Source organism: Cohnella lubricantis (assembly GCF_014212015.1).
Lineage (GTDB): Bacteria > Bacillota > Bacilli > Paenibacillales > Paenibacillaceae > Cohnella > Cohnella lubricantis.
In genome coordinates this window covers 1-50,022 of sequence record NZ_JACJVN010000062.1, presented here as the reverse complement: position 1 = coordinate 50,022, position 50,022 = coordinate 1, and the positions used below count along the sequence as shown (strand labels likewise).

39 protein-coding genes and 1 other RNA gene are annotated in these 50,022 nt (G+C 58.3%); 27 read left to right on the top strand and 13 right to left on the bottom strand.

The features are described from left to right. Positions 1–101: 101 nt before the first annotated feature. The gene (locus tag H4Q31_RS16375; protein ID WP_185180132.1) at positions 102–4,946 is read right to left on the bottom strand and encodes a carbohydrate binding domain-containing protein; all 4,845 of its coding nucleotides are present in this window, start codon (positions 4,944–4,946) and stop codon (positions 102–104) included. Positions 4,947–5,617: 671 nt separating this feature from the next. Here H4Q31_RS16375 and hisS point away from each other — a divergent pair. The 6 genes from hisS to H4Q31_RS16345 all read left to right on the top strand — a co-directional run bounded on the left by hisS (position 5,618) and on the right by H4Q31_RS16345 (position 13,938). Next, entirely contained in the window at positions 5,618–6,877 is a 1,260-nt protein-coding gene (gene hisS / locus H4Q31_RS16370; protein ID WP_185180131.1) for a histidine--tRNA ligase, read from the top strand. Positions 6,878–6,907: 30 nt separating this feature from the next. Continuing rightward, positions 6,908–8,722: an aspartate--tRNA ligase gene (gene aspS / locus H4Q31_RS16365; protein WP_185180130.1), complete on the top strand. Its 1,815-nt coding sequence runs from the start codon at positions 6,908–6,910 to the stop codon at positions 8,720–8,722. 93 nt (positions 8,723–8,815) lie between these two features. Continuing rightward, the gene (locus tag H4Q31_RS16360; protein WP_185180129.1) at positions 8,816–9,589 is read left to right on the top strand and encodes a tRNA threonylcarbamoyladenosine dehydratase; all 774 of its coding nucleotides are present in this window, start codon (positions 8,816–8,818) and stop codon (positions 9,587–9,589) included. A 195-nt stretch (positions 9,590–9,784) separates the two neighbouring features. Then, positions 9,785–10,855, top strand: coding sequence for a CotH kinase family protein (locus tag H4Q31_RS16355; RefSeq protein WP_185180128.1), 1,071 nt, complete (start codon positions 9,785–9,787; stop codon positions 10,853–10,855). A 91-nt stretch (positions 10,856–10,946) separates the two neighbouring features. Next, a complete protein-coding gene (locus H4Q31_RS16350) occupies positions 10,947–12,278 on the top strand; it encodes a replication-associated recombination protein A (protein WP_185180127.1) in 1,332 nt (443 codons plus the stop codon). Positions 12,279–12,597: 319 nt separating this feature from the next. After that, on the top strand, positions 12,598–13,938 hold the full coding sequence (locus tag H4Q31_RS16345; protein ID WP_185180126.1) for a hemolysin family protein: 1,341 nt from the start codon (positions 12,598–12,600) through the stop codon (positions 13,936–13,938). A gap of 105 nt (positions 13,939–14,043) precedes the next feature. On the opposite strand, the gene H4Q31_RS16340 is transcribed toward H4Q31_RS16345, so the two are convergent. Further along, a complete protein-coding gene (locus tag H4Q31_RS16340) occupies positions 14,044–15,204 on the bottom strand; it encodes an MFS transporter (protein WP_185180125.1) in 1,161 nt (386 codons plus the stop codon). A 211-nt stretch (positions 15,205–15,415) separates the two neighbouring features. On the opposite strand from H4Q31_RS16340, the gene H4Q31_RS16335 reads away from it, so the two are divergent. Next, complete coding sequence (locus H4Q31_RS16335; RefSeq protein WP_376698262.1) at positions 15,416–16,516, top strand: tetraprenyl-beta-curcumene synthase family protein; 1,101 nt, start codon at positions 15,416–15,418, stop codon at positions 16,514–16,516. A gap of 35 nt (positions 16,517–16,551) precedes the next feature. Beyond that, positions 16,552–17,520: a 6-phosphofructokinase gene (gene pfkA, locus H4Q31_RS16330; RefSeq protein WP_185180124.1), complete on the top strand. Its 969-nt coding sequence runs from the start codon at positions 16,552–16,554 to the stop codon at positions 17,518–17,520. 100 nt (positions 17,521–17,620) lie between these two features. On the opposite strand, the gene H4Q31_RS16325 is transcribed toward pfkA, so the two are convergent. Beyond that, on the bottom strand, positions 17,621–18,817 hold the full coding sequence (locus tag H4Q31_RS16325; protein ID WP_185180123.1) for a putative glycoside hydrolase: 1,197 nt from the start codon (positions 18,815–18,817) through the stop codon (positions 17,621–17,623). Between the two features lie 133 nt (positions 18,818–18,950). After that, on the bottom strand, positions 18,951–19,751 hold the full coding sequence (locus H4Q31_RS16320) for a YitT family protein (protein WP_245347317.1): 801 nt from the start codon (positions 19,749–19,751) through the stop codon (positions 18,951–18,953). A 273-nt stretch (positions 19,752–20,024) separates the two neighbouring features. On the opposite strand from H4Q31_RS16320, the gene cshA reads away from it, so the two are divergent. The 4 genes from cshA (at position 20,025) to H4Q31_RS16300 (ending at position 23,160) form a co-directional block, all read left to right on the top strand. Then, a complete protein-coding gene (gene cshA / locus H4Q31_RS16315) occupies positions 20,025–21,647 on the top strand; it encodes a degradosome RNA helicase CshA (protein WP_185180121.1) in 1,623 nt (540 codons plus the stop codon). Between the two features lie 34 nt (positions 21,648–21,681). Next, the gene (locus H4Q31_RS16310) at positions 21,682–22,473 is read left to right on the top strand and encodes a YesL family protein (protein ID WP_185180120.1); all 792 of its coding nucleotides are present in this window, start codon (positions 21,682–21,684) and stop codon (positions 22,471–22,473) included. A gap of 41 nt (positions 22,474–22,514) precedes the next feature. Further along, a non-coding RNA gene (ssrS, locus tag H4Q31_RS16305) (6S RNA) lies at positions 22,515–22,696 on the top strand. 80 nt (positions 22,697–22,776) lie between these two features. Next, complete coding sequence (locus H4Q31_RS16300; protein ID WP_185180119.1) at positions 22,777–23,160, top strand: DUF1499 domain-containing protein; 384 nt, start codon at positions 22,777–22,779, stop codon at positions 23,158–23,160. Positions 23,161–23,249: 89 nt separating this feature from the next. Here the strand turns inward: H4Q31_RS16300 and tpx are convergent, their stop codons facing one another. Then, on the bottom strand, positions 23,250–23,768 hold the full coding sequence (gene tpx / locus H4Q31_RS16295; protein ID WP_185180118.1) for a thiol peroxidase: 519 nt from the start codon (positions 23,766–23,768) through the stop codon (positions 23,250–23,252). A 133-nt stretch (positions 23,769–23,901) separates the two neighbouring features. Here tpx and H4Q31_RS16290 point away from each other — a divergent pair, with 133 nt between their 5' ends. Both H4Q31_RS16290 and gltC read left to right on the top strand, forming a co-directional pair. After that, complete coding sequence (locus H4Q31_RS16290; RefSeq protein ID WP_185180117.1) at positions 23,902–24,489, top strand: rhomboid family intramembrane serine protease; 588 nt, start codon at positions 23,902–23,904, stop codon at positions 24,487–24,489. 21 nt (positions 24,490–24,510) lie between these two features. Then, a complete protein-coding gene (gltC, locus tag H4Q31_RS16285) occupies positions 24,511–25,413 on the top strand; it encodes a glutamate biosynthesis transcriptional regulator GltC (protein WP_185180116.1) in 903 nt (300 codons plus the stop codon). Positions 25,414–25,726: 313 nt separating this feature from the next. Here the strand turns inward: gltC and H4Q31_RS16280 are convergent, their stop codons facing one another. Together H4Q31_RS16280 and H4Q31_RS16275 are read right to left on the bottom strand one after the other, a co-directional pair. Further along, complete coding sequence (locus H4Q31_RS16280) at positions 25,727–26,416, bottom strand: zinc metallopeptidase (RefSeq protein ID WP_185180115.1); 690 nt, start codon at positions 26,414–26,416, stop codon at positions 25,727–25,729. Positions 26,417–26,451: 35 nt separating this feature from the next. Beyond that, a complete protein-coding gene (locus H4Q31_RS16275) occupies positions 26,452–26,895 on the bottom strand; it encodes a MerR family transcriptional regulator (RefSeq protein WP_185180135.1) in 444 nt (147 codons plus the stop codon). A 417-nt stretch (positions 26,896–27,312) separates the two neighbouring features. On the opposite strand from H4Q31_RS16275, the gene H4Q31_RS16270 reads away from it, so the two are divergent. The 3 genes from H4Q31_RS16270 to H4Q31_RS16260 all read left to right on the top strand — a co-directional run bounded on the left by H4Q31_RS16270 (position 27,313) and on the right by H4Q31_RS16260 (position 30,504). Further along, complete coding sequence (locus tag H4Q31_RS16270) at positions 27,313–28,599, top strand: ammonium transporter (protein ID WP_185180114.1); 1,287 nt, start codon at positions 27,313–27,315, stop codon at positions 28,597–28,599. 82 nt (positions 28,600–28,681) lie between these two features. Beyond that, a complete protein-coding gene (locus tag H4Q31_RS16265) occupies positions 28,682–29,761 on the top strand; it encodes a DUF294 nucleotidyltransferase-like domain-containing protein (protein WP_185180113.1) in 1,080 nt (359 codons plus the stop codon). Positions 29,762–29,766: 5 nt separating this feature from the next. Next, a complete protein-coding gene (locus H4Q31_RS16260; RefSeq protein WP_185180112.1) occupies positions 29,767–30,504 on the top strand; it encodes an exonuclease domain-containing protein in 738 nt (245 codons plus the stop codon). Here H4Q31_RS16260 and H4Q31_RS16255 read toward each other — a convergent pair. Both H4Q31_RS16255 and H4Q31_RS16250 read right to left on the bottom strand, forming a co-directional pair. Further along, positions 30,501–30,998, bottom strand: a complete 498-nt coding sequence (locus tag H4Q31_RS16255) for a M67 family metallopeptidase (RefSeq protein ID WP_185180111.1) — start codon at positions 30,996–30,998, stop codon at positions 30,501–30,503. The genes H4Q31_RS16260 and H4Q31_RS16255 overlap by 4 nt on opposite strands. A gap of 90 nt (positions 30,999–31,088) precedes the next feature. Further along, positions 31,089–32,408, bottom strand: a complete 1,320-nt coding sequence (locus H4Q31_RS16250) for an MFS transporter (protein WP_185180110.1) — start codon at positions 32,406–32,408, stop codon at positions 31,089–31,091. A 142-nt stretch (positions 32,409–32,550) separates the two neighbouring features. On the opposite strand from H4Q31_RS16250, the gene H4Q31_RS16245 reads away from it, so the two are divergent. Continuing rightward, complete coding sequence (locus H4Q31_RS16245) at positions 32,551–33,117, top strand: TlpA family protein disulfide reductase (protein WP_185180109.1); 567 nt, start codon at positions 32,551–32,553, stop codon at positions 33,115–33,117. Between the two features lie 148 nt (positions 33,118–33,265). Here H4Q31_RS16245 and cimA read toward each other — a convergent pair whose 3' ends face one another. Next, positions 33,266–34,888 carry a citramalate synthase gene (gene cimA, locus H4Q31_RS16240; RefSeq protein ID WP_185180108.1) on the bottom strand — a complete coding sequence of 541 codons (1,623 nt, stop codon included), beginning with the start codon at positions 34,886–34,888 and terminating at the stop codon, positions 33,266–33,268. Positions 34,889–35,013: 125 nt separating this feature from the next. On the opposite strand from cimA, the gene H4Q31_RS16235 reads away from it, so the two are divergent. Then, the gene (locus H4Q31_RS16235) at positions 35,014–36,288 is read left to right on the top strand and encodes a DNA polymerase IV (protein ID WP_311771746.1); all 1,275 of its coding nucleotides are present in this window, start codon (positions 35,014–35,016) and stop codon (positions 36,286–36,288) included. Positions 36,289–36,440: 152 nt separating this feature from the next. Next, positions 36,441–36,677, top strand: coding sequence for a ferredoxin (locus H4Q31_RS16230; protein WP_185180107.1), 237 nt, complete (start codon positions 36,441–36,443; stop codon positions 36,675–36,677). A gap of 98 nt (positions 36,678–36,775) precedes the next feature. Here the strand turns inward: H4Q31_RS16230 and H4Q31_RS16225 are convergent, their stop codons facing one another. Further along, positions 36,776–36,922, bottom strand: coding sequence for a hypothetical protein (locus H4Q31_RS16225; protein WP_185180106.1), 147 nt, complete (start codon positions 36,920–36,922; stop codon positions 36,776–36,778). A 167-nt stretch (positions 36,923–37,089) separates the two neighbouring features. Between H4Q31_RS16225 and H4Q31_RS16220 the strand changes: the two genes are divergently transcribed. The 4 genes from H4Q31_RS16220 (at position 37,090) to H4Q31_RS16205 (ending at position 41,660) form a co-directional block, all read left to right on the top strand. Beyond that, positions 37,090–38,202, top strand: a complete 1,113-nt coding sequence (locus tag H4Q31_RS16220; protein WP_185180133.1) for a quinone-dependent dihydroorotate dehydrogenase — start codon at positions 37,090–37,092, stop codon at positions 38,200–38,202. Positions 38,203–38,280: 78 nt separating this feature from the next. Continuing rightward, the gene (yjbM, locus tag H4Q31_RS16215) at positions 38,281–39,084 is read left to right on the top strand and encodes a GTP diphosphokinase (RefSeq protein ID WP_185180105.1); all 804 of its coding nucleotides are present in this window, start codon (positions 38,281–38,283) and stop codon (positions 39,082–39,084) included. Between the two features lie 38 nt (positions 39,085–39,122). Further along, positions 39,123–40,793, top strand: a complete 1,671-nt coding sequence (locus H4Q31_RS16210) for an RsmB/NOP family class I SAM-dependent RNA methyltransferase (RefSeq protein WP_185180104.1) — start codon at positions 39,123–39,125, stop codon at positions 40,791–40,793. Between the two features lie 15 nt (positions 40,794–40,808). Next, entirely contained in the window at positions 40,809–41,660 is an 852-nt protein-coding gene (locus H4Q31_RS16205; protein WP_185180103.1) for a pseudouridine synthase, read from the top strand. Positions 41,661–42,181: 521 nt separating this feature from the next. On the opposite strand, the gene H4Q31_RS16200 is transcribed toward H4Q31_RS16205, so the two are convergent. Next, entirely contained in the window at positions 42,182–43,666 is a 1,485-nt protein-coding gene (locus H4Q31_RS16200; protein WP_185180102.1) for an RsmB/NOP family class I SAM-dependent RNA methyltransferase, read from the bottom strand. A 126-nt stretch (positions 43,667–43,792) separates the two neighbouring features. Next, positions 43,793–44,950: a GGDEF domain-containing protein gene (locus tag H4Q31_RS16195; RefSeq protein ID WP_185180101.1), complete on the bottom strand. Its 1,158-nt coding sequence runs from the start codon at positions 44,948–44,950 to the stop codon at positions 43,793–43,795. A 92-nt stretch (positions 44,951–45,042) separates the two neighbouring features. Here H4Q31_RS16195 and H4Q31_RS16190 point away from each other — a divergent pair, with 92 nt between their 5' ends. From H4Q31_RS16190 to H4Q31_RS16180, 3 genes are all read left to right on the top strand, one after another. Further along, positions 45,043–46,206, top strand: coding sequence for a glycosyltransferase family 4 protein (locus H4Q31_RS16190; protein WP_185180100.1), 1,164 nt, complete (start codon positions 45,043–45,045; stop codon positions 46,204–46,206). Between the two features lie 31 nt (positions 46,207–46,237). Beyond that, complete coding sequence (locus H4Q31_RS16185; protein ID WP_185180099.1) at positions 46,238–47,518, top strand: metallophosphoesterase family protein; 1,281 nt, start codon at positions 46,238–46,240, stop codon at positions 47,516–47,518. Positions 47,519–47,860: 342 nt separating this feature from the next. Next, positions 47,861–50,022: AAA family ATPase (locus tag H4Q31_RS16180; RefSeq protein WP_185180098.1), on the top strand; the 2,162-nt coding region annotated here is incomplete at its 3' end.

The following is a 50,022-nucleotide window of genomic DNA, read 5'->3' as shown; positions in this document are numbered from 1 at the left end:
GGGTAGCCTCCTATCCGATTGTGTTCGTTATTAAATAGAGCCGCTCCGCGGCCCGGCATACGGGCTTGGCGGAACGGCTTCATTAGTTGGAAGATCGGCTGCTAGATCTTCTCCGCGAGCGTCACCTCGTCAATGTACACACTTTGGTTCTGGTAATGAGGGCCTTCCGCGTTGTTGCTGCCAAGCTGGAACACGAGCTTGCCGTTCGGGTCTGATGCGCTGCCCATCGTAAAATCGTACGAATACGTTGCGTATTCAGCCGTAAGAGGGATTGTCGTCGCGGCAAGGTATTGAATGTCGGATTTGCCGGCATTCTCGACAGACACAATGAGATCTTTGCTGTCCGTAGCTTTGGCTGTGAAGCTGAGCGTGTAGGTTATACCCGCATCTAGCTGCAGATGGTCTTGATACACTTGGGTCGAATAGACGAACCAGCCGTCATAGTTCGTGAAGGCGACCTTCAGCTGCCCATCCTCGGAGGAGATCGACGCATCGGAGCCGTCATTGATGTAGAGGGTCCACCCTGCAGTACCGCTGTCGAAGGTCCCGTTCTGGAGCGGGTGACCGGCGGGTTCCGGATCCGGATCGGGAATCGGATCCGGAATCGGTTCGATCTCAACCAGCCGCAGATCATCCAATTGCAGTGTATGCGCGCCTGCGGGCGTCGTCGCCGTCCCATCCACGACGCTGCCTATACAGAAATTGATTTTCAACCCATTCGCATTCGCCTTGAAATCCACCGCGTAATCGTCGGCGGTCTCCGTTAACCGGATATAGGTGACCTGACGCGAAGTGTCGAGCATCTCCAGATAGATTGGACGGCTGGCTGTGGAGCTGCCCTTGAAGCTAAGCCGATAAGAATGGCCCGCTTGAACCGGAATCCCCTCTTGGTAGAACTGGGTCGACCAATACGTGTCGCCCGGGCTTGGAATCGAGAGGACCGCCGCGCCTTCACCCGCCGCCCAAGAACCGCCGGCGTTGGTCCAGAGAGTCCAATCGCTCGTACCGGAGGCGAATGAGCCGTTGCGGAGCAAATTGCCGTCATTAGCGAGTACGTCTTGCCGGACGGTAGCGATTCCGTACCCCGTGGCTTCAACAGCAATCGTATAGCTGCCGTTCAACGGGAATAAATTAGCGTCCAACGTCAGAAGTCCGTCCGCCAGTGTGAACTGACCCGCTTCCAGCGCCTTGCCGTTAAGCTTCACCGTTGTTACGGCATCCAGCCATTCCGGATCGGATGCGAAGGCGATCTCGATCGGCGAACCGGCGAGATTATCGGTCGTATCGGCAAGCAGATGTGGCGGGCGGCTCACAGGCGCGTTCTTCACCTTAAGATCAACGTTGCTTAGATAGACGGAGTGCGGCACGCTTATTCCAGCCGTGCCGTCTTGAACGCCGAAGAAGAACTTGAGCGCTGCCGTATCCGTCTGGCTCATCGTGAACTCATAGCTGTAATGCGCCGTATCCGTCCCGACATCCAACGTCTCATCGACATACCGGGTATAGCTCGCATTCTCCACATCGAAGCCGATCTTGCGAGGCAAGGAGGCCCGCGCATCGAAGTCCAGCGCGTACGTAAGGCCGCCAACCAGCTTCAGGCCGTCCTGATAGAACATGTTGCTCCATGGATTCTGGCCGAGTGCGAAGACGGTGATCTTCGCCTCTTGGCCTTGAAGCTCGGCGGTTACGCTGCCGCCGCTGTCGATGGCCGATTGCCAAGGGCTAAGCCCGCCCTGGAAGCTGCCGTTCGCCAATGGATAATAATCGGTATCCGGCGGATAGTAGACGCTTGTGCGAAGAAGCTTCACGTTGTCGAGCGTGATCGTGCCAACTATACCTCCGAACAGGAAGACGAGCTGCGCTTCGTTGTCGTCCGTATCCGCCATATGGAGCGCAAAGTCCAGATGCGTCGCCGCGTTGCCAAGTTCGAAGGAAGCCGAATCGTACGTAATCGAGCCATCCTGGCTCATAAGCGCGACGGTTGCGTTCCGCGCGGCATTCGCCCCGGCGTCAAAGCTCAGCGAATAATCGCCGTCCTGCAGGAGCTGGATGCCGCGCTGCAGCAGCTTCACGCTCGAGGAATCGCCGCTGCCCGCCTCCTTGATCTCCAAGCTCAGCCTGCGGTCGGCTTCGCTCACATGTGCCGCTGCCTGAGCGCCGCCTCCTTCGACGAGATGCCAATACGTCATTCGGCTCGCATCGCCCTGATCGAACGTGCCGTTATAGACGTGGTTGCCGTCCCCGTTCAACGGCGTCTTCGGACCGTCTTCGTCCATCGGAATGCTGTCGACTTCCTCCAGACGAACGTTGCCGATCCAGACAGTCTTCGAATCGAGGCCCATGTTGAACTCGGTTCGAGCCGCGATATCGGTCTCATCCTTCATCTGGAAATACGTCTCAAAGTGCTGCAGCTCCCCGGTCAGATTGACGGTGACACTAGGAGAGTATGCCGCGAAGCCGCGGCTCTCGCCGCCGGTTACGCGTACGGACATCGTTCGGCTGTCGGTCGATTTGGCGTCGAAGCTCCACTTGTAATAATGTCCCTTCGCCACGGACACGTCGTTCAGCAGTTGAACGGAATACGGCTGCCAGCCGGCGCTCTCGATGCTGATTCTCGCCAATTTGCGGCCTTCCAGATCCTCGATGCCGAAGGACCCGTCGCCGCCTTCACCCTCGAAGAGGCGCCAATAATCGGTTCCGGGAACTTCATCCCAATTCGGAATCGCAGGATCGTCCTGATCGAATGCGCCGTTATAGACATAGTTGCCGTCCGCAAGCGGCTGGCGGGCGCCTGCCGGGAGCGGCTCCTTCTCGAGCTGCGGAGGCACCGGATCGCGGTAGGGGCGTCCGGTCAATTCATAGACGCGGACGTAATCAACGGCCATCGACTGCGGGAAGACGGTCGAATCGATGGGGTTGCCATCGAAGTTGCCGCCGATCGCGACGTTCATGAGCAGGAAGAACGGTTGATCGAACGGCGCCGGATACGTATTATTGGCCGGTTGATTCAAGCTTTTGCTATACCAGTCGTTCTTGGTGGAATAGAGGACGCCGTCGACATACCAGCGAAGCTCGCCTGGCTCCCACTCTAGACTATAAGTGTGGTAATCCTCTACGGTACTGCCGTTAGGCAGCGGGTACGACTCGCCGGAGTACATGTTGTTCGGCCATTGCTGGCCGTAATGAATCGTGCCGGAGACAGTGGCAGGTTCGCTCCCCTTGTTCTCCATAATGTCGATCTCGCCTGATGCGGCCCACGTGCCGTACGCATCGTCTTGCGGCAGCATCCAGATGGCCGGCCAGTAGCCTTTGCCGGTCGGCAGCATGGCGCGGATCTCGAACTTACCGTACTTCTGGCTGAACAGATCCTTCGTCTTGATCCGCGTCGATGTATAGCCGAAGCCTTCGTAGCTCTCCTTGCGCGCGGTGATCACGAGATTTCCGTTCTCTTCCTTGACGTTCTCCGGCCGATCGGTGTAGTACTCCAGCTCGTTGTTGCCCCAGCCGCCGGAGCCGTTGCCGATGTCGTACGTCCACTTGGACGGGTCGATCGTCGTATCATTGAACTCGTCGCTCCAGACGAGCGTCCACGGATCTTCGCCGGGGTTGCCGCCGCCGCTACCGCCGGACCCAGAGCCATTGGAGCCGCTTCCTTCGCCGGCCGGAGGCGTGACAGGCACCGCATTGCCGTTCCACTTCAAGGAGGCGGATAGGTTCTGCACTTGGTTGATCGTACCAGGCCCGTCAATGGTCGAGGCTCCCGCGTTCTCGGCCGCGATCAATCGCCCGATGACGGCGCCTTCCTCGAGCGTAACGCGGGTCGGCTTGGTCAACGTTAACATCTCGACTGTCCCTTTAATGACCAATTCCGTTATCTCGCCGTCGCCCTCTCCGCTGGAGACGCTGCCGAAGGAGCCGGACAACGTTGCTGGATGCCCGACCGGGAGCACAACGTCCGGGCGGGAGGAGCCGCCGCCGTTCTGTTCAACCGTCGCACCAGACTGCAGGACGAAGCGGTTCACGCTCGTGTCGCCTTCCATGGCGAAGCGGACAAGGTCATTGTCCTTGTTGATGACGACGGAATCGAAGCTCGAATCGGCCGCCGTTATGCTATGCTCGCCGCCGCCATCGACGTACGCCGCGCCTTTGACCGTGACGCGGTTCAGATGCGCGTCGCCGTCGCCGATTCCGGCAGCCAGATACAGCTGCCCGCCAATCGTCGTATCGCTTAGCGTTGCATCCGCGCGGTTGACGACGACGTTGCCGTCTACCGCGCGAGGAAGCTCGGCTTCGCCGCCTTGTACGAGACCGGTGATGAGCCGGTCCAGCACGGCTGCCAGCTCTGCTCGCGTAATCGCGGCGTTCGGATGGAAATTGCCGTCCGGATAGCCATTCAGATAAGAGCCGGCGGCAAGATCGGAGATGGCTGCCTTCGCTTGGTCGGGTAAGCTCGCGATATCACCGAAGCCGGCGTCCTTTGCCTCGGGCAGGCGGAACAAGTCGTCAAGCGCTGCCGCGGTCTCCGCGCGGGTGAAGGGCCGGTCCGGATAAATACGGCCCGCGTCGTCCGGCATCAAATAGCCCGCTTGGGCGGCAGCCGCCAGCGCATCTCCCTTCCACGTACCTGCAGCGGCGTCGGCGAGCGGTTCGGCCGGAGAGCTGCCGAAGCCGAAGATCCGATTGATCAACGCGGCGAACTCCGAGCGCGTGATCGGCTGATTGGGCCGCATGGAGCCGTCGGGATAGCCGTTCAGAATGCCCGCCTCTTGCCAGCGCGAGAGAGCAGAGGCGGCCCAATGCGCGCTGGAGACGTCCTTGAACGGCGCTATGCCGGCGGTATTGCTTGCCGACTCGGCCGATGCGGCTGCGGGCGACAGCAGCCCGAATGCCAGCGTGAGGGCGGTGGCGGCGCGCCCGAGCGCAAACCTTATTTTTAATCGTGACATGCAGATAACTCCCTTCGATAATGGAATCAATGGCCGATTAACCGTACCGGTACCGGTGCCGAATAGCGGCGGCGGCAGCCCTCCTTTCTTGCCGCTAATTGTTAGCGCTTACATTATTGGCGTAGTCTGTACCGCTCGATGTCCTCGCGCGGCTGAATCTGGATGATCGAACAATAGGGCATCTCATTGAAAATAGTATAGAGGCAGCTTCTGATCGGCAATGCCGCATTGTTCGGGTAAGGTGCCGATATTTCGGTTGCGGCGGATTTCCCCTATCCGCTTGACTTGCGTCTTCCCGTCGTCCTATAATAATCCTTAACTGTATCCAGCCAAGATTTGATGACGGGAACAAGTACTCCGGCTCCAGTTCTTCAGAGAGGAAAGCCAATCGGCTGCAAGCTTTCCGCCCATGACCGGACGAATGACATCCCCGAGAACCGCTTGCGAACGGCTCCGCCCATGGACGGACGCTTCAGTAGCATGATGGCGCAGCCGGGCGTTAACCGGATGAGATGCGATTGCCGAGCGGCCATTTGATATAGCCGGCGGCATTCGAACGACGGGTGGCACCGCGGGAGCGAATCGTGAAGCTCTCGTCCCTGACATGCATGGGCATGTCATGGGACGGGAGCTTTTTTGATTGTTGCAAGTATAGAAAGGGTGAACGGAGAATGAAATTCCAGAAACCGCCGGGCACGCAGGACGTGCTTCCCGGCCAATCCGAGACTTGGCAGTTCGTGGAGCGAACCGCGCGCGACTTGTGCCGGCGCTTCCACTATCGCGAGATCCGCACGCCGATGTTCGAGACGACCGATCTGTTCAAGCGCGGCGTCGGCGAGACGACGGATATCGTGGAGAAGGAGATGTACACGTTCGAAGACCGCGGCGGCCGCAGCATGACGCTCCGTCCGGAAGGAACGGCAGGCGTCGTCCGTGCTTACGTGGAGAACAAGCTGTACGGAGAGCCGGATATCGCGAAGCTGTACTATATCGGTCCGATGTACCGCTACGAGCGGGCGCAGGCCGGCCGATACCGGCAGTTCCACCAATTCGGCGTCGAGGCGATCGGGTCGAGCGATCCCGCGCTGGACGCGGAAGTAATCGCCCTCGGCTATAGCTTCTACAAGGACGTGGGCCTCAGCGGCGTGACGGTCGAGATCAACTCGGTCGGCACACCCGAAGTGCGCGCGGCGTTCCGCTCGAGGCTGCTCGACTTCCTGACGCCGATGAAGGACAGCCTGTGCAAGGACTGCCAGTCCCGCATGGAGCGCAATCCGCTTCGCGTGCTGGACTGCAAGATCGACCAAGCGAAATTCGAAGGCGCCCCTTCGATTCTGGACAGCTTGGACGAAGAGTGCGAAGCGCACTTCGTCCGAGTGCGGGAGAGCCTGGACGCGATGAACATTCCTTACGCGATCAATCCCCGTCTCGTGCGCGGTCTCGATTACTACACGCACACCGCATTCGAGTACAAGGCCCAAGGCATCGGCTCCATCGATACTGTCGGCGGCGGCGGGCGTTATAACGGGCTGGTCGCCGACGTTGGGGGCGAGGACCGTCCAGGCGTCGGACTCGGTATCGGACTGGAGCGGACGATGCTGCTGCTGGAGAGCCAGAACGTCCAGCCGGTGTCCGGTTCGCCTGTTGACGTCTTCTTCATCGCGATGGGCGAACGCGCCGAACGCGAGGCGACGGGCATCGTGCATCGCTTGCGCGAAGCCGGCATTGCGGTCGAACGCGATTACCAAGGCCGCAAGCCGAAGGCGCTGTTCAAGGCGGCGGACCGCGCAGGGGCGAAGGTGACGCTCATTCTCGGCGACGACGAGCTGGACCGCGGCGAGATCGCCGTCAAGGATATGGCCGCGCAGGAGCAGAAGCAAGTGCCGCTCGGCGAGTTGGCCGCAGCCATTCAAGCGATCGTTAGCAACTAAATTGATATAGGGAAAAGGGGAGTATCCACCATGATGCTTAAAAATCACGATTGCGGTACGTTAACCAAACAGAATGTGGGCGAGACGGTTGTCTTGAACGGCTGGGTGCAAGGCTGGCGCGACTTCGGCGGCCTTCTCTTCATTGACCTGCGCGACCGGACAGGCATCGTCCAGATCGTCTTCAACCCGGAGATCTCCAAGCAGGCGCTAGACATCGGCAGCCGGGCGCGCAACGAGTATGTGCTTGCCATCCAAGGCAAAGTCGTCGAGCGCGATCCCGAGACGTTCAACCCGAACATTCCGACCGGCGCCATCGAAGTTCGCGTCACGGACGTCGAGATCGTGAACAGCGCCAAGACGCCGCCATTCCCGATCGAGGACGGCGTCGAAGTGGATGAGACGATTCGTTTGAAATACCGTTACCTCGATCTGCGCCGCCCGGAGATGCAGAAGACGCTTCTGCTTCGTTCGAAGACGACCAAGGTGTTCCGCGACTTCCTCGACGAGAACGGATTTATCGACGTCGAGACGCCGATTCTGACCAAGAGCACGCCGGAGGGCGCTCGCGACTATCTGGTGCCGAGCCGCGTGCATCCGGGCGAATTCTTCGCCCTCCCGCAATCGCCGCAGCTGTTCAAGCAGCTGCTCATGATCGGCGGCCTGGAGCGCTATTATCAAGTGGCTCGCTGCTTCCGCGACGAGGATCTGCGCGCGGACCGTCAGCCGGAATTCACGCAGGTGGACATCGAGACGTCGTTCCTGTCCCAAGAGCAATTGCTCACCATGATGGAGAATCTGATGGCCCGTCTGTTCCGCGAGACGATCGGCGTGGAGATTCCAACACCGTTCCAGCGTCTGACGTATCATGACGCTATTCACAAATACGGCTCCGACAAGCCGGACCTTCGCTTCGGTCTCGAGATCGAAGACGTCACCGACATTGTCCGTAACAGCGACGTTAAGGTGTTCGCTTCGATCGCCGCTTCCGGCGGCGTGATCAAGGCGCTGAACGCCAAGGGCTGCGCAAGCTGGAGCCGCAAGGAGCTCGACGACCTGGCGCCGTTCGCCGCGCGTTACGGCGGCAAGGGCATCGCCTGGATCACGGTGAAGGAAGGCGAATGGCGCGGCCCGATCGTCAAGTTCTTCAAGCCGGAGGAGATCGAGGCGCTGACGAAGCAGCTGAACGTCGAGGAAGGCGACCTGCTCATGTTCTCCGCCGACAAGCTGAAGACAGCTGCCGACGTCATGGGCAACCTGCGCCTGAAGGTTGGACGCGAGCTCGGCCTGATCGACAACAGCCAGTACAAATTCCTATGGGTCGTCGACTTCCCGCTGCTCGGCTGGGACGAGAACGAGAAGCGCTGGGTAGCCGAGCACCATCCGTTCACCCGTCCGCGCGACGAGGACCTGCCGCTGTTCGATACCGATCCGGGTGCGATCCGCGCGCAAGCGTACGATATCGTGCTGAACGGCTATGAAGTCGGCGGCGGCTCGATGCGGATCTATCGCCGCGACGTGCAGGAGAAGATGTTCGCCGCTCTTGGCTTCACGCCGGAAGAAGCGAAGGAGAAGTTCGGCTTCTTCCTCGACGCCTTCGAATACGGCACGCCTCCGCACGGCGGCATCGCGTTCGGTCTGGATCGTCTCGTCATGCTGCTGACCGGACGCACGAACCTGCGGGAGACGATCGCGTTCCCGAAGACGGCGAGCGCGACCGATCTGCTCACCGACGCTCCGTCGGATGTCGCCGATCGCCAGCTCGAGGATCTGCATATTCGACTGTCGGCTAAGGCGATCGCCGCCAAGGCGAAGACGCCGGAAGAAGCGCCTGCCGGCCAAGCCTAAGCTCGGAGAGCGAGAGGATCGGACGCCGTGTCTACGGCTAGACTCTAGGCGCGGCGGTTGTCTTATCCTGTTAGAAGGAGTGGAACTGACTTTATGCTGCACCAGTTTTCGCGAACGGAGCTGTCGATTGGCCCGGAAGGGCTGGAGATTCTGAAGAACAGTACCGTCGCCGTGCTCGGCATCGGCGGCGTCGGCTCGATCGCAGCCGAGGCGCTGGCCCGTTCCGGTGTCGGCCGGCTGATTCTCATCGACAAGGACGTCGTCGATATTACGAATATTAACCGCCAGATTCATGCGCTGACGACGACCGTCGGCCAGCCGAAGGCCGATCTGATGCGCGACCGGATCAAGCTCATTAATCCGGAATGCGACGTGATCGCACTGCGGATGTTCTATACGGAGGAGACGCACGAGGAGCTGTTCAAGTATCCGCTCGATTACGTGATCGACGCGTCCGATACGGTCTCGTACAAGATCCATCTGATCAAGCAATGCCTGAATCGGAAGATCCCGATCATCTCGAGCATGGGCGCGGCCAACAAGCTGGACCCGGCGCGCTTCGAGGTAGCGGACATCTCCAAGACGAGCGTCGATCCGATCGCGCGCGTCATTCGGCAGAAGCTGCGCAAGGAAGGCATCAAGAAGGGCGTCAAGGTTGTCTTCTCGAAGGAAGAGCCGATCAAGCCGCGCGAGGATATCACGCAGCAGATTGTGCCGGAGAGTGCGCCGAAGGAGATCCGCAAGGCGCAGCAGCCGCCCGCGAGCAATGCGTTCGTGCCGCCGGTGGCGGGGCTGATCATGGTCGGCGTCGTGTTCCGGGAGCTGCTCGAGATGGGCATGAAGGAACGCTCCGGGAAGAAGGAATAGGGTGACGAGGGGACAGTCTGCCTCGCGTCAGAAGGAGTTAAGCCGGATGCAAGTCATCCGAGCTTGGCTCCTTTTTTTTGATTAATTGAGCCTTATCTGTCCTAGAGCCGTCTAGACGAATGCCGTTGCCGCCAGAGGAGGGCGTTCATACCTTATACTGGAACATTAGCCCTGCCCGAGAAAGGCGGAGACATCATGCCATTGGCGGTGCGCGAGCTGCATATAGGGGTTGAACAGTTGCTGGAGATGGAGCGGAACTTGTGGAACGAACGCTACGTCCGCGCCTTGATGAATGCGAACGGCCAATTCGTTCCGGTATCAGTCCGGTACCGCGGCGGCCATACACGAGAATATCCGAAGCGTTCGTATGAAGTGGTGCGGCAGGGGCAGACGTTCCATTACAACGCGGAGTTCGACGATCCATCCCTGATTCGCAACGCGTTGTCCTTTCGCTTCCTTGAACAACTTGGCGTTCCGAGTCCCCGAACTAAGCACGTTCGATTAGTATTGAACGGGGAGCCGCTAGGCGTTTATTTGGAGATAGAAGGCGTCGACCGCCGATTTTTCCGCCGTAGAGGAATCGGCTTTACTTCGCTTTTCTACGCGGTGAACAATAATGCCGACTTCGGCTTAAGGAATCCGGAGACGAACCGGCTGAAGCCTTCGTTATTGGCCGGTTACGAGCACAAGGCAGGCGGCGAAGAAGAGAGAGCGAGGCTAGCTTCCTTTATCAGAGGGATTAACAGTCCAGACGGCGGCTCTAAAGGAATGGCATTCTATCGGGCGAGGCTCGATGTAGACAATTATTTGCGCTGGCTCGCCGGCGCTGTTCTGACAGGCAATTATGACGGGTTCGAGCAGAACTACGCCTTGTATAGGCATCGCAAGTCAGGCAAGTTCCGCATTATCCCGTGGGATTATGAAGGGACGTGGGGACGCAATTGTTACGGGCAGAGCGTGTCCAGCAGACTGGTGGAGGTAACGGGCTATAATGTTCTGACCGCCAAGCTGCTTGAACATAAGGCGCTTCGGCGCCGCTATGGCGATATTCTAGCCTCTGCGCTCAAGGGTCCGTTCACGGAGCATAGGATTATGCCCGATGCCAAAGCGATGATGGCAAGCGTAGCCCCCTATATTCGGCTTGATCGGACAAGGAAATGGTCGTACGAAGAGTTCTTGAACGAAGCATCAGTCATTCGGCAGTATATTCGGGAGCGCAGAGCCATTGTCTCATCCGATCTCCGGAAGATGATCCCGTCTAATTAACGGCAATGGGGGCAAGAACGCTTGTTCCTGCCTATTCTTCCGAATCGCCGAGCATTCTGCTATGATGGAAGAATAGAAAGGCGGGACTTGCATGGATTTATTTAGCTTCCGGGCGGAATCGGAACCGCGTTCCAGGCTGCTCGCCGACCGTATGCGGCCGGAGACGCTGGACGAGTATATCGGACAGGAGCATATCATCGGGCCGGGCAAGCTGCTGCGCCGCGCCATTGAAGGCGACGCAGTGACGTCTATTCTGCTGTTCGGCCCTCCGGGATCGGGCAAGACGACGCTCGCCCATATTATATCGAAGCGAACGGAAGGGGATTTCGTTCGGCTGAATGCGGTTGACGCATCGGTGAAGGATGTTCGCGAAGTGATCGAACAAGCAGAGAGCAACAAGAATATGTACGGACGCAAAACCATCCTGTTCCTAGACGAGGTTCATCGATTCAACAGCGCGAGACAGGATGCGCTTCTGCCGGCGGTCGAGAAGGGGATTATCATCTTCATCGGCGCGACGACGGAGAACCCGTACCACTCGGTGAACGGGGCTCTGCTGTCGCGCTCCACGCTGTTCCGGCTGCAGGCGCTGACGAAGGAGCATTCGCTGCTCGCAATGCGACGGGCGATCGCCGATCCGGTCAAGGGACTCGGCTTCATGAAGCTGAACGCCGACGAAGAAGCGCTGGAGCATATAGCGTCGATGGCGAACGGCGATATCCGCCGCGCGCTCACGGCATTGGAGCTCGCGGCCGTCACGACGCCATCGGAGCCGGATGGCTCCGTCCATCTGACGTTGGAGATCGCGGAGGAATCCATTCGCCAGCCGACCGTCCAAGCGGACGAGTCCACCCAGTACGACGTGCTATCCGCATTCCACAAGAGCGTGCGAGGCTCCAGCGACGCCGCGCTGTTCTGGTTCCTGTATGCGGTGGAGAAGCTGGGCATGGATCCGATGGTGTTCCTGCGCAGGCTGACGGTCGCCTGCAGCGAGGACATCGGCATGGCGAACCCGCAGGCGATGGTACAAGCCGTCAGCGCGATGGAGGCCTACCATCGGATCGGCTGGCCGGAGGCGAAGTATATCGTTGCACAGGCGATTCTGTTCGCCGTGGAGAGCCCGAAGTCGAACGCGGTCGCCGTGACGATCGGCAAGATCATGGACTCGTTCGACTCGCTGAGGTCGGCTGAGGTGCCGCTGCATTTAAGAGACGGCCACTACAGCGGCGCTAAGAAGCTCGGCCATGTCGGTTATCTGTATCCCCACGATTATCCGGGGCATTACGTGGATCAGCAATACTTGCCCGACGCGATCGCGGGCCGCGTATTCTACGAGGCGTCCGATCAGGGCATGGAGGATAAGGTGCGCCACAATCAAGAGCTGCGGCGAAGGCAGGGCGCGCAGCGGAAGCCAAGAACATAATCAAGTTCGATGCGAAGAGCGGGGCCTCGAGGGGCTCCGCTTTTTTGACAGATAGACCAACCCTGAAGATCGCAATCCTCCTTCTCGGCTGTTCAGGGCGAATATCGGCCGATTCCGGAAGGAAAATCGGCACGGGAATCCAGTTCGCATGGATGGACGCAGGCGCGGCGACCGTTTACGGGGTGAATCGGCGTTTGACGCTGAGCCGTGTCTTCGACTAAGCTAGAATAAAGTATAGACGTGAATGAATTTCCAGATTTTTATCTTTTTCAACATAAGGGAGGTGCACCTATCCCTCTAATCGGAGGATAGGGAACATTTGGATAGTGACCCGTTTCCGCTAGCGGTAGACTTGGTCTTGATCTTTTTATTGGTTTTCCTGAATGGATTCTTCGTATCTGTAGAATTTGCTATGGTGAAGGTGCGGGGCACCCGCATCGACGCGCTCGTGCAGGAAGGCAACAAGCGGGCGAAGCTCGCTTCGCGTCTAACAAGCCACTTGGACGCTTATCTGTCCGCATGCCAACTGGGTATAACGCTGGCATCGCTAGGACTTGGCTGGATCGGCGAACCGACGATCGCGAGCGTGCTCGGACCCCTCTTTCATGATCTTGGCTTCGCGGAGAGCTGGATTCACCCGTTGTCGTTCATTGTCGGCTTCTCGGCCATTACGGTCCTGCATATCGTACTCGGCGAGCTGGCTCCGAAGACGCTGGCGATTCGCCAAGCCGAGCCGGTTACGTTGTGGGCGGCCGCTCCGCTCGTCTTCTTCCGCAAGGTTATGAGTCCCTTCATCTGGCTCCTGAACGGAACGGCGAACGGTATTCTGAGAATGGCCGGCATTCAGCCCGCGGACGCCATCGCGTCGGCTCATACCGAGGAAGAGATCCGAATTCTGATGAAGGAAAGCCACAAGAGCGGCTTAATCGATAATACCGAACTGACGCTGGTCGATAACATCTTCGACTTCGCCGAGACGAACGCGCACGAGATTATGATTCCGCGGACCGAGATGGTCGTTCTGTACGCCAACCAGCCGTTCGAGAGGAACAGGACGATCGTGCTGACCGAGATGCATACCCGATACCCGGTGTGCGACGGCGACAAGGACAATATCATTGGATTCGTTCATATTCGAGATTTGCTTCAAGCTTCGGATGATGCCGCTCCGGATCTGCGCAAGCTGATTCGTCCGCTTCTATCTGTGCCGGAGAGCATGGCGATCAGCTCGCTCCTTAAGCTGATGCAGAAGAACAAATCGCAGATCGCGATTCTGATCGACGAATACGGCGGCACTTCGGGCTTGGTGACGCTTGAAGACATCATGGAAGAGATCGTCGGCGAGATTCAGGACGAATTTGACGAAGAGCGGCCGGAGCTGGAGAAGAAGGACGATCTGTCCTACTCCATCAGCGGGATGATGCTGATCGAAGAGGTGAACAGCTACTTCGGTCTCGACATTCCGACGGACGATTACGATACGATCGGCGGCTGGATGTATTCGCAGATCGAGATTCCGCCGAAGAAGCACCAGGCGGTCGATGTCGAAGAAGGGTTCCGCTTCGAGATCGAAGAGACCGATAATCTGCGCATCTCGCGGATTAAAGTGATACTGAACGAAGCGACCGAATGGGAGCCGCCGCAAGCGGAGACCGGCTGAAGGAATTTATTGCCTAAATCTAAATATAAGAAACGCTGGTAAACAAAGAAGCAGGCCGTATGGCCTGCTTCTTTGTGTTGCGCATTGGCATTCGTCTGTTCGCCGTTAACCTGCGGGCCTTCTGAAGTGAACGAGCAGGAATCCTGCAGCGGCGGTCAGCGCGAACCCCGAACCGAGCCTGAAGATCAGGCTAAGACCATAGACATCGGACAGCCAACCGCCCAGCGTGCCGGCAATAAGTCCGGCCAGCCCCGTCCACACCATGCCGAACAAAGCTTGGCCGGATGAGCGGAATTCATCGGGTACGACGGATTGCAGATAACGCAACGCCGTAATGTAATAAATCCCGAACGTCACACAGTGCATCATCTGCAGGAAGACGAAGGCGATCGGCTCGTGCGTGACGCTCAGCAGATAGAGTCTTACCATGTACATGATGCTCGCGAACGCGAGCAGCGGCAATTCGCGGAACTTGTGCCCGAACTTGGCGAGCAGGAAGAACATCGGAATCTCGCTGACGGAGGAAGCAAGCGAAGCCGCTCCGATCATGGAGCTGCTGGCGCCCGATTCGCGCATGGCGATCGTCAGGAAGCCCTCGTTCATCCGGTGGGCGACGGACACGAGCGCCACCAGGCAGAAGAAGAAGAACGTCTCCCGGCGCTTCAGAATCAGCCATAAGTTGCCGAAGCTGAACTTGGAGAGAGAAGCTTGGAAGTTCTGAAGCAGGAGCGACAGAACAAGCGAGCAGAGGACGGTTCCGAGACCGAACCACATTGTCCATTCCGATCCGATGGCCTTCAAGATGAAGCCGAAGGCGATCGCACTGACCGCGTAGCCGAGCGATCCGAACATCCGGATCGAAGGGAAGGACCGGTTCATTCGGTTGGCAGCCAGCAGCGTCAAGCTGTCCATCATCGAATTGACCGGCGTCTGGAAGAAGTAGAAGACGCCCATGAGCACGGCGACGACGGTGAATTCCTTCTGCGGCAGCAGGATCGCAAGCGCGATGATCTGCCCCAGGAAGATTAAGTTCAGTACACGCCGGAGCGCTTTGGACTTATCGGCTGCGATGCCTGCCAGCAGGTTCGAGAAGATCGAGAGCAGCGGGCCGATCGAGTAGATGGTCCCGATCTGGAGCTTCGTGAATCCCAAATCGTCGAAATATAAGGGGAAGAAAGTGACGACGAGCACCATCGTTGCATAGTTCATAAAATGCAGGCTTCTTAGCACCGCGAGTTGACCGGATTTGACCGAAGTTCCGTTCATGCTGTCCATCCTCTCATCCTCAAGGCTTACCCGAGTATTATAGCAGGTATGGCGGCGTCGGGGAGCAGTTTTCAACACTTTATCACTGGATTTAGCTAGGGTGAAATGATAAATTAGAGGATGACGTATGGAACATAGGTTTGGCATGGGAGAATGAGATTGTTGGCCCATAATTTGGAGAAAGAGCCCTTGAAGGACGCATGAGTCTTGCATGGCAGCTGGAGGTACCGTATTGAGCAGCAATGTATTGCTGGCAGGCCGATCGCCGAGAGGGCCTGTCGCCTTGATGACCCGAGTATACCGGCATATTCTGCCTGCGGTTCGGCATGAGCTGAACGGCTGGCGGAAGCTGGCGGAGGCGATTCCCGATCCCGAACTCCGGAAGCAAGCGATCGACAGCATGACGGCGAAGGAATTCCATTGCCAGGGAGGAGCGGTCTATGCGGCGGCCAATCTGGAGCGCAAGGACGTACTTATTCCGCTCATCGTTGCGCTTCAGACGATCAGCGACTATTTGGACAACCTGTGCGACCGCAGCACTTCGCTGGATTCGGAAGATTTCAGGCTGCTGCACCGCAGCATGCTGGACGCCGTTACGCCGGGAGAGCCGCTCTCCAATTATTATGAGCTGCGAAGCGAACAGAACGACGGCGGTTACTTGCATGCCTTAGTTAGGCGCTGTCAGTCCTGCGCGGAGAAGCTGCCGTCATATGGCCTTGTTCAGGCCGAAGTTCGCCATCTGGTGTCGCTATATGTGGACCTTCAGGTCTACAAGCACATCGACAAGAGTCTTCGCGAGCCGATGCTGCTGGAATGGTGGGGTCCGTATTCAGCCCAGTATCCCGAGCTGAAGTGGAATGAATTCGCCGCGGCGACGGGATCAACGCTCGGTATGTTCATGCTGTTTCTGGCAGCGAGCGATGAGAAGCTGGATCCTGCGAACGGGCCGTTCATCCGGCAGGCGTACTTTCCTTCGATCAACGGTCTGCACATCCTGCTTGATTACTTAATCGACCAGGAAGAGGACCGGATCGGCGGCGATCTGAACTTCTGCAGCTATTACGCCGACCAACGCGAGCTGGACGGACGTCTGCTGCGCATGGTGCAAGCCGCGAGGCAATCGGCGGACCGTCTTCCTTTCTCCCGGTTCCACCGGATGATCGTCGAAGGGCTGATCGCGTTGTACCTGTCCGACCCGAAGGTGCGCGGCCAACAGAACGTGCGCCGAACCGCAAGGCTGCTTATGAAGGGCAGCCCTTGGACCCGCGTCTTTTTCTGGATTAACAGCCATTGGATCCGCAAGGCGATGTAACGACAACTCGAGACAGTTGAAGGGAGTAGCAGTCTATGAGCGCAGTGAACAAGATTGCCGTATTGACCAGCGGAGGAGATTCTCAGGGGATGAACGCCGCTGTTCGCGCCGTCGTGCGCAGCGCGTTGTACCGGGGAATTGAAGTTTATGGGGTTCAACGAGGATATCAGGGCCTTCTGAACGAAGACCTGCGCCAGATGGATCTGCGCAGCGTCGGCGATATTATCCAGCGCGGAGGCACGGTGCTGCAGACAGCCCGCTGCAAGGAGTTCCTGACGCCGGAAGGCCAGCAGCGCGGCGCTGAGGTGCTTCGCAATAAGGGCATCGACGGGCTGGTTGTTATCGGAGGCGACGGATCTTACCAAGGAGCCAACAAGCTGAGCAAGCTTGGCATCAAGACGATGGGGCTTCCGGGCACGATCGACAATGATATCCCGTTCACCGACTTCACCATCGGCTTCGATACGGCAGTCAGCATCGTCGTGGACGCGATCAACAAGCTGCGCGATACGATGACTTCTCACGAGCGTTCTTCGATTGTCGAGGTCATGGGCCGGCATTGCGGCGACATCGCCTTGTACGCGGGATTGGCTAGCGGCGCTGAATCGATATTGGTGCCGGAAGTGCCGTTCGACATACGGGAGATCTCTGGGCGTATGAAGGAGAACTTCCAGAACGGCAAGCGCCACAGTATTATTATCGTGGCGGAAGGAGCCGGCAAAGGCGACGATATCGCCCGCCAGGTGCATGAGTACAGCGGCATCGAGCCTCGCACGACGGTTCTTGGGCACATTCAGCGCGGCGGAACGCCGACGCACAACGACCGGATTCTCGCGAGCCGTCTCGGCGACTTCGCCGTGGAGAAGCTGATTGAAGGCGATTCGGCTAAAGCCTGCGGTATCGTCAAAGGCGAGCTCGTCACGACGGACATCGAACAAGTGGTCACCACGAAGAAGCCCTTCGATATGAACTTATACAATTTGGCGATTCGTTTGGCGCAATAACCGCGACCGCCCGCGAATAACAGAAGTGCCGGCCGCCCGAACGGGGCGACCGGCACTCTTTTGCATGTGAGAATCAACGCGACACTTCTTGGGAGAGTCATCAATATTTCGCGCCAGCTGAGTATTTGTTGCTTGCGTTCCAGAGCAGGAACTCCGTCACTCCTGAATCGTTCAGCGCTTTAATCTGAGCAGAGACCTCGGCTGCCCCGTATTTCATATAATGGCCTTTACCGAGCCAGCTTGCCGTGAAATCTTGAATCCAAGGGCGAACGATCGGCTGCTGGCCGCCGAGCTCTGACAGCTTCTCGTGCGTATCCTCCATCGCGCCTTTGATCGTCTCGTATGGGGCGAGGTCGGGGTCCTTCTGCTTAAACCATCCGGTGCTGTAATGGCTTGGGTAGATCATCGGGCTGATGACGTTGACCGAATCGGAGATCTTGACGAAGTCCTGGCCGATGCCTTCTGCCGCCGGAACTGAAGCCGCATAGCCGAAAATATCGACCGAGACGCGGACGCCGAGCGGCTCGAGCTGCTCGCGGGCATATTTGACGAAGTCGGCGACGATATCAACCCGCGTCTCGTCGTTCTTGGAAAATTGCAGCGAATCGGCCTTCTTCTCGAAGCCTTCAGGGAAGCGGACATAGTCGAACTGGATCTCCTTGAATCCGTGTTTGGCTGCTTCCTTCGCGATCTCGACGTTGTAATCCCACACTTCCTTGCGGTAAGGATTGACGAAGGCGTCGCCGTTGCCGTTCTTCCAGATCGATCCGTCCTTCTGGACGTAAGACAGCTCGGGGTGCTTCTTCGCCAGCACGGTGTCCTTGAAGACGACAATGCGTGCGATTGGATAAACTTCATGCTCTTGCAGCGTGCTCATCAGCTTGTCAATGTCCTTGATGAACGGTTGAGGGGTTCCCATCTTCTGCAGGTTCGGATTATCGGTCTTGTACGTGATATAACCGCTGTCGTCCTTAATGTCGATGACCATGGCATTCAGCTCGGTCTTATCGACCAGATCGAGAAGCGTTGACATTCTCGAACCGCCTGCGCTGTATGCTGTTACGTATATGCCTTTGACTTCAGGAGCATCCGGCTGCGGATCGGACTTGCCGGATGCTCCTTCCGAGGCTGAGCCTTCGGCCGGAAGCTCGGCTGTCTGTCCGGGGCTGGCCCCGCTCTCAATCGCATGAACGATCTGCTGGAAGGCGGAGACTTTGGCGTCGGCGGTTTGATTCTCCGTTCCGCTTCCGGACATGGAAGTGTGAAGCAACAGGAATAAAGTAAGCAGGACGTTCATCGGACGACTCTCCCCATAAGCTATTTGTCCCGATTATAAACGAGTTTCTTATGGGGAGACAGGGGTATTTTGTAGGAATTTGCGGAACAATGGAGAACATTGCAGGGGGACTAATAGCGTATAAGCCCGATATTTAGCGGTTGCGCCGGCCTCGGAATTCGCCAATCACGTCAACCGTCTCGACGACATTGACGAACGCTTTCGGATCGAGCTCTCGTATCAGCCTGCGAAGCTCAGCCAGCTCGTACCTTGTGGTGACGGTCATTAACATGTCCTTCTCTGTACGGGTGAAAGCTCCTCTCGTCTTGACAATCGTCACGCCGCGAGGGATTTGAAGCAGTCGGGAGGCAAGCTCATCCGTCTCATTCGTCACGATGAAGGCGGTCACCTTGCGGTGCGGCGTATGAACGGCGTCGATCACTCTTCCCGTCACGAAGATCGACAGCATAGAATAGAGAGCGGCATCCCAATCTTGGTTGTAGAAGATCAAGGATACGACGACGGCCGCATTCAGGATGAAGATGAGAATGCCTACAGGCAAATCCCGGTAACGTGATATGATGGATGCCACAATGTCGAATCCGCCGGATGAGCCACCGTACCGCAGCATGACAGCTGTTCCCGTGCCGACCAGCACGCCTCCGAATGCGGCTGCAAGGAGCGGTTCGTCCGTCACGCTCGAGACTGGAATCAATTGCATGAACACAGAGGTGCATGCGACGGAGACGAGACTGTAGTAGATAAAGCGCCGGCCAAGTACCTTCAAACCCCAAATAAGAATCGGGATGTTCAGGGCAAAATAAAGCCAGCCGATGTTCCAGTCGGTTATATAGCCGATTACCATGGCTACGCCGGAGACGCCTCCGCTGAGCAGCCCGAGAGGAATGAGAAGTAATTGGAAGCCGCAAGCGATCACCGCGGAGCCTGCCGCCATGACCAGCGTGCCGAGAATAAGGGACAGCCATTTGTTCAAGAGAAAGATCCTCCGTTTCGTGTACAACATAATCCAAACAATAAGAATAGCGTGCCCTGCCCCAGTAACGCAATACCGACGTGCATAGCCAACGAAATGAATCGAAAATAAGCGTTGTGAAGCCCAATTTTGCCATGACTGGAGTTTCCAAAGCTAACTGTGTTATAATGTACTGTATATTTTTTTGGAAGCCGTTCAATAGAAGGCCCAATACAGAAGGAGTTTGAAAAAAATTTGAGCACATTCTCACAATTCGGTTTGGAGGCTGACGTTCTTCAAGCCATTACAGAACTGGGGTATGAGGAACCGACCCCTATTCAAGAACATGCGATCCCCGTCGCTCTAAGCGGTAAAGATATGATCGGGCAGGCTCAGACCGGCACGGGCAAGACGGCTGCGTTCGGCATACCGCTGGTGAGCAAGATCCAGAAGTCTGAAGACCGCATCGTTACCCTGATTATGACGCCGACCCGCGAGCTGGCTATTCAAGTAGCTGAAGAGATCGAGAAGCTCGGCCGCACGAAGGGGCTCCGCTCCTTGCCAATCTACGGCGGACAGGATATCGGACGCCAAATCCGCGGCCTTCGCCGCAAGCCTCAAATCATTATCGGTACCCCTGGTCGTCTCCTTGACCATATCAACCGCAAGACGATTCGCCTGGACGACGTTCAGACGGTCGTGCTCGATGAAGCGGACGAAATGCTCGACATGGGCTTCATGGATGATATCCAATCGATTCTAAGCTTAGTGCCGGAACAGCGCCAGACGCTCCTCTTCTCGGCGACGATGCCGCCGAACATTCAGAAGCTGGCTCAGCAGTTCCTGAAGAGCCCGGAACACATCTCCATGATCCCGAAGACGCAAACGACGAACAAGAACATTCAGCAGTTCTACATCGAAGTTCAAGAGCGATTGAAGTTTGACGGCCTGTGCCGATTGCTGGATATGGAACCGCCGGAGCTTGCCATCATCTTCGGCCGGACGAAGCGCCGCGTAGCGGAACTCTCCGAAGCGCTCATGAAGCGCGGCTATGCAGCTGACGGCTTGCATGGCGACTTGTCGCAGAACCAGCGTGACGCCGTCATGCGGAAATTCCGCGACGGCAGCATCGACGTGCTGGTCGCTACCGACGTCGCAGCCCGCGGCTTGGACATCTCCGGCGTCACGCACGTCATTAACTTCGATTTGCCGCAAGACCCGGAGAGCTACGTTCACCGGATCGGCCGTACGGGCCGGGCAGGCAAGGAAGGCACTTCTTGGACGTTCGTCACGCCTCGCGAGATCGACCACCTGCACTTCATCGAGAAGGTCACTCGCCACCGCATCTCCCGGAAGCCGCTGCCGACGATGGCAGAAGCGATGGAAGGCAAGCAGCGCGTCATCGCCGACCGCATCATCGATGTCGTCTCCGGCGAAGAGAATACGTCCGAATTCAAGCTCGTGGCGGCACAGCTGCTTGAGCAATACGATTCCGTACAGCTGCTCTCCGCAGCGATGAAGCTGCTCACGGGCGACAAGAACGACGTGAACGTCGAGCTGACGCCGGAGGATCCGATCCGCTCCAAGAAGCGGAAGTTCGACGGTCGCGGCGGCAGCGGAGGGGGATATGGCCAGAGACGCGGCGGTTACCAAGGCGGCGGCCAAGGACGCAGCAGCGGCGGCTACAACCGCGGCGGTCAAGGCGGCCATGGCGGAGGCGGCTATCGCAAGCCATACCGCGAAGGCGGCAGCGGCGGAGGCGGCTATCGCAACGATCGCCGCGATGACGGCGGCTACCGCGGCGGCGCGCCGCGCGGCGAACGCCGCGACGACCAGCGCAGCACTCGTTCGCATAACGAAGATTACGTCAACATCTAACACTAATCAGCTGCGTCGTTGAGGAGGAAATCCCATGGAAATGCGGGGCATGATGGGCGGCTTCTACAAGATCTCCGAATGGATCATGCGCTTGGCAGTAACGAATGTTCTCTGGGTTCTGTTGTCCTGTCCGGTATGGCTAGTGGTGTTTATGTACCTTAGCTCCAATACGGCGACGGAGGCGGAGGCGACGGGCTTGCTCGTCTCCTCTTCCATTGTCTTAGCCATCGTGTCCCCCTTCACCCTGTTTCCGGCGACCTCGGCTATGTTCTCGGTCGTCCGGAAGTGGGTCATGGGCGAGACGGATGTCCCTTTGTTCCGAACCTACTTCCGAAACTATAAGCAGAATTACGTTCAAGCTATGCTAGGCGGCATTGTGTATTCCGTCTTGTTCGCCATTCTGGTAGTAGACATGCAGATGTACTCGAAGCATATTAGCGGCTTCGGCGTGCTCGGCATCGTCTTCCTTGCCTTCATCGTTCTGTTAATCGTCTCGCTGTTCCACTTCTTCTCGCTGCTAGCGCACTTCCACATGAAGACGCTGCAGATCATGAAGAATTCGCTCATCTTGACGATCGGCCGGCCGCTTCGTACTCTGTCGACTGCAATTCTAAGCGCTTTCGCCATTTATATCAGCTTCGCAGTGCTTAATATGTTCCTGCTCTTCTTCTTCACGGGCACGGTCATCGCACTGATCGCCTTCTTTAATTTCTACCAGACGATCCAGAAGATGCAGGCCAAGGCGGAAGCGAACGCAGGCGCAGACGAGATTCAGCTTGATGATTCGGCAGCCAGAGATAAAGAAGAGAGCGATCGGAGCGTTTGACCAGGGGTTTACTTTTGCTCCGCGCGTGCTTATAATGTTCTTACTTCCTGCGATGTGCGTTAAGGCGATCCATGTTTTGAACCAATGCTGTTTCCAAGGGAGTCCTACATCATCGGACGGCTGACATGCCCTCGAAAGGGGACGTCAAAACTCGGATTGCGGACACCCACCTGCGAGAGCGGGTTCAGAAACGAGCACGCCGAACGGCATATGCGGGTTTTTCCTTTAATATGGCTTTTATCGCCGGGACAAGCGTGGTATGATAATATATGGCGCATTTGGCACCCGGAGGGAGAGAGTGTATTGCTAAAGCGAATGCTCATCGGACTTTTTCGCAGCCAGGAACATACGGGCGACAAGGCGAAGGATCCGAAGTTGAAATCCCATTATTACCGCTTATCCAAAGATCGGGCATTTGAGGAAGTAGCATCGATCTTGAAGAAGATGCAAGGCTATCGCGTCCTTCATGAAGTGCCGACGATCGGCGAGATTGTCATGGAGAAGCGATCGATGGCCGGCCGGACGATGGACATTACCGTTCAAATCGTCGGGACGGGACCGGGATCTTCGGCAGTCGATATTTATTCGGCTTCTCGGGGTTCGCTCGGGGATCTGGGAGCTAACTACCGGGTCATTCAGGACATTTATTCGGTACTGGATAAGAAGCTCTCATCTTATAAAGTTTAATTGAAGAAGAACATAAGAAAGCGAGGAAGGCACTTGGCCTTGCCTCGCTTTTGTTGCATTAGGGCGCGAAATGCCGAATCTCGATTCAGTTACAGCAGCGCTTTGGCGGCATTGACTGCCGCTTCGTAATTCGGATGCTCAGTCATCTCGGGAAGCACTTCGATATACGCGATCTTGTCGTTCTTATCGATCACGAAGATCGAGCGCATGTCGAGTTGAAACTCTTTGATCAGGACGCCGTATGCTTTACCAAAGGTATTGTCTTTGTAGTCGGAGAGCATGACGACGCGGTCAACGCCGGCAGCTCCGCACCAGCGGGCTTGCGCGAACGGCAGATCCGCGCTGACGGTCAAGACGACGACATCGTCGCCAAGCTTGGACGCTTCTTCGTTGAAGCGGCGCGTCTGGGCGTCGCAGACGCCGGTGTCGATGGACGGCACCACGCTGATCAGCTTGACTTTGCCTGCATAGTCTTGCAAGGATGCGGTCTCGACCAGGCTCTTCGCCAGTTGGAAGTCCGGCGCTTGATCGCCGATCTTCAGCTCCGGTCCGATCAGGGTGAGGGGATTGCCTTTAAATGCAGCAACATTTGTGCGTTCTTGGCTCATAAGGGATAACCTCCTTTAAGGAATGGGCTTGCCGAATTTATTATAATCCGCTGGAATAGCCATGTCCAATATTCGGAAATTCGAGGCGTGACGCTGAGGCGTGACGCTCTTCAGTGGAAAGGGGAATCCGGCGATGCTGTTCGTCCGATACGAGAGCTGGCGCCAGTATATAAGGCTGTACCCGGTCAATTCGTCGATCATGATCCTATGCGTCATCATGTTCGCAGCGGAACTGATCGGGGGCGGCTTCACCTTCGATAATCTGATGCGGCTTGGAGCAATCAACAACTTGGAGGGCTCCGCTGGCGCATGGCGATATGTTGCTGCGCTGTTCCTGCACGGCAGCTGGCCGCATTTGATTTTTAACCTGTTCGGCCTATTCGTGTTCGCGGCTCCGCTAGAGAGGATCTTCGGTCATCTGCGGTATGGCTTGTTCTATCTCGTCTCGGGCATCTTAGGCAACCTGATCGCCGTCTGGATGGCGAATGGACCGTGGTACGCTGTCGGCGCTTCTACAGCTATATACGGCATATATGGCGCTTATTTGTTCATCTGCCTACTTGAGCGGGAGCGGCTTGACCAGGGCTCGCGCACGACCGTCTACGGTATTCTGGCGACGGGGCTCATCTACTCCTTTATCTTCCCGAACATCGGCTACTGGGCGCATATTGGCGGCCTGGCGGCAGGGTTCGTACTATATGGGATCTTCAGGCGGCGATAAGTTGGAAGGAGTCGGGATGAGTTGGAACTTCGACAATTGCAATATTTCGTTCATGTAGCGAGAATGCAGCACGTCACCAAGGCGGCGGAGGAGCTGCATGTGGCGCAATCGGCAGTCAGCCGGCAAATCCATCGGCTGGAGGAAGAGCTCGGCGTGCGCTTGTTCATGCAGCGGGGGCGTAATGTGCAACTAACGCCGGTCGGCCAATTGTTCCTGCGGCGAGCGGAGAGCATTCTGGACAATCTGGATCAGGCCGTGAACGAGATTCATGAGTTTCTCGATCCGGAGCACGGAGAGATTCGTCTCGGATTCCCGCATAGCTTAGGCATTCACCTGATCCCTCAAGTCATCGCTGAGTTTCGAGCGAAGCATCCGAACGTTAAATTCCGCTTTAAGCAAGGGATGTTCGCCTCGCTCATCCGGGATGTGCTCGATGCAGAGGTAGATCTCGCATTCATCTCGCCGCTGCCGGACAAGAACGATCGCGTATGCGGCGAGATTGTGCTGACGGAGAATCTGTTCGCCATTCTTCCGATGAATCATCCGCTCGCGCGGGAAGAAGAGATCGATCTGCAACAGCTGAAGGACGAGACTTTCGTGTTGTTCAGCAATGGGTATTCCTTGCGACCGATCGTCTGGGACGCGTGCAAGGCGGCAGGATTCATCCCGAAGATCGGCTTTGAAGGCGAAGAGACCGATGCCATTCGCGGGTTGGTGGCGGCTGGAATGGGCGTCAGCCTGTTGCCGGAGATGGCGCTTAGTCATACGAGCTCCTTCATGCCGGCGGTCGTCCGGTTGAAGGAGCCAGGCGTCTCCCGGACGATCGCGCTCATCCGCCGGAAGGGCGAGAAGCTGTCAACCGTTGCCGGACTGTTCCACGACTTTCTGATCCACTACTTCCAGGAGGAGTATCGTTCGCGATAGAATCGGCCTGAACCTTTGATGGTTCGGGCTTTTTCTTATGAAATCATATAAGCACGTATCGTGATTATCTACATGAACAAAATGTATAACGAAGGCTTAGTCAGCCCGGACCTCGCGATTGTACGCCTCATTGCTTAAGCAGTACATGTCTCAGTGGCCGTTTCGATTTGCGTGCATTTGCTCGTCCTCTTCAGCTCATTTTTGGACAAAGAAGATGCTCCCCTACAGCAAACAGGTTTTTCTTTCACCTGTTGACCGAATGGGGAGCATATGGATTCCCTGCATTGTATTTACAATTTGCGAATGAGCCTTCTTATTCTTCGCGGCTGCTGCTGGTGAAGATCATCACATATTTAACCAGTTCGAGCAGCGAGATTAGTGCGGCAGCGACGTAAGTCAAGGCGGCCGCGTTCAGAACTTTGCCTACGCCTTTGCCTTCCTGCTGGGTGATGAAGCCTTCCATAACCATGATCTTGCGCGCGCGATTGCTGGCGTTGAATTCTACCGGCAGCGTGACGAGCTGGAACGCGACGACAGCGGCGAAGAACACGATGCCTAGGCCGATCAGACCGGCGAACTGGAACAGGAAGCCGGCGATGAGCAGGAACGGCGCGATGCCGGACGCGATGTTGACGACCGGGAACATCCGGTGTCTCAGCACGAGCATCGGATAGTTCTGCTTGTGCTGAATGGCATGGCCGACTTCGTGACAGGCAACCGAGATGGCCGAGATCGAATTCTCATAATAGACCGGCTCGGACAGCCTGACGACCCGATGGATCGGATCGTAGTGGTCGGACAGCTTGCCGGGTACGGGCTCGATCGGAATGTCGTGCAAGCCGTTGTGGTCAAGCATGCGTCTAGCGGCCTCGTAGCCGGTCATGCCGCTGGCGGCCGGAACCTCCGAGAACTTGTTGAATGTCCCGTTCACTCGGAATTGCGCCCATAACGACAACAGGAATGCGGGTATGATTAGAAGATCGACCGGGTGAAACCACCACATAGATTTTGTCCCTCCGTATCGGATTTGTTCGCTGGCTACATCAGGTTGCTCTTGTTAAGCAGAAGGAGCAGAGCTTCGACGCAGGCCGCCGTCTGCGGCGTCAGCGCCCGGAATAGGCGCTTCGCTTGCTGCGGCTTAAGCTGATCGAGCGCAGGCTCCAATTCCTTCACTTCGCGTTCGAGCAGCGTAAGATGATCGTGCAGGTCAGCCAGCTTGCGGGTGACCTGTTCATCCGGCGTTACCCGATTGATTGCCGCGAATTTCTCCCTAATCTCTTCAAGCGTAAATTTTTGAGCTTTCAATTGTTCAATACGGCGGATCCGTTCCAAGGTTTCATCATTATACAGGCGATAATTGCCTTCTGAACGCTTGACCGGAGAGAGGAGGCCTAAACCGGTGTAGTAATCGATCGTGCGGGGGCTGATGCCGGAGAGCCGGGCCAACTCGCCGATTCGATACAGCTTGCGCGGGGATTCCATCGATCCTTGACGCACAACTCTCACCTACTTTCCTTTATAACTTGTGACATCCTAATGCTAATATACTCAATCTTCAACCATACAGTCAAACGTGTTGCTTCCTGTAATGCCCCTATTTTCCGACTGTTTCAGTTTATTGCGACATATTAACTGACATCTAATTCGTTGTTAACTTTCGATAAGACAGCAGGATGAGCTTGTGTAGGGATATTTACCCGGATATCTACATATAAAGACTATTTCGAGACCGAAATCTTAACATTAATCAAAATCAACCCACTTAATGTTAGATTTCTGACCAAGTTTGCGAAGATTTCTGAAAAAATCATATTGTCAAATCGTGAACATCTAACTATAATGGCATTAAGGCTTTCTTAAAATGTTATGAAACATTACACGTTGGGAGTGGTCGGTTGTATGGTAGAGATGGGACTTAACGCGGTATGGATTATGGTCGCGGCCGTACTCGTGCTACTGATGCAAGGCGGTTTTATTCTATTGGAGACGGGCTCTACCCGAATGAAGAACGCGGGTCACGTCGCCGGCAAGACGATTTTCACAGTGGGACTTATTTCCTTGGTTTACTGGGCGGTCGGATACGGATTCGCATTCGGCGGCGACGCTGGCGAAGGACTGAACAAGATCCTCGGGCTTGGCAATTTCTTCTTCGATCCTTCGATCTCCGCGGCCGAAGGAGATGCTTATCCTTCCAGCGTATTCTTCGTCTTCCAGCTCGCGTTCGCAGCTGTGTCGATGTCGATCGCGTGGGGCGGCTTCGCGGAACGCGCCAAGCTGTCGGTGTACCTGATCTTCACGCTGTTCTTCGGTTCGGTGATCTATCCCGTCATCGCACACTGGATCTGGGGCGGCGGCTGGCTGGCTGAAGACGGCTCGCAGGACTATGCCGGTTCGACCGTCGTACACTTGACGGGCGCTATGGCTGCCTTCGCGGCAACGATCCTGCTCAAGCCGCGGATCGGCAAGTACAACAAAGACGGCTCCGCCAACGAGATTCTCGGACATAACCAAGTATTCACTTCCTTGTCCGTACTGTTGCTGTGGGTAGGCTGGTTCGGCTTTAACGCAGGCAGCGCGCTCACGATCGGCGACGGATTCTTCGCTTACGTCGCATTCACGACGCAATTGGGCGCTGCCGGCGGTGCGGTTGCCGCGCTGTTGATCTCCTGGCTCGTGAAAGGCAAAGCGGATATCGGCGTTACGCTGAACGGCGCGCTGGCCGGTCTGGTTGCCATCACCGCATCCTGCGCATACGTTGAGCCTTGGGCAGCTGTTGTGATAGGTCTTATCGCAGGTGTGCTCGTATTCTTCAGCCAACTGTTCTTCGAGAAGATCCGTGTGGACGATCCGATCGCCGCTCTGTCTGTTCACGGAGCGGCAGGAGTTTGGGGAACTTTGGCGAATGGATTCTTTGCAACCCCTGAACTGGCAGAGAAAGTGGGCGTCGGCCAAGCGGGCCTGTTCTACGGCGGCGGCGGACACCAGCTGTGGGTGCAATTCCTGTCGGTTGTCGTCTGCGGAGCATTCGCATTCGCGGCATCGTTCATCGTGCTGTGGGTCATTAAGCAAATCATGGGGCTGCGCGTAACGGAAGAGCAAGAGATTGTCGGTCTCGACCTGAGCGAGCATGGCAGCTACGGCTACCCGGAAGCGCTGAAGAAGTCGAATACGACGACTGCGCTCTAATCTCTAACGAACGAATCTAAGATTGCACGTTACCTTGTCGGCGTCACGTTTACCGGCGTCCTTACAGGAGGGAATAAGCCGCATGTCCATTCTCCACAAGGAGAGGCTGTTGCTTGACATTAAAGGCGCCGGCAATCCGGACAGCTTGCGAAGCATAAGGGAAGAGGAGCAGAATCGCCTGGAGGCGGTTCTCTCCTCTTCTCCCATAATGGAGTGGGTTGAAGAGCTGAACGAGCTCCAAGATGCTCTTATTGCGAGAGCGTTGGAGTTAGTTATGGCCGAGATGGCACGGTTGGGGCTGGGCGCTCCACCCGTGCCATACGCGTATTTGCTGTTCGGGAGCGGGGGGCGCAGCGAGCAGACGATGAGCAGCGACCAAGACAGCGGGCTAATCTACGAGAATCCGGCCAACGAGGCGGATGCGGAACGGCTGTCGCGCTATTTTGGAACGTTTGCCTCTACGGCGGTTCAATATTTGATCTCGATCGGATATCCGCCTTGCGAAGGCAATGTGATCGCCTCCAATCCCGAATGGTGCATGCCGATTGGGGATTGGGAACGCAAGCTCGACGGCTGGTTCGCGGATCCGAGCTGGGAGAACGTCCGCTATCTGCTCATTGCGGCGGATGCGAGACTCGTCGCCGGAGACGCGGAGCTGGCTGCGAGATGGACGAACCGGTTCCGCAGGGACGTCCTCGGCCATCCGGTCATCGCTCGAAGGATGATGGAGAATACCCTGCGGCATAAGGCGCTGATCGGCGTCTTCGGCCAGCTGCTGAAGGAGCGGTATGGAGAGACGGCCGGAACATTGGATATTAAATACGGCGCTTATATTCCGATGGTGAACGTCTTCCGCTTGCTGGCCGTACGGTCCGGCATCCGCGAGACGAGCACGATTCGGCGCATACGGGCGTTGGAGCAGGCCGGTATTCTGCCCTCGGAAGAGGCGCTGTTGGCGACGGAGGCGATCGCCTTATTCATGCAGCTGCGCATGCTCGCTTCGGAGCGCAGCGAGGACGGCATACGAATCGTGAACGGCAAGCTGCCTGCAGCCAAACTTAAACGCGAATGGAAGGCTCCTCTGAAGAATGCGCTGAAACTCTGCCGCAAGCTGCAGCGGCAGATTGAGAGAGAGCTGCGAAGCCGCTTCGGCGGGAGGTGAACAGCATGAAGGAGCCCAAGAGTCCGATGGGCCGCATGTGGAATTTGTACAAAGTGGGCGGCATAACGCCGGCGATCGCTTCTCTGCTGGGCGCTTCGAATGCGCAGCAGATGGCGTTCATCCGTTCGATGTCGCGCGACCAGCGGAAGGAGTCTGTGCTGGAGACCCCGCTTCGTGAGCTTGCGGCCGTCGTGTTCGATTTGGAGACGACCGGCTTCAATCCCAATAACGGGGACGAGATTATCTCGATCGGCGGCGTGCGAATCATAGGCGGTGACTTGGAGGAGAGCGAGCCGTTCTATCGGCTTGTGAATCCGAAGCGCAAGGTGCCTAAGCACATCGTCGAACTGACGGGCATCACGAACGAGATGGCGGGAGCTGCCCCCGAGCTGATGCAGGGTCTTCACGACTTCCTTGATTACGCCGATCGGCGCGTGTTAATTGCCCATGGCAGCGGCCACGACAAGCAGTTCCTGAACGCCGCGTTGTGGAAGACATCGAAGGTGAATCTGACGCATCGGGTGCTCGACACGATGATGGTCGCGAAGTGGCTGGAGCCGAACCGGAAGAGCTACGGCTTGGATGAGCTGCTCGAGACGTACGGCATCGAGGTAACCTGCCGTCATCATGCGCTTCATGATTCCATCATGACGGCGAAGCTGTGGTTCGAATTCCTGAAGCGTATGGAAGCCAAGCAAGTGAACACGTTAGGCGATCTGTACGCCTACTTGAGCCGGCACTAATCCGCGCAGACGGTCAGCGGAATGGCGTACCATGACGATTGCGCCTGCGGCTTCGACGGCTTCGCTTCTGGCTGCTCCTGCGTTAACGGGCGCGGACGGGATCCGGAATCGAATCCGTATACATGAAGTGCCTCATGCTGACGCGATAAGTCCGCAATCCACATCGACGCCGATACGTCCTGCCCTTCCGCGTCCAATTGGCTGGGGCGATGAGGACCATAAGGGTGGGAGTGGAAAAAACCGACGATACTTCGTTGGTTTTTTTGTGCATGGCAGCCAACCTGAATCCACTCGGCCGGATCGAACTGGAACGAGCGTTCCGGATGAACCGCGACATTGCGAATGAAGGCGAAGCCGTCTGCGCGGACAACCAAGTTGGCGACTTCGCCAAACAGAACGCCGCACGATTCATAGGGCTTGCGGGCTCGGCATTGTTCAATCAAGCTTGCTTGAACCGAATGCGTAATGACGGCTCTCTTCAAACGTTCCGACATGGAAACCCCTCCGGTGTTCTCACTCTAAACTAATAAGAACAGTATGAGGGGCGAAGTCCTTTTGGGCAACCTGAGGATGATTTATTTGACCTATTTGACCTGTTTGGCAGGCTTCACGAAGAACAGTACGAGCAGGAAGGTGACAAAAGATAGCGACGACACCGTGATAAATACGGTTCGATGCGAGATCTCCATTAGCCAGCCGAACAGGGGAGGACCAAACGCGACACCCAGAAACCGCAGGCTGCTGTACAGCGACGTGATCATGCCGCGCTGCGCCTTGTCAACCACTCCCGTAATCATTGTCGTCAGGCAGGGCAGGAGCATCCCTGTCCCGATACTGCTGACGGTCAGCAGACCGATAAAGACATATAGGCTGTGATTAAGCCAGATCGCGGCGCATAACGAGGCTGCCATCAACGCAAGTCCAATATTGGACAGCCAGCGGATGAGGACGCCGTTCTTCTTAATGACGGCACCGGTAATATAAGCGACCGTTACCATCCCGAAGACGGGGATGGCCAGAATCATGCCTTTCCATACCCCTTCGATATTATAAGGCTTGTCTTCCAGAATGTTGGACAGGAAGAAGAGCACGCCGAACAAAGTGAACATGGCGGCAGCGCCCGCCCAGAACGAGATGATGAGCCATCTTCCGTCTTTGGCGAATACCTCGCGTATTTTCTGAACATAAGCCTTCAACTGGATCGGACCCTTCTCGCGCTTCGGTTCCTTGATCAGGAATATAACGGCAAGCAGCGATAAGGCGCAGAAGATCGGGAATGCGAAGAAGGCGGCGTACCACACGATAAGCGCAAGAAGCGAGCCGAGAATCGGGCTGATGACCTTGCCTGAGCCGTTGGAGGCTTCAATAATGCCAAGAGCCTTGCTCTCCTCCGCATCCTTGTACAAATCCCCCACAAGAGCCATCGCGATCGCTGTCGTGCCCGCGGCGCCAATGCCTTGAATGGCCCTGGAGCAGAGCAGCAGCCAATAGGAGTGCCATACTGCGGCGAAGCCTGACAGCACGCCGGCTCCTCCGTAGATGATGAGAGCGGGAATGAGTACCGCTTTCCGGCTGGCGCGGTCGGATAGGTAACCTGCGACCGGAATGATTAATCCGGCTGTAACGGAGAATAACGTAATGACCAAGCTGCTCTGGAACGAAGAGATGTTCAGCTCTCGGCTCAGAGTGGGCAGAATGGGCACGATCATCGAGTTGCCGAGCACAAGCACGAGTGGAACAGTAGCCAAGGCGATGATCTGCCATACGTTGCCTTTGGCCGGAGCTTTCGATGAAGCTGATGCTGCCTCCCGGCCTCGCGAAGAGCGGGAGCTTGAGGCAATATCGCTGGAGAAGACGATCTGCAGCTTGCGTTCCGGCTTGTCTTTGGAAGATGAAGTGGCCATGGTCTCCTCCTGTAAACGGATGGGTGCGTGACACAAGTAATGTACCCATCGGAGACAGGGGACATTCCGCTGCTGCGGTTGGAATCGTTCGGCATTTGAGGTAAGATGGATGGTGCAGCGCTAGAGGAAAGAGGGAAATGGAATGAAACGCAATATTGTCATTTTAGGCGCAGTAGCCCTTATTATTGTCGTGATTCTGATCATGAATGGCATGAAGCAAGAGAAGCCGCTTGCCGAAGCGAATCCGGCGGCAACGTCCGCTGCGGAGCAAGAGCTGAAGACCGCTCCGGAGGAAGGCGCGTTGGCTCCGGCCATTCAACTAAGCTCGATGGACGGACAAACCACTTACGAAGTGGGCGGCAAGCGGGACAAACCGGTCATTATCAATTTCTGGGCTTCCTGGTGCGGGCCATGCGATGCTGAAGCGCCGGATTTGATGAAGGTATATGACAAATACAAAGACCAAGTGGACTTATATGCGGTGAATGTCACGACGCACGATACCGTTCGCGGCGCGAAGGACTTCGTGAAGGAGAAGGGCTTGCGATTCCCGATTCTGATGGATACGGAAGGGAAGACGGAGAAGGATTACAAGGTCTATGCTTATCCGGTCAACATTATCGTGGATCGCGACGGAGTCATCCGACATCGCATCGAAGGCGCGCAGTCCGTCGCCGATTGGGAGAAGATGCTGAAGGAAGTGTTGTAATTTCTCCCATAATGGCAAATAGAAAAGCAAAAAATCGCCTGCGCGAACTGCGCGGGCGATTGCTGTATTGATATGGTTAATCGGCGGCTGCCCCCACAAGTAATCGGAAAAAGCATCGGAGCACCGCGTCACTTTAGGGGGGGATGGATTAGTGGTTCACCAGTCCAAGCGATTCGGGAATGGCTTCGGGCACTGATTCGCTCCGAGTCATGCTAAGCAGCGCATATCGGATGCTGTCCACGAGCGCTTCCCAACTGGCTTCGATGACGTTGGAGGAGACGCCGACGGTACTCCACGTATCGTGGAAGTCCGAGGACTCGATGAGCACGCGGACCTTCGCGGCGGTCGTATCCTTCTCATCCAAGACGCGAACCTTGTAGTCGGACAGGTGGATATTCGCGATAGCCGGGTAAAAAGGGGCGAGCGCTTTGCGCAGTGCATTGTCGAGCGCGTTGACCGGGCCGTTGCCCTCCGCCACGGTATACACCTGTTGGCCGCCGACCCGGAGCTTCACGATCGCTTCGGTCAGCATATCCGTATTGCCGGATACGGAAGGCTGCTCGCAATGAATCTTGAACGAGTCGACCGTAAACATGGGCTCGGAGTCTCCGAACGCTTCGCGCAGCAGCAGCTCGAGCGAAGCATCCGCTCCTTCGAACTGGTAGCCTTCATGTTCGAGCTTCTTGATCCGGTCGATGAGCTCCCGCGATTTGGCGACTTCGCTGACCTCGAGGCCGAGCTCCTGCGCTTTGGAGACAATGTTGCTCTGTCCGGCAAGCTCGGAGACGAGCACGCGCTGCTTGTTGCCGACGAGCTCCGGCGAGATATGCTCGTACGTCTTCGAATCCTTTAGGATGGCGGAGACGTGAATGCCTCCCTTGTGCGCGAAGGCGGCGGTGCCGACATAGGGCTGGTTCACAGGCAGGCTCACGTTGGCGATCTCGCCGACGTATCGCGCCACGCTCGTTAGCGACTTCAATTGCTCATCGCTGATGCAAGAGTAGCCCATCTTCAACTGCAGATTCGGCAGGATCGAGACGAGATTCGCGTTGCCGCAGCGTTCGCCGTAGCCGTTGATCGTCCCTTGCACTTGCCGGGCTCCTGCGTTAACAGCCGCCAGTGAGTTCGCAACCGCCAGCTCGCAGTCATTATGCGTATGAATGCCGATCGGCGCTTGAATGAGGCTCGTTACCCGGCTGACGATGTCGTGAATCTCCGTCGGGAGCGTTCCGCCGTTCGTATCGCACAGCACGATCCAGTCCGCGCCGGCTTCCTTCGCCTTGGCGAGCGCGGCGATCGCGTAGTCGGGATTGGCCTTGTAGCCGTCGAAGAAGTGCTCCGAGTCGAAGATAGCCTCGAGGCCGTGACGCTTCACATAAGCGATCGATTCATAGATCATCGCGAGATTCTCTTCCAGCGTGGTCTGGAGAGCGGTGTGAACGTGAAAGTCCCATGTCTTGCCGACCAGTGTGGCTGCTCTAGCTCCGGATTCAATCAGATGCTTCAGATTCACATCCTGCTCGCAGGTGCTGTTCTTGCGCCGTGTGCTGCCGAACGCAGTCAATTTGGCCTGCAGATTCAGCTCCCGGGCTCGTTTGAAGAACTCGATGTCCTTGCCGTTGCTGCCCGGATTGCCGCCTTCGATATAGTGAACGCCAAGCGCGTCTAGCTTCAATGCGATCTTAAGCTTGTCTTCCGCCGTGAGGCTGATGCCTTCGCCTTGCGTTCCGTCCCGAAGAGTCGTGTCGAAAATGCTGATGGAAGTCGTCATGTGATAGCGTGCCTCCTGCCTTGAATATCCTAAAGCGTTAAAGCGTCAATTATTCTTACTATTATAACATGCGAGATTGTATAATACGATTAGATTTCTTCGCCGATGCCGGGAGGTGAACCGCTGTGAACGGCAACGGAAGCCGCATTATTCTGCATATCGATATGAACGCCTTCTACTGTTCGGTGCATGCCGCAGAGGAGCCGGACAAATATAAAGGCAAAGCGACGGCCGTCGCCGGCAGCGTGGAGCTGCGCAAGGGCGTCGTCGTGACGAGTTCCTATGAGGCAAGGGCGCGCGGAGTTCGTACTGGCATGACCGTGCGCCAGGCGATGCAAGCATGCCCGGAGCTGATCGTCATTCAGCCGGACTTCGATGTCTACCGCCGCTACTCCAAGGGGTTCCTGCGCATCGTCGGCAGCTATACGCCGCTGGTCGAGGCGGTCTCGATCGACGAGTGCTACGCGGACATTACCGGCAGCGGCCAGTTCGGACAGCCGCTGGAGATCGCCGAGCTGATCCGGAAGCGGGTCAAGGAGGAGCTGTCGCTGCCTTGCTCGATCGGCGTGGCTCCCAACAAGCTTCTCGCCAAGATCGCGTCGGACATGCGCAAGCCCGACGCCATCACAGTGCTGAGACGGCGCGAGGTGCCGAAGCTGCTGTGGGACAAGCCGTGCCAGACATTGGTCGGCATCGGCCGGAAGACCGCGGAGAAGCTGACACGGATGAACATCCGGACGATCGGGGAGCTTGCGGCAGCCGATGAGCAATGGCTGGTCGATCGCTTCGGCGTATACGGCAACTGGATGAAGCGGGCCGCGAACGGAATCGACGACTCGCCCGTCGAGCCCGAGCATGAAGCGGCCAAGTCGATCGGGCATACGACGACGCTGCCGGCGGACCTGACTGAACGGGAGCAGTATCGCGCGGTGCTGCTCAATCTGGCCGACCAAACGACGCGAAGGCTGCGGCGGCAAGGGATGATGTGCCACACGGTGCAAATTACGATTCGCGACCCGGATATGAAGACTATCACCCGGTCGGAGACAATCGACATTCCGACGGACGCGGCGGACGACGTGTACCGTGAAGCGTGCCGCCTGATGGACCGCCACTGGAAGAACGGCATGCCCGTCCGGCTTCTCGGCATTACGCTTCAGGGGCTGTCTCCCAAAGCAGAGACACCTGTCCAACTCGACTTGTTCGAGTATGAAGCGACGCCGCGCAAGGAACAATTGAATCAAGTCATGGATAAGTTAAGGGACAAGTTCGGGGAGAGCGCGGTGCTCACCGCCGGTATGCTGACGGACGATCCATCGGCTTTGATCCGCAACAAGAAGCTCCGCGGGACTTCGCTGCAAACCGATTTTCTCCGCGAGAAGGATTCCTTGGAAGAATAGGCAAATATAACGTTCGGCAAGCTCGCGGAGAGAACGTTATGTTCTGTATTTTCGTTTGATCTGCATAGGTTTTTGTATTATATTGGACAATAGCAAAGCCCTTTTTTCTTATGCATTTCGCGGGGTTGATCGACTGAAGGAGGATTACTGGAATGGCTAAATTTACTTATGTAGATAAGGATACCTGCATCGCATGCGGCGCATGCGGCGCTACGGCTCCCGATATTTACGATTATGACGACGAAGGTCTCGCGGAAGTGATCTTCGGCGGCGACGGCAATCATGGCAATACGGAGATTCCGGAGGAGCTCTATGACGATCTCCAGGACGCCAGCGACGGCTGCCCGACGGATTCCATCAAGATCGCCGACGCTCCGTTCAACTTCTAAGCACGGCGAAGCGAATCGCTTAAACAAATCCCCTTCCGGCCATGGCCGAGAGGGGATTTTTTGATATGGATGTTGGAGTTGTCCCAGAGGCAGGCAGGTTAGACGTTCAGCCCGAGCAGAACCCCGACGACAACAACGATCGCCGCGAAGATAGAACCGATCCAGATGAGCGCCTTCTTGTTGACCTGATCTTTCTGCTGCTTGGAATGGGGGAGTGCGGGACGCTGCTTTTTGGCTGAACTCACGGTAATCAACCTTCCTTAACAAGTGATTGATGATATATACCTATATTGTAAACGGTTGCTCGTCAAAAAGCCAGATGCCCGTCCGCTTGTACCGGGCGGTTGCTCCCTTTTCTTTTGCGCTCGAAAAGGCTAAACTGATACGCGGAAGGTTTTCTCATATGGAAAGGATGTCTATCGGTCGGATGTATAAGCTCGTCAAACCTATCTTCTTCAAAATGGACCCCGAAGCGGCTCATCATCTGGTGGTGGATGGCCTTGGCCAAGCCTCCCGGATTCCGCTCGTTCCTTCCTTCATGTCTGTCATATGGGGCGTTCATGCGCCCAAGGAGCTTGCGGTCGATCTGTTCGGGCTTCACTTCGGCCACCCGGTCGGACTTGCGGCGGGATTAGATAAGAACGCGAAGGCGATTGGCGGATTCTCGCGGATCGGCCTCTCCTTCATGGAGGTCGGCACGGTAACGCCGCTCGGCCAGCCCGGCAACGAGCAGCCGCGCCTATTCCGTCTGCCTCCGGACGAAGCGCTCATCAACCGGATGGGCTTCAACAACGAGGGAGCGGACGCGATGGCGAAGCGCCTGGAACGACTTGGCCGCCGGCGCGTTCCGGTTGCCGTCAACATCGGCAAGAACAAAGCGACGCCCAACGAGCGCGCTGCGGACGATTATCGCGAATGCATGAAGCGGCTCTATGCGCACGGCGACTTCTTCGTCGTGAACATCAGCTCTCCCAATACGCCGGATCTGCGGAAGCTGCAGCACGGAGATGAGCTCCGCGGCTTGCTGGATGCGGTGAAGGATGAGATGAATATCCAGGCGAAGCGTCAAGGCGGACAGCCGAAGCCGGTTCTCGTGAAGATCGCGCCGGATAACGACGAGGAGCAGCTCTCCTATATGGCGGAAGCGATTGTCTCGAGCGGCATGTCGGGCATTATCGCGACGAACACGACGATCGGCCGCGACGGGTTATCGCATCCGAACGCGAAGGAGACAGGGGGCTTAAGCGGACGCCCGCTGACGAAGCGGTCGACGGAGATTATCGCATCCATCTACCGGCTGACGGAAGGCAAGCTGCCGATTATCGGATCGGGCGGCATCTTCACCGCGCAGGACGCTTACGACAAGATACGAGCCGGGGCTAGTCTCGTCGAAGTGTATACGGCGTTGATCTACAAGGGACCCGGCGTGTTCGCCGAGATCGTTAGAGGGCTTGCCGGGCTGCTGCGCAAGGACGGCTTCCGCCATATCTCGGAAGCGGTCGGCGCCGACCATAAGCGAGGATAACAAACGGCAGCTGGATGGGGCAGGATTGCGGCAGTCGCAGTCGAACTTCTTTTGGATAGGCAGAAAGGAGTTTCCGGTATGGACGGTAGAGATTGGAATCGGTTCTTGCTTCCTTATCAGCAGGCGGTAGAGGAACTGAAGGTGAAGCTGAAGGGCCTGCGCTCCGAGATGAAGTCCCGTGACGAGTATGCTCCGATCGAATTCGTGACCGGGAGAGTGAAGCGGATCTCGAGCATTCTGGAGAAGGCGAGGCGTCTGAACGTGCCGCTGGACCAGATTGAGACGGGAATCGAGGATATCGCGGGTATTCGCATTATGTGCCAATTCGTAGACGACATTCATCGGGTAGCGGATCTGATCCGCATTCGTCAGGATATGAAGGTAGTATACGAGAAAGACTATATTACCAATTACAAGCAAAGCGGTTACCGCAGTTATCACATTATTGTGGAATATCCCGTGCAGACGTCGATCGGTTCGATGCCGGTGCTGGCCGAGATTCAGATTCGGACGCTGGCGATGAATTTCTGGGCGACGATCGAGCATTCGCTTAATTATAAGTATAAAGAGAAGCTTCCCGAGCATGTGCGCGAGCGGCTGTTCGAGGCGTCGGAGGCGGCTTTCAAGCTGGATAACGAGATGTCCAGCATCCGGCAGGAGATCGTCGACGCGCAGCAGGATTTCGAAGGCGAGTCGAACGTCGTCCGCAAGGTGATGAATGATATTCAGGGGCTATACTTCTTCCGGCGCGTTCGGGAGGCGGCGCAGTTCCAGCTCCGGTTCAACGAGCTGTGGGAGCAAGGAGACCTCTGGGGCTTGAATGAGCTGGCCATCGAGCTGCGTGAAGCGCTCATACGAGCAGGCAAGAACCAGAACAGTTAAGGCAGTCAGGACAGACGGAGGTAGACGATCAAGAAGGTATGAGACTGCCGGCACAATTCGAGCACTCCATGAGGGAGCTGCTGCGCGAGGAAGCGGAAGCGTTCCTCGCGACATACGCGAGCCCGAGAACGTCCGGGCTTCGCATCAACGCTTTGAAGCTAAGCCGAGCGGCGTATGAAGAACGCTTCGGCGCGGCGGGCGATCGGATTCCTTGGACGGCTGGAGGCCTGTACACGGCGGAGGAGGATCGCCCGGGCAAGCATCTTCACTATTACTTAGGGCTCTATTATATTCAGGAACCGAGCGCGATGCTGCCCGCGGAGCTGTTAGGCGTTCTGCCGGGACACCGCGTGCTTGATCTGTGCGCGGCGCCGGGCGGCAAGTCAACGCAGCTTGCTGGCAAGCTGGCAGGCCGCGGCGTTCTCGTGACGAACGACAACGCTTCGGAGCGGACGAAGGCGTTAGCCAAGAATGTCGAGCGCGCCGGAGCGGCGAATGCGATCGTCATGAACGAGGAGCCGGAGAGGCTGGCGGAAGCGTTCGGCGCGTTCTTCGACCGCGTGCTGGTGGACGCGCCGTGCTCAGGCGAAGGCATGTTCCGCAAGGACGAGGAGATGGTGCGCGAGTGGGAACGGCACCCGGATACGGTGCAGCGGTACGCGGCCATGCAGCGCGGCATTCTGCGCGAGGCGGCGAAGCTGGTAGCGCCTGGCGGCAAGCTGCTCTATTCGACGTGTACGTTCTCGCCGGAGGAGAATGAAGGGAGTGTCGCCTTGTTCCTGGCGGAGCATCCGGACTTCTCGGTGGAGAAGGTAGAAGCGCCGCCGGAGTGGGGGTTCGGCCCGGGCCGCCCCGACTGGCTGACGCCGGAGGGGACGGCAGGGCTTGAAGGCGAGCGGCTGGCATCGCTGGCCGGCACCGTCCGCGTATGGCCGCACCGCAGCCGCGGCGAGGGGCACTATGCCGCGCTGCTCGTCCGCGAGGGCGGAGCTGCGGATGCGGGGGCGGCAGTGGCCGACAAGTCGGGCGCGCAGGATGCGGCAGAGACTCGTGAGGCGGAAGCGGCAGGGCGCGACTGGTCGTTCCCGCCGCTGGCTTCAGTTGACGGGCCGGCAGATCGGCGCGCGAGCGTATCGGCGAGCATGCGCACGCCCGCGGCGGCGAAGGAGAAGCCGCGACCGGGCAGAGCGCCGCAAGGCGGTCACGGCCGCGGCAGAGACAGCGGCGGCAAGGGGAGGCCGGCTGCGGGGCAGACCGATGCGCAGAAGCGCGAGATGCTGATGGCGTTCGCGCGGGACATGCTGCCGGATTGGCGGCCGAGCGGACGGCTGATCGTGCGCGGCGACATGCTGTACTTGCAGCCGGACGGCCTGCCGCCGATCGAACGGCTGCATCCGGTACGCCCCGGCTGGCTGCTCGGATCGGCGTCGAAGCACCGCTTCGAGCCGTCGCAGGCGCTGGCGATGGGGCTGCGAATGACCGACGCCGCGCGATCGCTGCGGCTGAGCAGCGATGAGGACGAGGCGCTGAAGTACATGAAGGGCGAGTCGCTCCATCCCGACCCGTCGCGGATTACGGACGCGGAAGGGAATCCGGCGTCCGGGCGAGGCTGGGCGCTCGTTTGTATCGATGATTGTCCCGCGGGATGGGGACGTTGGGATGGCGCGCTGCTGAAGAATGAGCTGCTGCCCGGCTGGCGCTGGGTGTAGGAGAGCGAGGCAAGCATGAAGAAGACGATTCGATTGGACAAGATGCTCGGCAATCTCGGCTACGGCACGAGAAGCGGCATTAAGGCGCTGGTTAAGGAACGGGCGGTTGCCGTTAACGGCGTGAGGGCGAAGGACCCGGGCATGCAGATCGATCCGGAGAAGGATGAGGTTGTGCTGAACGGGGAACGGATCGTGTATCGGGAGTTTGTCTACGTCTTGCTGAACAAGCCGGCCGGCTACGTCTCCGCGACGGAGGACAATCGGGATCGAACGGTGCTGGAGCTGTTGGACGAGGAGATGAACGTGTTCGCGCCTTTTCCGGTGGGCCGGTTGGACAAAGATACCGAGGGACTGCTGCTGCTGACGAATGACGGCAAGCTGGCGCACGAGCTGCTGTCCCCGAAGAAGCACGTGCCGAAGACGTACCGTGCGATCGTAGCCGGAGAAGCGGGCGAGGATGACAAGCGGCGGTTCCGAGAAGGCGTGACGCTGGACGACGGCTATGAGACGCTGCCTGCCGAGTTGGATGTGCTGTCGGTCGTCCGCGCAGGAGATGCGATGGCACCTGCCGAGATGGCAGAGGCGTCGGAGCGCACAGCTCTTCTGCCGGCGCTTCGCGGCGCGGAGCTCGCGGCGGCGCAGCGCGAGGGCAAGCCGCTCAGCTGGGTCGAGCTGACGATCATGGAGGGCAAGTACCACCAGGTGAAGCGCATGTTCGAGGCCGTCGGCAAAGAAGTCGTCTATCTGCGCCGAGTTGCGATGGGACCGCTGCGACTGGACGGGACGATATCGCCAGGCGAATGGCGAGAGCTGACGGAGGCGGAAGTAACGGCCTTGCGGGAATATCGCAGGGACCGGACGGACTGATCTGGGAAGATGACGGGCTCTTCTGCTGAGCCGAGGGGATAAGCCTGCCAAAGAGAGAATAGACATATAGCGGCAAACGAATCAGGGGACAACTGCAAGGTGTGGTACGTGGAGACGCCGGTCGAAGGTTCCGTGTTGGCGAGGTGCCGCAAAGCAAAAAGGAGTTGGCCGCGAGCCAACTCCTTATTGCGTATAGCTGCAATGTTAGAAACAGGCGAACAACAAAATGACCAACAGAATGAAGAGAATGAGAATCAGCGCCGCGATCCCGTTACTGCCGCCTATCGTGCTGGACATGCGGTACCTCCTTCGAGCCCGCGACGATCCGCGAGCGAGCAATTGTCGTTCGGAGGCAAAGCGGAGCCCTGACCCGGCATTCGTCCCGCTTTGCACTTACCTCATAGTATGAAGAAGGGCAGGAGCGGATTGGACATTTGTCCCGGGCGGCGGGTGATTGGGCGAAACGCCTGGGGAGTTGGGAACGAATCCGATTCGGGCAGCGGTTCAGGAGCCGTCTCTCGCTAGTTCAATCGCAGCCCTTTGGGAAAATGGTTCTTGTACTGGCCGTTGTTCGCCTTGATCCAACCGAGAGGATGGCCGTCAACGGTTACCAGCCCCCAGCCGCGATCCGCTCCGTGACGTGCGGGCAAGCTCTCGCCTCTCAGATAAGCCGCGATCTCCGCGCTATCGGGCGGGTAATCGCAGGTGAGAGCGGCCATGTCCGGCCGCACGGCTCTCGCCAGAGCGTGCGAGGGCTCGAAGCGTCCCTTGCGCACGTTGCCCAGCTGCAGGCCGGGACGCGGAAGCTTGAGCCCCTTCAGCCCGGCAGCTGAGATTGGGCCGGCTTCCGGAGCAGGGAGCCAATAGAGAGCTTCGCCGAACAGCAGCGGTTCGCCGTCTGCCGGCAGCGTGAATCCGGGAAGCGCAGTCTCCGCGAACTCGCGGAGAAGCCGCATGCCATCGTCGGCAGCCCCGCGTGCCGCTGCGTCCAGTTTGCCGCCGGAACGGGCTGCGCGGCGAACAGCTTTGCCTTGGGGCGCAACCGCAGGGAGCTCGTTCGAACCGAGTTCGGCCTCCCGGCGGCTAATCTCGCGAGCGGCAACTCGCCCGCTCGCTTCATTCGCGGCAATCTGAGAGTTGCCGGCGACTGGGGTGGACGATCTTCTCTCGAGGACAGCCGCATAATGGCCTTCGCCTTCGCCGCGGTGCGGCCACATTCGTTCTTCGCGCAGCAGTTCGAACTCAGGATAGGCCTCTAGGAACCAGGAGATTGTCTCCTCGTTCTCCGAACGATTGAACGTGCAGGTCGAATAGACCAGCCGCCCGCCCGGCTTCAGCAGCTTGGCGGCGTCGGGCAAGATCGACCGCTGCCGTGCTGCGCAGGCATCGATTGCCTCCGGCGACCATTCCGAGGCCGAAGGCGGGTCCTTGCGGAACATGCCTTCTCCTGAACAAGGCGCATCCAGCATGATCCGGTCGAATGCGCCGGACCAGCGGGCGGACAGCTCATCCGGCGCGGCATTCGTCACGACGGCATTCACGATGCCGAGACGCTCTACATTCTCTGCCAATATTTTGGCGCGGCCGGTATGAATCTCGTTGGCGACTAGCAGTCCGCGGCCTTGCATGCGGCTTGCGATCTGCGTCGTCTTGCCGCCGGGAGCCGCTGCTAGGTCGAGCACGATCTCCCCTGGCTGAGGGTCAAGCAGTTCCGCCGCGATCATCGCGGACGGCTCCTGGATGTAGTACAATCCCGCGGCATGCCACGGGTGCCGTCCCGGGCGGGCCGATTCCTCATAGAAATAGCCGAGTCCGCACCACGGAATCGGCTTCAGTTGGAAATGCTCGGTCAGTCGGGCAAACAGAGGTTCGTCCGGCGTCAGTTTGAGCGGGTTGAGCCGAAGGCCGTACGTTCGCGGCTCCTCATAGCTGGCCAGCATCGCGTCGGCTTCGGAGCCGAGCTGCCGGCGGATTCGTTCGACGTATGCTGCGGGCAGTGAAGTCATCGGTCAAATCTCCTTCTAAACCTGATCGCTATAAGTATACACGAGCCGATATAGGGCGCCAATCGGCGGCCGGTCGTTCGGAGGATGGAAGAAAGCCGGTAACTCATTGGAGCGCAGCCGGCGCCCCTAGCCGGCGTGGCTCATGGCCGCGTAGTCGGTGACGCGGTTCTTGCCTGTGTTCTTCGAATGGTACATGGCTTCGTCTGCTTGCCGGATCAGCGTGTCGGCCGGGATCCCGAGGTCTGTCTGCGAATAGCCGATGCTCGCCGTGACGATCGTCTCTTTCTCGATGCGCGCGCGGATTCGATCCGCTGCGGCGGCCGCGGCGCCAGAACCGAGCGCGAAGGCGACCAGCTCCTCTCCGCCGTAACGGCCGGCAAGCCCCGAGCCCTCTGTCTCCTCGGTGAGGATCGCCGCCACTTGCCGAAGGACCTGGTCCGCCTGGTGATGGCCCTGCTCGTCGTTCAGCTTCTTGAAGTTGTCGATATCGCAGAAAATAACGCCCACCGTATGGCCGGACTTGAGCGCTCGCTCCAGCTGGCCGGTGAAGAAGCGACGGTTGAACAGGTGCGTGAGCCCGTCGGTAATGGCCGAACGATAAGCGGTATTGAGCAGCTCGACCACCCGATCGAACAGCAGCATAAACAGCAAAATAAAAAAGGCAATCGTCAAAAGAGCTTCGATCGATTCATAAACTGTAGCGTCGGGATAAATGTAACGTCCGAGCATTCTTGACAAATGCAGTGCGAAAGAGACGATGAGCGCCAGCAAATAACGCCTCGGCTGTCCGATGTGCGGAGCGAACATCAGCGCGAACAGCGGGCACAGCGCCACCAGGAAGCCGTCCAGCACAGGGGATTGAAGCGCGGCCGGCTGCCATAGCTCGCTGAGCGGCTGCTGTCCCGTGAATACGGCGCCGGCCGAGATGGCGAGCGTGATGCCGATGAGCGAATAATACCAAGCCTGCGTCCGGGGGCGGCTCTTGTGATAAAGCTCGAATACGGCAAAATTCAGCAATATGAACGTGATCGCATACAGGACATTGTCGGCCAGCGCGAGCAGAGACTTCTGCGGAATCAGGCCGAATGCCAAGGCGATCTGATAGAGCTGCTGCAGCACGCTGAATCCGATAGAGAGAATCAGCTTGCGGTAGCCGGAGCGCTTGTTGCGCGCATAAAGCCTGTACGCCATGAACAGCATCAGGCAAACGACGATGAAGGTAACGCCTGACGAGAACGTCCGCAGCTCAGCGGATGTCAGGCTCCAAGAGGCCGATAGGTTCATAAGGACTCCTTCGCAATTCTTTACAGAAACATATGTTCTAATATATCATAAACATATAAGACCGAGAAAGCAGGACAAAGGAGGGAATGGCCATGAACGTGCTGCAGGCGCTGTTCTTTCCCCCGGAGCAGCCGGGAGGCGTCTCATCCATGGTGCCCTACATTAGGGAACGGTTCCGCAAACTCGGTTGGGAAATGGAATTGTTCTCACTCCCGAAGCGAATCCGCAACAAGGGGCAGGAAGAGATTGAGTTCGAGACGTTCGATTGGCGAGAGTTCGCCGGCAATCCCATTGTCGATAAATATATCCAGACGCTGAAGGATTATATTTGGTGGACGAAGCTTCGTCTTAAAGATAACAAATACGATATTATTCACGCCCATCATCCGGTAGCGGCGCTAGCCATGAAGCGGATCTACCCGAGCATTCCGGTCATCATGACCGTGCACTCCAGCTTCGAGAGGGAATTGATTCTGAACCGCCGCATCGCCGAAGGCGGTCCGGAGCACCGGTTCTTGACGAAGCTCTACGGCGAGCTGGAGGCGAAGGCGGACCGGATGCTGACGGTGTCGCGATCGTTCGCCGCTTATCTTGGCGGCTACGTGAAGCGTCCCGAAGCAATCGGCGTCATTCCGAACGGCTATGACGAGAAGCGGTTCAAGCCAATCTCGCACGAGAATGAAGTGGCGCAGCTCGTGACGGTATGCCGCCTCGTTCCGGCGAAGGGCATCGACCTGCTGCTTAAAGCATGCGCCGAGCTTCACGGAAGAGGCCATGCATTCGTGCTGCACATTATCGGCGACGGGCCGATCCGCGAGGAGTTGGAGACGCTTAGCCAGCAGCTTGGCATTTATGAGGATACGATTTTCTACGGTTACATGCTGCATCCGGAGGAACTGATGCCTTTCTTCGATATATTCGTGCTGCCATCCCGGGCGGAGTCGTTCGGCTCGGTGTTCGCGGAGGCGGCTCTGTGCCTGCTGTCGCTCGTCGGCACGAATGTCGGCGGCATTGCAGAGCAGATCGACCACGGCGTCAACGGAATGCTCGTGCCGGAGGAGAATCCGAAGGCGCTGGCGGACGCGCTTGAGCAATTGATCGTCGATCCGCAGTATCGCTACGAGCTGGCGCGGGCCGCCATGAACAAGGCGAAGAAGACGTACTCGCTGAACCGCGTCATCGCGGAGCTCAAGAAAGTTTATATCGAATTCGGGCCTGCGGACTTCGCTTCCAAGCGGACGGAGACCGCCGAGTAACGAACGGCCGCGACCGGAGAGGAGTAGCTCTGTGGGAATCCCATTCAAGTTCCTTCACGCCGCGGATCTTCATCTGGACAGTCCGTTCCGCGGCTTATCCCGAGTTCCGCCGGCCGTGCGCGAACGGCTGAAGGAGTCGACCTTCGCGTCTCTCCGGCAGCTTCTGCTGCTGGCGAGACGAGAGAAGGTCGACTTTGTCGTGCTCTCGGGCGATCTTTATGACGCCGCCGACCGTTCGCTTCGCGCGCAGCTGCGTATGCAGCGGATGCTGACGGAGCTCGCGGAGGAAGGCATTCAGACGTTCATCGTCCACGGCAACCATGATCCGCTGGACGGTTGGAAGGCCAAGCTGGATTGGCCTGGCAAAGTACATATTTTCGACTATGGAGATCCGGAGCCGGTGCCCGCTTATCGCCGGGACGGGGAAATGGCGGCGTACGTGTACGGCATCTCGTATCCGCGTTCGAGCGTGACGGATAACCTCGCGGCCCGTTATCGGGTGCGGCCGGGGGCTCCGTTCCATCTGGCGGTGCTGCACGCCAATGTCGACGGCAATGCGAATCACGACAATTACTCGCCGTGCAAGCTTAGCGATCTCACCGCAGCCGGCTTCGACTACTGGGCGCTTGGGCATATCCATGACCGCAGGGTGCTCCGCGAGTATCCGCATGTCGTCTACCCGGGCAACATCCAAGGGCGCAGCATACGCGAGACAGGCCCTAAAGGCGCGTATGTCGTCAGCGTCTCGGAGACGGGGAGCATCGAGCTGTCGTTCCGCGACACGGCCGACGTGCTGTGGCACGAACGGATAGTGACGATTGACGGCGCGGGGCGCGAGGAGGAACTGAAGGCTCGGCTGCTGAAGGCGGTGGACGAGTCGCGCAGCGAGTCGGGCGGCCGCCCGCTCGTGCTGCGGCTTCGTATCGAAGGCCGAGGCGAGCTGCACGGAAGGCTGCAGCGGGAAGAGACGGCAGCCGAGTGGCTGGAGGAGCTGCGGGAATGGTGCGGCTCTCCGGAAGACAGCGACGATTGGGTCTGGATCGACAGCCTGGTCGTTCGAACGCGGGCGCCGCTGGCGGAAGCTGCCGAGGGAGACGAGGATGGCTTCCTCGGCGTGCTGACCCGGCTTGGCCGCGAGGCTGCAGCCAGCGGCGATGGCGCGCGCGAGCTGCTGGAGGCGGCGATGGATGCGTCCATGCGCCAGCCGAAGCTGCGCGAGTGGTGTGCGTCGCGCAGCGACGAGGAGCGCGAGGAGCTGATCAGCCGCGCGACGGAGCTGGCGGCCAGCCTGCTGGGCGAGGCTGGCGGCTGAGCGGCGTGCGGAGGCGGACGGTTGGACGAGCGTGGCGGCTGAGCGGCGTGCGCCGGCAAGACTGCATGGTGAGCGAGGCGGTAGAGCGGCGTGAATGGATAGGCGTTGTCGTGAGGCGGATGTGCCTTCACATGAGCGATACCGAATAGGTGCGAAATTTCGAATCCAATAGGGCCGGATTTGTGATTATGGGCTAAATGTGTATGAAATCTCGAATACGATGCGCTGTTTGAGCGATATCGCTCTGAATGTAGTCGGTATATCGAATACAATCAGCTGCTGGGCCTGTTGTACGGTCCGGGAGGGTGGACGGTTCGCGGCGTGAGGGGGCGGCAATCGAAAATGTACATAAAAGAAGCGAGAATCGACGGCTTCGGCGCGCTAAGCGGCGAGACGTGCACGTTCGAAGCGCCTGTCACAGTCGTATATGGTCCGAATGAAGCGGGCAAGAGCACGCTGCTGCGGTTCATCCGCAGTATGCTCTATGGCTTCGCGAATCGCAGCCAGCCGGCAGAGCGGGGCGAGCCGGTATACGGAGGCAGGCATGGCGGGCGGCTCGCGATCGAGGATCAGGGCCGCCTTCTGCTGCTGGAGCGATATGGGGATATTGCCGTGCGGCGCGGAGGAGCAGCTGCTGTGCTGCGGGACGAGAACGGGCTGGAGCTGCCGGTCACGCAAGCGGAGCTGGAGCGCCGGCTGCTTGGCGGCGTCTCCGAGCGGCTGTTCCGGCAGCTGTTCGCAGTGACGCTGGACGAGCTGCAGGAGCTGCGTTCGCTGTCCGGCGACGAAGTCGGCAACTATCTCTATCACGCAGGGATGGCGGGCGGCGCTGCGCTGACGGCGGCTAGCAAGTCGCTGGAAGCGGAGCTCGAGAAGCTGTACAAGCCGCGGGGAACCTTGCCGGAGCTGAACCAGGTGCTGGAGCGGATGCGCGTGCTGGAGGCGGAGCTTCGGCGGGCGCGAAGCGGCGAGGGTCCGTTCAATGAGGCGACGCTGGAGCTGGAAGCGATCGAGCGAGAGCTGCGCGAGGCTGAAGCCGGCGTTCCCGAGCTGCGGCAGCAGCTGGCGCTGGCGCAAGGAGCGCTTGAAGCGAGGGAATGGTGGCTGCGGCAGCAGGCGATCAGCTTGGAGGAGGAAGAGCTGGCGTCGCAGCTCGAAGGTCCGCTCGCGGAGCCGCTGCCCGAGGATGCGGCGGTCCGATGGGAGCGGCTGCAGGAGGAGCGACAGCAGGCGGAACGCCGGCTGCGTGAAGCGGAGTCGCAGCTAGATGAGCTGCGGCGGCTTCGGGAGCAGCTCATGTGGGACGCGGAGTTGCTCGAACGGCTGCCCGACATCGAAGCGCTGGAGGACCAGCGAGAAGCTGCCGCGGCCAGACGCGAAGAGCTGGCGGAGCTAACCTCTGATCTGCGGCTCCAAGACGAGCTGCTCGCATCGCTGCTCGCTAGGCTGTCGCCGGGCTGGGGGCAGGAGGAGCTGCAAGCTCTCGCGGCGCTCGCGGAGAAGGAGCGGGCGCGCGCGCTGCTAGCTGGCTTGGCTGGCACGGAGCGAGAGCTGGAACGTGTAGATGCAGAGCTGAGGCGGGTGGCGCGGCAGCTGGCTTCGCTAGCGAATGAGACAGACGTGCGGACAGCCGGCGGCGCAGCGCTTGAAGCCGGGGAGATGGGCGCGGGAATAAGCGTGATGGAGGCCGGCAGGCCGGCTGCGGGGCTGGCCGCTTACGGCGGATTCGCGCCAAGCGATCGCCCGGCGTTGCGGCAAGCGTGGCACCGGATGGAGGAAGAGCTTCAGGAATGGGAGCGTTCGAAGCTGGCAATTGAGCTGACCCAGTCAGGACTCTCGACTGGGCAGAACGAATCGTCAGGAAGAGCGGCGGCTTCTCGAGCGAGGCGTTCCTCCGGCTATGGACGGAGCGTCATGCGTCCGGGTCTCCTCTCGGCGGTCATCGCTGCGCTTGGCGCGGTATCTGCCATACTGCCGGCGGCGCTCGGGCTAGAAGGCGCTGTGCGAACGGTGTTGTTCACGGTTGCGGCGGCGCTGCTATTAGCGGCGGGCGGCGTAATGGGCGCGGCGCTTCGGCCGCCGAATGGTGTGCCTGGCAACCGAAGGGGTGAAGGGTTGGAGGCGGCAGACGCGCTCGATCGGCAGCGGGGTGCGCAAGCCGCGAAGGCAGCGCTGGCGTCCGCGGAGCGAAGCGTATCGTTGGCGGCGCGGGAGCTGTTCCGCCGCCCGGAGGAAGCGGCTGCGGCGTTGTTCTCTGGTGAAGCGGCGCGAACAACATGGAGGGAAGCGGTCTACCGCGAGCTCGACCGGATGGAGGAAGAGGAACGCAGCCGCTATGCGAAGCGGGAGACGGAGCTGCGGCGCGCGGAAGGGGCGAAGGAGCGCGAGCAGCTGCTGCGGGAACGCGAGACGATCGCGGCCGAGCAGGAGGCGCGGCAGAGCGAATGGCTCGCCTGGCTGCGCGAGCGCAAGCTGCCAGTTCTCTCGACACGTGACAATCGCCT

Bases quoted from the DNA above. Each gene is read 5' to 3' on its own strand.
- H4Q31_RS16375 (WP_185180132.1), bottom strand. From the start codon at position 4,946: ATGTCACGATTAAAAATAAGGTTTGCGCTCGGGCGCGCCGCCACCGCC.
- hisS (WP_185180131.1), top strand. From the start codon at position 5,618: ATGAAATTCCAGAAACCGCCGGGCACGCAGGACGTGCTTCCCGGCCAA.
- aspS (WP_185180130.1), top strand. From the start codon at position 6,908: ATGATGCTTAAAAATCACGATTGCGGTACGTTAACCAAACAGAATGTG.
- H4Q31_RS16360 (WP_185180129.1), top strand. From the start codon at position 8,816: ATGCTGCACCAGTTTTCGCGAACGGAGCTGTCGATTGGCCCGGAAGGG.
- H4Q31_RS16355 (WP_185180128.1), top strand. From the start codon at position 9,785: ATGCCATTGGCGGTGCGCGAGCTGCATATAGGGGTTGAACAGTTGCTG.
- H4Q31_RS16350 (WP_185180127.1), top strand. From the start codon at position 10,947: ATGGATTTATTTAGCTTCCGGGCGGAATCGGAACCGCGTTCCAGGCTG.
- H4Q31_RS16340 (WP_185180125.1), bottom strand. From the start codon at position 15,204: ATGAACGGAACTTCGGTCAAATCCGGTCAACTCGCGGTGCTAAGAAGC.
- H4Q31_RS16335 (WP_376698262.1), top strand. From the start codon at position 15,416: ATGGCAGCTGGAGGTACCGTATTGAGCAGCAATGTATTGCTGGCAGGC.
- pfkA (WP_185180124.1), top strand. From the start codon at position 16,552: ATGAGCGCAGTGAACAAGATTGCCGTATTGACCAGCGGAGGAGATTCT.
- H4Q31_RS16325 (WP_185180123.1), bottom strand. From the start codon at position 18,817: ATGAACGTCCTGCTTACTTTATTCCTGTTGCTTCACACTTCCATGTCC.
- H4Q31_RS16320 (WP_245347317.1), bottom strand. From the start codon at position 19,751: ATGGCGGCAGGCTCCGCGGTGATCGCTTGCGGCTTCCAATTACTTCTC.
- H4Q31_RS16310 (WP_185180120.1), top strand. From the start codon at position 21,682: ATGGAAATGCGGGGCATGATGGGCGGCTTCTACAAGATCTCCGAATGG.
- tpx (WP_185180118.1), bottom strand. From the start codon at position 23,768: ATGAGCCAAGAACGCACAAATGTTGCTGCATTTAAAGGCAATCCCCTC.
- H4Q31_RS16290 (WP_185180117.1), top strand. From the start codon at position 23,902: ATGCTGTTCGTCCGATACGAGAGCTGGCGCCAGTATATAAGGCTGTAC.
- H4Q31_RS16280 (WP_185180115.1), bottom strand. From the start codon at position 26,416: ATGTGGTGGTTTCACCCGGTCGATCTTCTAATCATACCCGCATTCCTG.
- H4Q31_RS16275 (WP_185180135.1), bottom strand. From the start codon at position 26,895: ATGGAATCCCCGCGCAAGCTGTATCGAATCGGCGAGTTGGCCCGGCTC.
- H4Q31_RS16270 (WP_185180114.1), top strand. From the start codon at position 27,313: ATGGTAGAGATGGGACTTAACGCGGTATGGATTATGGTCGCGGCCGTA.
- H4Q31_RS16265 (WP_185180113.1), top strand. From the start codon at position 28,682: ATGTCCATTCTCCACAAGGAGAGGCTGTTGCTTGACATTAAAGGCGCC.
- H4Q31_RS16260 (WP_185180112.1), top strand. From the start codon at position 29,767: ATGAAGGAGCCCAAGAGTCCGATGGGCCGCATGTGGAATTTGTACAAA.
- H4Q31_RS16255 (WP_185180111.1), bottom strand. From the start codon at position 30,998: ATGTCGGAACGTTTGAAGAGAGCCGTCATTACGCATTCGGTTCAAGCA.
- H4Q31_RS16250 (WP_185180110.1), bottom strand. From the start codon at position 32,408: ATGGCCACTTCATCTTCCAAAGACAAGCCGGAACGCAAGCTGCAGATC.
- H4Q31_RS16245 (WP_185180109.1), top strand. From the start codon at position 32,551: ATGAAACGCAATATTGTCATTTTAGGCGCAGTAGCCCTTATTATTGTC.
- cimA (WP_185180108.1), bottom strand. From the start codon at position 34,888: ATGACGACTTCCATCAGCATTTTCGACACGACTCTTCGGGACGGAACG.
- H4Q31_RS16230 (WP_185180107.1), top strand. From the start codon at position 36,441: ATGGCTAAATTTACTTATGTAGATAAGGATACCTGCATCGCATGCGGC.
- H4Q31_RS16220 (WP_185180133.1), top strand. From the start codon at position 37,090: ATGTCTATCGGTCGGATGTATAAGCTCGTCAAACCTATCTTCTTCAAA.
- yjbM (WP_185180105.1), top strand. From the start codon at position 38,281: ATGGACGGTAGAGATTGGAATCGGTTCTTGCTTCCTTATCAGCAGGCG.
- H4Q31_RS16210 (WP_185180104.1), top strand. From the start codon at position 39,123: ATGAGACTGCCGGCACAATTCGAGCACTCCATGAGGGAGCTGCTGCGC.
- H4Q31_RS16205 (WP_185180103.1), top strand. From the start codon at position 40,809: ATGAAGAAGACGATTCGATTGGACAAGATGCTCGGCAATCTCGGCTAC.
- H4Q31_RS16200 (WP_185180102.1), bottom strand. From the start codon at position 43,666: ATGACTTCACTGCCCGCAGCATACGTCGAACGAATCCGCCGGCAGCTC.
- H4Q31_RS16195 (WP_185180101.1), bottom strand. From the start codon at position 44,950: ATGAACCTATCGGCCTCTTGGAGCCTGACATCCGCTGAGCTGCGGACG.
- H4Q31_RS16190 (WP_185180100.1), top strand. From the start codon at position 45,043: ATGAACGTGCTGCAGGCGCTGTTCTTTCCCCCGGAGCAGCCGGGAGGC.